Origin of the sequence: Halomonas sp. PBN3, assembly GCF_000475415.1 — a bacterium.
Classification (GTDB): Bacteria; Pseudomonadota; Gammaproteobacteria; order Pseudomonadales; family Halomonadaceae; genus Halomonas; species Halomonas shengliensis.
Genome location: NZ_AXCA01000158.1, coordinates 56150 through 107320 on the forward strand (window position 1 = coordinate 56150; position 51171 = coordinate 107320).

Annotated in this window: 64 protein-coding genes, 1 tRNA gene, 1 other RNA gene and 1 pseudogene (2 of these 67 only partly in view); 28 read left to right on the forward strand and 39 right to left on the reverse strand. The window is 69.4% G+C overall.

Annotated features, from left to right (window positions below):
- The 9 genes from Q673_RS27980 to Q673_RS28020 all read left to right on the forward strand — a co-directional run.
- On the forward strand, positions 1-734 hold the 3' portion of the coding sequence (locus tag Q673_RS27980; RefSeq protein ID WP_023006015.1) for an aminotransferase family protein. It extends 634 nt beyond the left edge of the window; 734 of the gene's 1368 nt are visible here — the last part of the coding sequence; its start codon lies beyond the left edge, outside the window; the stop codon is at positions 732-734.
- A complete protein-coding gene (locus Q673_RS27985; RefSeq protein WP_023006016.1) occupies positions 731-1432 on the forward strand; it encodes a CoA transferase subunit A in 702 nt (233 codons plus the stop codon). The genes Q673_RS27980 and Q673_RS27985 overlap by 4 nt, the downstream gene beginning before the upstream one ends.
- The gene (locus Q673_RS27990) at positions 1422-2075 is read left to right on the forward strand and encodes a 3-oxoacid CoA-transferase subunit B (protein WP_023006017.1); all 654 of its coding nucleotides are present in this window, start codon (positions 1422-1424) and stop codon (positions 2073-2075) included. The genes Q673_RS27985 and Q673_RS27990 overlap by 11 nt, the downstream gene beginning before the upstream one ends.
- Positions 2075-3358 carry an ArgE/DapE family deacylase gene (locus tag Q673_RS27995; protein ID WP_023006018.1) on the forward strand — a complete coding sequence of 428 codons (1284 nt, stop codon included), beginning with the start codon at positions 2075-2077 and terminating at the stop codon, positions 3356-3358. The genes Q673_RS27990 and Q673_RS27995 overlap by 1 nt, the downstream gene beginning before the upstream one ends.
- Positions 3355-4545 (forward strand): acetyl-CoA C-acyltransferase, encoded by a 1191-nt coding sequence (locus Q673_RS28000; RefSeq protein WP_023006019.1) that lies wholly within the window; start codon positions 3355-3357, stop codon positions 4543-4545. The genes Q673_RS27995 and Q673_RS28000 overlap by 4 nt, the downstream gene beginning before the upstream one ends.
- 165 nt (positions 4546-4710) lie before the next feature.
- A complete protein-coding gene (locus tag Q673_RS28005) occupies positions 4711-5514 on the forward strand; it encodes a transporter substrate-binding domain-containing protein (protein ID WP_235048507.1) in 804 nt (267 codons plus the stop codon).
- A gap of 81 nt (positions 5515-5595) precedes the next feature.
- Positions 5596-6252, forward strand: a complete 657-nt coding sequence (locus tag Q673_RS28010; protein WP_023006021.1) for an amino acid ABC transporter permease — start codon at positions 5596-5598, stop codon at positions 6250-6252.
- Positions 6253-6274: 22 nt separating this feature from the next.
- A complete protein-coding gene (locus Q673_RS28015) occupies positions 6275-6928 on the forward strand; it encodes an amino acid ABC transporter permease (RefSeq protein ID WP_023006022.1) in 654 nt (217 codons plus the stop codon).
- A gap of 22 nt (positions 6929-6950) precedes the next feature.
- Complete coding sequence (locus tag Q673_RS28020; RefSeq protein WP_327050013.1) at positions 6951-7742, forward strand: amino acid ABC transporter ATP-binding protein; 792 nt, start codon at positions 6951-6953, stop codon at positions 7740-7742.
- A gap of 34 nt (positions 7743-7776) precedes the next feature.
- On the opposite strand, the gene ffs is transcribed toward Q673_RS28020, so the two are convergent.
- An RNA gene (gene ffs, locus Q673_RS36015) (signal recognition particle sRNA small type) lies at positions 7777-7873 on the reverse strand.
- Positions 7874-8120: 247 nt separating this feature from the next.
- Here ffs and Q673_RS28025 point away from each other — a divergent pair.
- From Q673_RS28025 to Q673_RS28035, 3 genes are read left to right on the forward strand one after another with little or no spacing between them, the layout of a single operon-like run.
- Entirely contained in the window at positions 8121-9344 is a 1224-nt protein-coding gene (locus Q673_RS28025) for a carboxylate--amine ligase (protein ID WP_023006024.1), read from the forward strand.
- A gap of 47 nt (positions 9345-9391) precedes the next feature.
- Positions 9392-11440, forward strand: coding sequence for a hypothetical protein (locus tag Q673_RS28030; RefSeq protein ID WP_023006025.1), 2049 nt, complete (start codon positions 9392-9394; stop codon positions 11438-11440).
- Positions 11441-11482: 42 nt separating this feature from the next.
- Positions 11483-12259, forward strand: coding sequence for a TlyA family RNA methyltransferase (locus tag Q673_RS28035; RefSeq protein WP_023006026.1), 777 nt, complete (start codon positions 11483-11485; stop codon positions 12257-12259).
- Positions 12260-12274: 15 nt separating this feature from the next.
- Here the strand turns inward: Q673_RS28035 and mscK are convergent, their stop codons facing one another.
- Positions 12275-15724: a mechanosensitive channel MscK gene (gene mscK, locus Q673_RS28040; RefSeq protein WP_023006027.1), complete on the reverse strand. Its 3450-nt coding sequence runs from the start codon at positions 15722-15724 to the stop codon at positions 12275-12277.
- Positions 15725-15854: 130 nt separating this feature from the next.
- Here mscK and Q673_RS28045 point away from each other — a divergent pair, with 130 nt between their 5' ends.
- The 4 genes from Q673_RS28045 (at position 15855) to Q673_RS28060 (ending at position 18083) form a co-directional block, all read left to right on the forward strand.
- On the forward strand, positions 15855-16931 hold the full coding sequence (locus Q673_RS28045; protein WP_023006028.1) for a phospholipase A: 1077 nt from the start codon (positions 15855-15857) through the stop codon (positions 16929-16931).
- Positions 16932-17051: 120 nt separating this feature from the next.
- Positions 17052-17384, forward strand: a complete 333-nt coding sequence (locus Q673_RS28050; RefSeq protein WP_023006029.1) for a DUF883 family protein — start codon at positions 17052-17054, stop codon at positions 17382-17384.
- The gene (locus Q673_RS28055; RefSeq protein WP_031218141.1) at positions 17384-17791 is read left to right on the forward strand and encodes a phage holin family protein; all 408 of its coding nucleotides are present in this window, start codon (positions 17384-17386) and stop codon (positions 17789-17791) included. The genes Q673_RS28050 and Q673_RS28055 overlap by 1 nt, the downstream gene beginning before the upstream one ends.
- A complete protein-coding gene (locus Q673_RS28060; protein ID WP_023006031.1) occupies positions 17781-18083 on the forward strand; it encodes a YqjK family protein in 303 nt (100 codons plus the stop codon). Before Q673_RS28055 ends, Q673_RS28060 begins: the two co-directional genes overlap by 11 nt.
- On the opposite strand, the gene Q673_RS35565 is transcribed toward Q673_RS28060, so the two are convergent.
- Positions 18080-18583, reverse strand: coding sequence for a barstar family protein (locus Q673_RS35565; protein ID WP_023006032.1), 504 nt, complete (start codon positions 18581-18583; stop codon positions 18080-18082). The two genes, Q673_RS28060 and Q673_RS35565, sit on opposite strands and share 4 nt — an antisense overlap.
- Positions 18580-18957, reverse strand: a complete 378-nt coding sequence (locus Q673_RS28065) for a ribonuclease domain-containing protein (RefSeq protein WP_023006033.1) — start codon at positions 18955-18957, stop codon at positions 18580-18582. Before Q673_RS28065 ends, Q673_RS35565 begins: the two co-directional genes overlap by 4 nt.
- 157 nt (positions 18958-19114) lie before the next feature.
- Between Q673_RS28065 and Q673_RS28070 the strand changes: the two genes are divergently transcribed.
- Positions 19115-19573, forward strand: coding sequence for a DUF4149 domain-containing protein (locus Q673_RS28070; protein ID WP_023006034.1), 459 nt, complete (start codon positions 19115-19117; stop codon positions 19571-19573).
- 85 nt (positions 19574-19658) lie between these two features.
- Positions 19659-20393: a ParA family protein gene (locus tag Q673_RS28075; protein WP_031218144.1), complete on the forward strand. Its 735-nt coding sequence runs from the start codon at positions 19659-19661 to the stop codon at positions 20391-20393.
- Positions 20394-20432: 39 nt separating this feature from the next.
- Here the strand turns inward: Q673_RS28075 and Q673_RS28080 are convergent, their stop codons facing one another.
- Positions 20433-21608 carry an NAD(P)/FAD-dependent oxidoreductase gene (locus Q673_RS28080; RefSeq protein ID WP_031218145.1) on the reverse strand — a complete coding sequence of 392 codons (1176 nt, stop codon included), beginning with the start codon at positions 21606-21608 and terminating at the stop codon, positions 20433-20435.
- Between the two features lie 225 nt (positions 21609-21833).
- Between Q673_RS28080 and Q673_RS28085 the strand changes: the two genes are divergently transcribed.
- Both Q673_RS28085 and Q673_RS28090 read left to right on the forward strand, forming a co-directional pair.
- The gene (locus Q673_RS28085) at positions 21834-22943 is read left to right on the forward strand and encodes an efflux RND transporter periplasmic adaptor subunit (RefSeq protein WP_023006037.1); all 1110 of its coding nucleotides are present in this window, start codon (positions 21834-21836) and stop codon (positions 22941-22943) included.
- On the forward strand, positions 22943-26056 hold the full coding sequence (locus tag Q673_RS28090; RefSeq protein WP_023006038.1) for an efflux RND transporter permease subunit: 3114 nt from the start codon (positions 22943-22945) through the stop codon (positions 26054-26056). Before Q673_RS28085 ends, Q673_RS28090 begins: the two co-directional genes overlap by 1 nt.
- Positions 26057-26123: 67 nt before the next feature.
- On the opposite strand, the gene Q673_RS28095 is transcribed toward Q673_RS28090, so the two are convergent.
- On the reverse strand, positions 26124-26567 hold the full coding sequence (locus tag Q673_RS28095) for a DUF3617 domain-containing protein (protein WP_023006039.1): 444 nt from the start codon (positions 26565-26567) through the stop codon (positions 26124-26126).
- Positions 26568-26744: 177 nt separating this feature from the next.
- Between Q673_RS28095 and Q673_RS28100 the strand changes: the two genes are divergently transcribed.
- Positions 26745-26832 (forward strand) — tRNA-Ser (locus Q673_RS28100).
- A 92-nt stretch (positions 26833-26924) separates the two neighbouring features.
- Here Q673_RS28100 and Q673_RS28105 read toward each other — a convergent pair.
- The 17 genes from Q673_RS28105 to Q673_RS28160 all read right to left on the reverse strand — a co-directional run bounded on the left by Q673_RS28105 (position 26925) and on the right by Q673_RS28160 (position 35450).
- Positions 26925-28091, reverse strand: a complete 1167-nt coding sequence (locus tag Q673_RS28105; RefSeq protein WP_023006040.1) for an Arm DNA-binding domain-containing protein — start codon at positions 28089-28091, stop codon at positions 26925-26927.
- Positions 28092-28153: 62 nt separating this feature from the next.
- Positions 28154-28444 (reverse strand): hypothetical protein, encoded by a 291-nt coding sequence (locus Q673_RS28110; RefSeq protein ID WP_023006041.1) that lies wholly within the window; start codon positions 28442-28444, stop codon positions 28154-28156.
- A gap of 91 nt (positions 28445-28535) precedes the next feature.
- A complete protein-coding gene (locus Q673_RS36725) occupies positions 28536-28700 on the reverse strand; it encodes a hypothetical protein (protein ID WP_023006042.1) in 165 nt (54 codons plus the stop codon).
- Positions 28697-28990, reverse strand: a complete 294-nt coding sequence (locus Q673_RS28115) for a hypothetical protein (protein WP_023006043.1) — start codon at positions 28988-28990, stop codon at positions 28697-28699. The genes Q673_RS36725 and Q673_RS28115 overlap by 4 nt, the downstream gene beginning before the upstream one ends.
- Positions 28987-29220, reverse strand: coding sequence for a hypothetical protein (locus Q673_RS28120; protein ID WP_023006044.1), 234 nt, complete (start codon positions 29218-29220; stop codon positions 28987-28989). The genes Q673_RS28115 and Q673_RS28120 overlap by 4 nt, the downstream gene beginning before the upstream one ends.
- A gap of 11 nt (positions 29221-29231) precedes the next feature.
- The gene (locus Q673_RS36730; RefSeq protein WP_023006045.1) at positions 29232-29405 is read right to left on the reverse strand and encodes a hypothetical protein; all 174 of its coding nucleotides are present in this window, start codon (positions 29403-29405) and stop codon (positions 29232-29234) included.
- Positions 29395-29841: a hypothetical protein gene (locus tag Q673_RS28125; protein WP_023006046.1), complete on the reverse strand. Its 447-nt coding sequence runs from the start codon at positions 29839-29841 to the stop codon at positions 29395-29397. Before Q673_RS28125 ends, Q673_RS36730 begins: the two co-directional genes overlap by 11 nt.
- A gap of 60 nt (positions 29842-29901) precedes the next feature.
- On the reverse strand, positions 29902-30123 hold the full coding sequence (locus Q673_RS28130) for a TraR/DksA C4-type zinc finger protein (protein ID WP_023006047.1): 222 nt from the start codon (positions 30121-30123) through the stop codon (positions 29902-29904).
- Positions 30124-30126: 3 nt separating this feature from the next.
- Positions 30127-30513 (reverse strand): DUF7673 family protein, encoded by a 387-nt coding sequence (locus Q673_RS0118385; RefSeq protein WP_023006048.1) that lies wholly within the window; start codon positions 30511-30513, stop codon positions 30127-30129.
- On the reverse strand, positions 30510-30839 hold the full coding sequence (locus Q673_RS35570) for a phage antirepressor KilAC domain-containing protein (protein ID WP_023006049.1): 330 nt from the start codon (positions 30837-30839) through the stop codon (positions 30510-30512). The genes Q673_RS0118385 and Q673_RS35570 overlap by 4 nt, the downstream gene beginning before the upstream one ends.
- An 11-nt stretch (positions 30840-30850) precedes the next feature.
- On the reverse strand, positions 30851-33532 hold the full coding sequence (locus Q673_RS28135) for a toprim domain-containing protein (RefSeq protein WP_023006050.1): 2682 nt from the start codon (positions 33530-33532) through the stop codon (positions 30851-30853).
- A gap of 31 nt (positions 33533-33563) precedes the next feature.
- Positions 33564-33959 (reverse strand): hypothetical protein, encoded by a 396-nt coding sequence (locus Q673_RS28140; RefSeq protein WP_023006051.1) that lies wholly within the window; start codon positions 33957-33959, stop codon positions 33564-33566.
- Between the two features lie 10 nt (positions 33960-33969).
- Positions 33970-34209: an ogr/Delta-like zinc finger family protein gene (locus Q673_RS28145; protein WP_023006052.1), complete on the reverse strand. Its 240-nt coding sequence runs from the start codon at positions 34207-34209 to the stop codon at positions 33970-33972.
- A complete protein-coding gene (locus Q673_RS28150; protein ID WP_031218148.1) occupies positions 34206-34394 on the reverse strand; it encodes a hypothetical protein in 189 nt (62 codons plus the stop codon). Before Q673_RS28150 ends, Q673_RS28145 begins: the two co-directional genes overlap by 4 nt.
- Before the next feature lie 38 nt (positions 34395-34432).
- Positions 34433-34636 carry a hypothetical protein gene (locus Q673_RS28155; protein ID WP_023006054.1) on the reverse strand — a complete coding sequence of 68 codons (204 nt, stop codon included), beginning with the start codon at positions 34634-34636 and terminating at the stop codon, positions 34433-34435.
- Positions 34637-34672: 36 nt separating this feature from the next.
- Positions 34673-35215 (reverse strand): BRO-N domain-containing protein, encoded by a 543-nt coding sequence (locus Q673_RS35575; protein ID WP_023006055.1) that lies wholly within the window; start codon positions 35213-35215, stop codon positions 34673-34675.
- 19 nt (positions 35216-35234) lie between these two features.
- Entirely contained in the window at positions 35235-35450 is a 216-nt protein-coding gene (locus tag Q673_RS28160; RefSeq protein ID WP_023006056.1) for a hypothetical protein, read from the reverse strand.
- A 43-nt stretch (positions 35451-35493) separates the two neighbouring features.
- Here Q673_RS28160 and Q673_RS28165 point away from each other — a divergent pair, with 43 nt between their 5' ends.
- Positions 35494-35751, forward strand: a complete 258-nt coding sequence (locus tag Q673_RS28165) for a hypothetical protein (RefSeq protein ID WP_023006057.1) — start codon at positions 35494-35496, stop codon at positions 35749-35751.
- Here Q673_RS28165 and Q673_RS28170 read toward each other — a convergent pair.
- Entirely contained in the window at positions 35748-36104 is a 357-nt protein-coding gene (locus tag Q673_RS28170) for a hypothetical protein (RefSeq protein WP_023006058.1), read from the reverse strand. The genes Q673_RS28165 and Q673_RS28170 overlap by 4 nt on opposite strands.
- Positions 36105-36212: 108 nt before the next feature.
- Here Q673_RS28170 and Q673_RS37225 point away from each other — a divergent pair.
- From Q673_RS37225 to Q673_RS28195, 6 genes and pseudogenes are all read left to right on the forward strand, one after another.
- Positions 36213-36359: pseudogene (locus tag Q673_RS37225) on the forward strand (helix-turn-helix domain-containing protein); the annotation flags it as partial.
- A 36-nt stretch (positions 36360-36395) separates the two neighbouring features.
- Positions 36396-36908: a S24 family peptidase gene (locus Q673_RS35580; RefSeq protein ID WP_235048508.1), complete on the forward strand. Its 513-nt coding sequence runs from the start codon at positions 36396-36398 to the stop codon at positions 36906-36908.
- Positions 36909-36973: 65 nt separating this feature from the next.
- A complete protein-coding gene (locus Q673_RS28180) occupies positions 36974-37315 on the forward strand; it encodes a hypothetical protein (RefSeq protein WP_023006060.1) in 342 nt (113 codons plus the stop codon).
- 3 nt (positions 37316-37318) lie between these two features.
- Positions 37319-37669 carry a hypothetical protein gene (locus tag Q673_RS28185; RefSeq protein WP_023006061.1) on the forward strand — a complete coding sequence of 117 codons (351 nt, stop codon included), beginning with the start codon at positions 37319-37321 and terminating at the stop codon, positions 37667-37669.
- A gap of 10 nt (positions 37670-37679) precedes the next feature.
- Entirely contained in the window at positions 37680-37979 is a 300-nt protein-coding gene (locus tag Q673_RS28190; RefSeq protein ID WP_023006062.1) for a hypothetical protein, read from the forward strand.
- Positions 37969-38226, forward strand: a complete 258-nt coding sequence (locus tag Q673_RS28195; RefSeq protein ID WP_023006063.1) for a hypothetical protein — start codon at positions 37969-37971, stop codon at positions 38224-38226. Before Q673_RS28190 ends, Q673_RS28195 begins: the two co-directional genes overlap by 11 nt.
- Before the next feature lie 70 nt (positions 38227-38296).
- Here the strand turns inward: Q673_RS28195 and Q673_RS28200 are convergent, their stop codons facing one another.
- The 15 genes from Q673_RS28200 to Q673_RS28260 all read right to left on the reverse strand — a co-directional run.
- Positions 38297-39307, reverse strand: a complete 1011-nt coding sequence (locus Q673_RS28200; RefSeq protein ID WP_023006064.1) for a phage late control D family protein — start codon at positions 39305-39307, stop codon at positions 38297-38299.
- A complete protein-coding gene (locus Q673_RS28205) occupies positions 39304-39747 on the reverse strand; it encodes a phage tail protein (RefSeq protein ID WP_023006065.1) in 444 nt (147 codons plus the stop codon). Before Q673_RS28205 ends, Q673_RS28200 begins: the two co-directional genes overlap by 4 nt.
- 26 nt (positions 39748-39773) lie before the next feature.
- The gene (locus Q673_RS35585) at positions 39774-42323 is read right to left on the reverse strand and encodes a hypothetical protein (protein ID WP_023006066.1); all 2550 of its coding nucleotides are present in this window, start codon (positions 42321-42323) and stop codon (positions 39774-39776) included.
- 12 nt (positions 42324-42335) lie between these two features.
- Positions 42336-42470: a GpE family phage tail protein gene (locus tag Q673_RS36020; protein ID WP_023006067.1), complete on the reverse strand. Its 135-nt coding sequence runs from the start codon at positions 42468-42470 to the stop codon at positions 42336-42338.
- Between the two features lie 26 nt (positions 42471-42496).
- On the reverse strand, positions 42497-42829 hold the full coding sequence (locus tag Q673_RS28215) for a phage tail assembly protein (RefSeq protein ID WP_023006068.1): 333 nt from the start codon (positions 42827-42829) through the stop codon (positions 42497-42499).
- A gap of 75 nt (positions 42830-42904) precedes the next feature.
- The gene (locus Q673_RS28220) at positions 42905-43414 is read right to left on the reverse strand and encodes a phage major tail tube protein (RefSeq protein ID WP_023006069.1); all 510 of its coding nucleotides are present in this window, start codon (positions 43412-43414) and stop codon (positions 42905-42907) included.
- 21 nt (positions 43415-43435) lie between these two features.
- Positions 43436-44947 (reverse strand): phage tail sheath protein, encoded by a 1512-nt coding sequence (locus tag Q673_RS0118420; RefSeq protein ID WP_023006070.1) that lies wholly within the window; start codon positions 44945-44947, stop codon positions 43436-43438.
- Between the two features lie 114 nt (positions 44948-45061).
- A complete protein-coding gene (locus tag Q673_RS28225; protein ID WP_023006071.1) occupies positions 45062-46108 on the reverse strand; it encodes a reverse transcriptase domain-containing protein in 1047 nt (348 codons plus the stop codon).
- Between the two features lie 297 nt (positions 46109-46405).
- Complete coding sequence (gene avd, locus Q673_RS28230; protein ID WP_023006072.1) at positions 46406-46756, reverse strand: diversity-generating retroelement protein Avd; 351 nt, start codon at positions 46754-46756, stop codon at positions 46406-46408.
- A gap of 53 nt (positions 46757-46809) precedes the next feature.
- Positions 46810-47817 (reverse strand): SUMF1/EgtB/PvdO family nonheme iron enzyme, encoded by a 1008-nt coding sequence (locus Q673_RS28235; protein WP_023006073.1) that lies wholly within the window; start codon positions 47815-47817, stop codon positions 46810-46812.
- A gap of 15 nt (positions 47818-47832) precedes the next feature.
- Positions 47833-48150 (reverse strand): hypothetical protein, encoded by a 318-nt coding sequence (locus tag Q673_RS28240; RefSeq protein WP_023006074.1) that lies wholly within the window; start codon positions 48148-48150, stop codon positions 47833-47835.
- 10 nt (positions 48151-48160) lie between these two features.
- Positions 48161-49039 (reverse strand): hypothetical protein, encoded by an 879-nt coding sequence (locus Q673_RS36845; RefSeq protein WP_023006075.1) that lies wholly within the window; start codon positions 49037-49039, stop codon positions 48161-48163.
- Between the two features lie 12 nt (positions 49040-49051).
- Positions 49052-49495, reverse strand: a complete 444-nt coding sequence (locus Q673_RS28250) for a hypothetical protein (protein WP_023006076.1) — start codon at positions 49493-49495, stop codon at positions 49052-49054.
- 7 nt (positions 49496-49502) lie between these two features.
- The gene (locus tag Q673_RS35590) at positions 49503-50492 is read right to left on the reverse strand and encodes a phage tail protein I (protein ID WP_023006077.1); all 990 of its coding nucleotides are present in this window, start codon (positions 50490-50492) and stop codon (positions 49503-49505) included.
- Positions 50482-51171: the 3' portion of a baseplate assembly protein gene (locus Q673_RS28260; protein WP_023006078.1), read on the reverse strand. It continues 192 nt past the right edge of the window; the window shows 690 of its 882 coding nt (coding positions 193-882); its start codon lies beyond the right edge, outside the window; its stop codon occupies positions 50482-50484. The genes Q673_RS35590 and Q673_RS28260 overlap by 11 nt, the downstream gene beginning before the upstream one ends.

Here is a 51171-nt window from a genome sequence, read left to right on the forward strand (position 1 = left end):
CCGGCGCCCGGCTGCTCGGCGAGCGCTACCTCAAGGGCATGCGTACGCTGTGCGACGAGCTCGGCTGCCTGCTGATCCTCGACGAGGTGCTCACCGGCGTGGGCCGCACCGGCACCTGGTTCGCTTACCAGCACTATGGCGTGCCCCCCGACCTGCTGGCCACCGCCAAGGGGCTGGGTGCCGGCTACTACCCGGTGGGCGCCCTGCTCGCCCGCGACGACATCGTCACGGCGGTGATGGAGAGCGGCGGCTTCCAGCACGGCCACACCTACGCCGGCAACCCGCTGGCCTGTGCCACCGCGCTGGCCGTGATCGAGGCGATCCGCCGCGATGACCTGCTGGAGAACGCCCGGGCGCGGGGGGCAGAGCTCGGCGCCGGCCTGCGCTCCCTCGCCGAACGCCACCCCTGGGTGGGCGACGTGCGCGGCCTGGGCCTGCTGTGGGGGGTAGAGCTGGTGGCGGATCCGATGACCCGCGAGCCCTTCCCCGCCGAGCAGCAGCGCTTCGCCCAGATCACCGCCCTGGCCCGGGAGGAGGGGCTGCTGGTCTACCCCCGCCGCACCCTGGATGGCGTCGCCGGCGACCACTTCCTGGTCACCCCGCCGCTGACCATCGCCGCCGACGAGGTGGCGCTGCTGCTCGAGCGGCTGGGGCGTGCCATGGCACGCTTCGAGCGCTCGCTGGAGGCGGATGACACCCTGACGGTCCCCACGACGGAGGCGCGCCCCTCATGACACGACTCGACCAGAAGGTGTGCGATATCGAGGCGGCGGTGGCCGACATCCCCGAGGGCGCCACCATCATGGTGGGTGGCTTCGGCTCGCCGGGCACCCCCTTCGCGCTGCTCGACGCCCTGCTCGCCAGCGGCCAGGGCGGGCTCACCCTGATCAAGAACGACGCCAACGAACCCGGCATCGGCATCGGCCGGCTGATCGAGGCCGGCCGCGTGCGGCGCCTGATCACCTCGCACCTGGGCCTCAACCGCACCGCCATCGAGGCGATGAACGCCGGGCGGCTCGAGGTGAGCTTCCACCCCCAGGGGCTGCTCGCCGAGAAGATCCGCTGCGCCGGCGCCGGCCACGGGGGCTTTCTCACCGACATCGGCCTGGGTACCGAGATCGCCGTCGGGCGCCGGGAGCTCGAGCTCGACGGCCGGCACTGGGCCATCGAGCCCGCCCTGCACGCCGACGTCGCCCTGGTGCATGCCGAGCGGGCCGACCGCTACGGCAACCTGATCTATCGCGCCACCGCCGGCAACTTCAACCCGCTGATGGCCATGGCCGCGGACCAGGTGATCGCCCAGGCCTATCGCCTCGACGCCCCGGGCGAGCTGCCTATCGACGCCATCCACACCCCCTGCGCCTTCGTCAGCCGGGTGGTGCAGGTCGAGCGTGCCACCAGCGAACAGGGAGTGCGCCCCCATGGCCTCTGATACCCAGCGCATCCTGGCTCGGGCCGCCCGGGAGGTGCTTCCCGGCCAGATCGTCAACCTCGGCATCGGCCTGCCGACCCGCCTCTTCTACCACCTGCCCGACGACCTGGAGGTGCTGGTGCACTCGGAGAACGGCGTGCTGGGCTGCCGCCCGCGGCGCGAGGGCGAGCCGCCGGACCACGACATGATCGACGCCGGCGGGGCCTACATCACCACCCGCCCCGGGGCCAGCGTCTTCGACAGCGCCACCTCCTTCGCCATGATCCGGCGCAGCCGGGTCGACATCACCTTCATGGGCGCCTTCGAGGTGGATGCCGCCGGCAACCTGGCCAACTGGAAGATCCCCGGCAAGTTCTCGCCGGGCATCGGCGGCGCCATGGAGCTGGCCCAGAAGGTCAGGCGGCTGGTGGTGCTCTGCTCCCACAACGACAAGCAGGGCAACCCCAAGATCCTGGCGCGCTGCCGCCTGCCGCTCACCGCCAGCGGCTGCGTGTCGCGCATCATCACCGACAAGGCGGTGATGGACGTGACCGCGGAGGGACTCGCCGTGGTGGAGATCGCCGAGGGGCTCGACCCCGCGGACCTTGAGGCAGCCACCGAGGCGCCGCTGCTCATCGATAGATCACGGCTGGGGAGGTTCTGATGCTGGACGCCACCGAGACACGCATCGTCGAGGCCTGCGAGGCGCTGATGGACGACACCCTGGCGCTGACCCGCGACTTGGTGCGCGGCTACAGCGTGCTGGGCCAGGAGCAGGGGGCGCTGGACACCATGGAGGCGTGGTTCGCACGGCTCGACCTGCCGCTGGACCGGGTACCGCTGGATGCCCCGGGCTTCGCCGACCACCCGCACCGCGCCCCCACCGAGTGGGACAATGCCGGGCGCTACAACCTGGTGTCGCGGCTCAACCCCGAGGCCGAGGGCCCGCACCTGGTGTTCAACGGCCACCTGGACGTGGTGCCCGCCGAGCCCACCGACATGTGGACCCGCCCGCCCTGGGAGCCCTGGGAGCAGGACGGCTGGCTCTATGGCCGCGGCGCCGGCGACATGAAGGCCGGCATCGCCGCCATGGTGATGGCGGTGGCGGCGGTGCGCCGGGCCGGAGCGAGCATCGACTTCCCGCTGACCCTGCAGACGGTGATCGAGGAGGAGTGCACCGGCAACGGCGCCCTGGCCTGCCTGCACCAGGGCTACGGCGGCGACTTCGTGCTGATCCCCGAGCCCTTCGGCGCCCGGATCTACAGCGGCCAGGTGGGGGTACTGTGGTTCCGGCTCTATCTAGAGGGCCTGCCCGCCCATGTGCTGGATACGTCCGCCGGCCGCAACGCCATCGAGACCCTGCAGCTCTACCTGCCGGCACTCAAGGCCCTTGAGGAGGAGGTCAACGCCCTGCCGCGCCCGGCGCCCTACGCGGACCACCCCCACCCCTTCAACCTCAGCATCGGCCGGATCGAGGGGGGCAACTGGGCCTCCAGCGTGCCGGCCCATGCCGTGCTCGAGGGACGGGTCGGCTTCCCCCCGGGCATGTCCCCGGACGACGCCATGGCACGGGTGCGCGAGGCGATCGCCGCCCGCCACGCCGAGCTCGACGACGCCACCCCGCCGCCGCGGGTGAGCTTCCACGGCTTCCGCTCCGAGGGGCACCTGGTCGAGCTGGACACCCCGGGCATCCGGCTGCTCTCGGCGTGCCACGAGGCGCTGCTCGGCGAGCCGCCGGCCCACTACCTCTCCACCTGCACCACCGACCTGCGGGCCTTCCACGTCGCGGGCGGCATCAACGGCACCTGCTACGGCCCGGTGGCCGAGCGCATCCATGGCGTGGACGAGTGCGTCGACATCGCCTCCATCCGCCAGGTGCTGACCACCTACGCGCTGTTCCTCCACCGCTGGGGACGGCAGGCCACCCAAGAGGAGCCCGGCGCATGAGAGACGCCTATCTGGCCGACTACGCCCGCAGCGCCTTCAGCCGCGCCCATCCCCGCAAGCCGGAGGTGGACGCCTGGGCCGATACCCGCGGCGACGCCCTGTTGGCCGGGGTGATCGACGCGCTGCTCGAACGCCAGGACCTCGACGGCGCCGCCGTCGAAGACCTGAGCGTGGGCTGCGCCCTGCCGGTCAAGGAGCAGTGGAGCTTCGGCGGCCGCTACCCGCTGTGGCTCGCCGAACGCCTGGGCGCGCGGGGCCGCGGCTGCGCCACCCGCCAGATCGACCAGCAGTGCGGCTCGGGGCTCGCCGCCCTGCGCGGCACCGCCCGGGAGATCCAGGCCGGGGCCATCGAGGTAGGCCTCGCCGGGGGCTTCGAGAACATGACCCGGGTGCCCATGGGACCGGCGCTGTTCCAGGCGGGCGTACTGACCAGCCCCGCCGCCCTCCAGGAAGCCCCCTGGCTGGAGCTCGACGTGGCCCTGAACATGGGCATTACCGCGGAGCGCCTGGCCGAGGCCGCGGGCATCGAGCGCCAGGCCATGGACGCCTTCGCCCTGGCCTCGCACCAGCGGGCCGCGGCGGCCGAGGCCGCGGGACGCTTCGACGGCGAGCGCCTCGCCCTGGCCAACGCCGCGGGCGACCGGGTGGCCCAGGACGCCACCATCCGCGGCGACACCAGCGCCGAGCGCCTCGCCGGCCTCGACCCGGTCTTCCAGGCCGGCGGCCGCGTAACCGCCGGCAACAGCTCGCCGCTCACCTCCGGGGCCGCCGCCGCCCTGCTGATGTCCGAGCACGCCCTGGCGCGCCACGGCGTCGCGCCCCTGGCCCGAGTGGTGGACGTGGCCGATATCGGGGTCGCCCCGGAACGGATGGGCGAAGGCGCCGCCGCCGCCATCGGGCGGGTGCTGAAACAGGCCGGCCTCACCGCCGAGGCGATCGACGCCTGGGAGATCAACGAGGCCTTCGCCGCGGTGCCGCTGCACGCCATGGAGGAACTGGGGCTGGACCCCGAGCGAGTCAACGTCTGGGGCGGCGCCCTGGCGCTGGGCCACCCGCTGGGCGCCACCGGCATCCGCCTGGCCGGCACCCTGGCACGCATTCTCCACGTCCGCGGGGGGCGCTACGGCTGCGCGGCCGCCTGCATCGGCGGCGGCCAGGGCATCGCCGTGCTCCTGGAGCGGGTATGACAGGCATCCGCGGCGCCTGCTAGTTTCGAAAGTAACGCTTCGCTGCCGGGACAGGAGGTCATCACCGTCAGTCACTGCTTCGTCGCGGGACGCCCCTGCGTCCCGTGCCCCCGAAGAGGCTCACCCGAGCCGACACCCACCCATGACAACAAGCAGGTATCGAACATGACAATGCACAACAACCGCCTTGTTCGCCCTCTCGTCGGCACCCTGGCCCTGCTGGGCGCCGTCACTCTCGCCACCCTACCCGCCCAGGCGCGGGACCTCCCGGCCATCCAGGAGGATGTGTTCCAGGTCGCCAACTCCGGCGCCTACCCGCCCTTCAGCTTCGTCAACACCGACGGTGAGCTGGTCGGCTTCGACGTCGACATCGCCGAGGCCCTGGCCGAGAAGATGGGTGTCGAGGTCAACATCCAGACCTCGCCCTGGAACGGCATCGTCGCCGCCCTGGCCGGCGGTCGCTTCGACGCCTGCATCTGCAGCATGAGCGCCACCGAGGAGCGCCAGAAGGCGGTCGACTTCACCGACCCCTACTACAGCTCCGGCCTCTCCATCTGGGTGCGGGAGGAGACCGACGATGTCGCCAGCATCGCCGACTTCGAGGGCAAGCGGGTCGGCTCGACGCTCGGCGAGACCGGCAACCAGTGGGCCACCGAGAAGGCCGAGGGGCGCTGGCGCAACCAGACCTTCCAGGGGCTGCCGGACATGCTCAACGCCCTCACCACCGGGCGCATCGACGTGATGGTGGCCGACGACATCCCGGTCTACGTGGCGCTCACCGAGGACGACCTGCCGATCAAGCAGGTCGACGTCGGCGATCTGCCCCGCTTCCCGGCCGCCATCGCGGTCCAGAAGGGCTCACCGCAGCTCAAGGCCGCGCTCAACGAGGCACTGGCCGAGATCCGCGCCGACGGCACCTACCAGGAGATCGTCGACACCTGGATCGGCCCAGGCGTCGACTTCAACTGAGGCTCGGGCCCCGGCCGTCGTCCGGCCGGGGCCTCTCCGCCTCGACCCGCCACGACACTCCCAACGCAGGGTCACAGGACCATGGACTTCAACCTGATGATCGACATCACGCCGCTGCTGGTGAAGGCGGCGTGGGTCACCGTCGACATTTCCGCCCGCGCCCTGTTCTTCGGCTTCTTCATCGCCGCGGCGCTGGTGGTCATGCGGACCGCCCGCCTGCCGCCGCCGCGCTGGCTGGCCCGCGCCTATATCAGCGTGGTGCGCGGTACCCCCTACTTCGTGCAGCTGCTGCTGGTGTTCTACGGCGGCCCGGCGCTCGGCCTGCGCCTGGATCCCTTCACCTGCGGGGTGGTGGTGGGTGCCTTCAACATCGGCGCCTACATGAGCGAGGCCATGCGCGGCGCCATCGAATCGGTGGAGAGCGGCCAGAACGAGGCCTCGCGCTCCCTGGGCTTCGGGCGCCTGGCCACGCTGCGCTACATCATCCTGCCCCAGGCGGCCGGCCTGATGATCCGCTCCATCGGGGTACTCGCCATCATCCTGGTCAAGAACTCCTCGCTGGTCTCGATCATCTCGGTGGTCGAACTCACCTACCAGGCGCAGCGCCTGATCGGCTCCACCTACAAGCCCCTCGAGGTCTTCACCCTCAGTGCGCTGATGTACATCGTGATCATCTACGCCGTCATGGGCATGGTCGAGTTCCTCTATCGCCGGGCCACCCGCTACACCTTCCGGTAAGGCGCTACCTCAGGACACGCTCATGGAATTCGACTTCACTCCCGTCATCGACTACTTCCCCACCCTGCTCAAGGGGGTGGGCGTCACCCTGCTGATCGGCCTGGCGGTCGCATTGCTGTCGATCCTCGGCGGCCAGCTGGTGGCGGTGATCTCGCTCTACACCCGCAAGGCGGTGAACTGGCCGCTGCGCTTCTTCATCTGGCTGTTCATGACCACCCCGCTGCTGCTGCAGCTCTACTTCCTCTACTTCGGCCTCGGCGAGCTGATCCTGATCCCGGCCATCGTGGTGGGCATCCTGGGGCTTGGCTTCCACTACATGGCCTACAACGCCGACATCTTCATGGCCACCATCCGCTCGGTCTCGCACGGCCAGTACGAGGCGTCGCGCTCGCTGGGCTTCGGCCACCTGAGGACGCTGCGCTACGTCATCCTGCCCCAGGCCTTCTACCGGGCCCTGCCGCAGCTCAGCAACAACATGATCATCATGGTGAAAGACATCTCGGTGCTCTCCGCCATCGGCATCGGCGAGCTGGTGTACGTCTCCCAGTACGCCATCAGCATCACCTTCCGGCCCTTCGAGTTCTACATCACCATCGCGGTGATCTACTACCTGATCAACCTGATGATGGAGGCCGGCCAGTCGTGGATCGAGCGCCGCGCCGCCTACCGTCGCTAACCCCTACCCACGAGGTTTCCGCATGACACAGACGACAGACACGCCGATGGTCGAGCTCAGGGGGGTCAAGAAGCGCTTCGGTGACCTGGAGGTGCTCAAGGGCATCGACCTGCGCGTGGATCGCGGCAGGATCATCTCCATCATCGGCCCCTCGGGGTCGGGCAAGAGCACCCTGCTGCGATCCATCAACAACCTGGAGGTGATCGACGAGGGGCAGATCCTGCTGGATGGCGTGCAGGTCAACCGCCCGGACCTCAAGGGGCTGGCCTTCGAGCGGCATATCAACCATATCCGCCAGAACATGGGCATGGTGTTCCAGCACTTCAATCTCTTCCCGCACATATCGACGCTGGACAACGTGACCCTGGCCCCGCGCAAGCTCAAGGGCATGGAGACCAAGGACGCCCGGGCGCTGGGCATGGAGCTGCTCGAGCGGGTGGGGCTGGCGGACAAGGCCGAGGCTTACCCGAGCTCGCTCTCCGGCGGGCAGAAGCAGCGGGTGGCGATCGCCCGAGCGCTGGCCATGCGCCCCAAGGTGATGCTCTTCGACGAGGCCACCTCGGCGCTGGACCCGGAGCTGGTGGAGGAGGTCAACCAGGTGATGAAGGGCCTGGCCGAGGAGCACATGACCATGCTGATCGTCACCCACGAGATGGCCTTCGCGCGCGACGTCTCCGACTGGGCGATGTTCATGGACGGCGGCGTGGTGGTGGAGGCCGATACCCCCGAGCGGCTGTTCTCGAACCCGGAGCAGGAGCGTACCCGTCACTTCCTGCGCAAGCACCTGGGGAGCCAGTCCAGCACCTCGGCATAGGGAGGACTCGGCGCGGGGCCCCAAATGGAGGCGGCCCCGACAGCCACATCCCGGCACACGCGGCCACCGCTACCGTTGCTCCCTTCCGGGCCTGGCGGGGTTTGCGGCTTGGCGTTGCGGGAGGACCGACGGGGCCACCACAGCGCGACATCTCTAGGATGTCGACTCGGCGTGGTTGGCGTTTGCGATCAACGCCTTGCCGAGTGCGTGTGCACTATAACAGCGGCGTCCGGGGCAGGCAAGGGCGTGGGGCGGCACAGGGCGGGATGTCGGCCAACGCTGGGTAATGTAGCATGAAGGCACCCTTCCTTACGTCATCCATCTCTGCACGATTCGCGTCAGGGAGGCTTACTCATCGCCGAACACAGGAGGCGCCCCATGAAGAAGGATCCGAACAAGGGCTACATCGCTCTGCTGGGCTGGAGCCTGAACGCCGTCGAAGCCGCCGAGAACTTCGACCGACGCTACGTCGTGGTGGCGCCGGACTGGGCGGAGGAGTACTGCGAGAAGCACGACATCCCCTACGTGCCCTGGAACTTCGAGCGCCTCAACGACCGCTCCATGGAGATCGCCGAGACCCTCAAGGAGATGGGGGTGAACGTGGCGATCCCGCTGTTCGAGGAGACCGTCGAGTGGGCCGGCGCCATCAACTCGGTGCTGCTCGATAACCCGCGCCTCTACGGCCAGTCGCTGCTGCTGCGCGACAAGGCGCTGATGAAGCGCCGCGCCCAGCTGGGCGGCATCCGCGTGGGCATCTTCGAGGAGGCCCACGACAAGGAGGACGTCATCCGCTTCCTCAAGCGGGTCAACCAGACCCTGCTCAAGCTCGACGGCGACCCCAACGACCCCATCCACCTCAAGGCCTTCGACAAGGCCGGCTGCTTGGGCCACCGGGTGATCCGTACTCCGGACGAGGTCGATACCATCCCCGAGGAGGAGTTCCCGGTGCTGATGGAGTCGCACCTGGATGGCTGGGAGTTCGCCGTGGAGGCGTGGATCCACGACGGCAAAATCGCCTTCCTCAACATCTCCGAGTACGTGACCCTGGGCTACTCGGTGTTCGTGCCGGCCTCGCCGGAGCTGGAGAAGTACCGCCCCCAGATCACCGCCCAGATCGAGAAGCTGATCAAGGCGTTCGACATCGAGTTCGGCCTGATCCACCCCGAGTACTTTGTCACCAACGACGGCGAGATGTACTTCGGCGAGGTGGCCTACCGGCCGCCGGGCTTCAAGGTGTTCGAGCTGCTCGAGCGGGTCTACGGCTTCAACGCCTACCAGGCCAGCATGCTGGTGTTCGACCCCAAGAGCACCCCCGAGGAGGTCGCCGAGTTCTTCCCCAAGGAGGTCGTCGACGCCGACGGCTACGCCGGCTGCTTCGGGGTCTACCCGCGCCGCCGCGTGGTCAGCAAGCTCGAGATCCCGGAGGAGGTCGAGGACGACCCCTACTTCGAGTCCCACGAGCTCACCGCGCCCCTGGAGGAGACCGTCACCAAGCGCACCGCCTTCGGCACCCACTGGGGCCTCGTCTACTTCAAGGGCGATGAGGCGGCACGCATGAAGGAACTCCTCAAGCATATGGAAGAGCTTGATTTCTATGTCTGATCCAGGCGTCATGGGGACCATGGACAGCCTGACGACAAGGAGTCGGCGTGACCACGCATGACGACAACCAGCCGGGCGGCGCGGAGACGCCGCCCGACGATGCCAAGCTTCGCGGCCTGCTGGACAAGCTCGACGAGGCGGTCGGCCTGCTCGACGCGGCACGCGACTTCGCCAAGCCCGGCAAGCTGCCCAGGGTACTGGACACCGCGCGCCGGGTGCTGCTGCAGGAGGGCGGCGCGGCGGCCCTCGAGACCCGCGCCCAGACCCTCGAACAGGCCGGCGTCTTCGCCGGTTCCGACTGGGAGACGCCCCAGTACCTGCTGCCCACCCTGACCACTCACGCGCTGAAGAGCCCCGATCCCAACACCGTGGTGATCGAGGCGCTCAGCGAACTGCGCCTGCTGGCGGTGGCCAAGGGGGAGTACCTGCATACGGCGATCTCCGCCGAGCAGGCGCACCACTACCTGACCCAGGTGATGGCGATCAACCTGTGGCTGCTGTTCGGCACGCCCAGCGAGGCCGAGCGGGAGACCCAGGGGCGGCTCGCCACCATCCCCCGCCACCTGTTCCGTCACCTGGCCGAGCGCATTGGCTACGAACATATCATCGACAGCCTGATCGAGGAGATCTGGCGAATCCTCGAGCAGCGGCCGATCCAGGTGGAGCCGGTCAAGCAGATGATCACCCAGATCGCGCTCTGCCAGGCCAACCCGGAGATCGACCTGGGCGCCAGCGGCCAGGGCGCCGACCGCCTGGTCAGCTCGCTGTTCGGTCCCACCCGGGCCTGCCGCGAGGACCCGGGCATCGAGGTCTACCGCGAGCGGCTGGCCAGCATGGACAGCGCCGCCCTGCAGGGCGAGGCCACCGGCTTCGCGCGCGCCATGCACGACACCGGCCTGGTGTCCCCCTACCACCCGGTGCTGCTGCGCCACCTGCTCGACCACGGCGACCACCTGCTGGCCGAGGCGCTGGGGCTCTCCGCCACCGGGCGCGACTGCCTGCTCTGCTACCGTGAGCTGGTCTCGGCGCTGATCCGCGGCGGCGTGCATCCGGCCACCCCCCAGGCCGTCTATGGCCTGGCGCTGATGCTCGAGCGCGGCATCCTCTACCAGCCCCCGGTGGCCCCGGCCATGTGGCGCCAGCTGGGGCTGACGCTTTCCGAGTGGTCCCAGGCGCGGCTCAACCTGGCCTTCGGCGAGGCGGTCTCGCCCCGCGCGCGCCTGCTCGAGGGCGTGCTCTGCATGCTCGGCCAGCCGCTGGGCGTGGGCCAGGGCAACAACCCCACCTGCCAGTCGGCCCGGGCGCTCTCCATGTGGGCCTACAACGACCCGGACTACCTGCTGCAGATGGTGGCCTGGGCGGCCCGTGACGACGAGATCATCATGCACTTCGAGGGCATGCCGCTCTCCTCCATGGCCAGCCTTGCCGGAGTGGCCCAGACGCTGCCCATGGACCTCGATCCGGTGTCGCTGATCGTGGTGCCCCACCTCGACCGCATCTACGCCGAGATGGGGCGGCGCTGCATCGGCCGCGACGGCGACCCCCATCGCTGGGTCAACCCGGAGTTCCACGGCTGGTGGGCCGGGCGGGGCTTTCGCATCAACGTGGACGTGGCTACCGGACAGCTGCATGAGCCGGAGACCTTCCTTCGCCACTTCTACGCCAGCTACCACCCCTACTACAACGGCAACCAGCCGCTGATCCACCCGCAGCCGGCGGGCATCGCGGTCACCGACAGCGCCGCGCGCTTCATCGGTTGGCACGCCATCACCGTGCTGCGGGTCAACCTCGACCCCAGCGACGTGATGCGGGTCTACTTCTTCAACCCCAACAACGACAGCGGCCAGAACTGGGGCGACGGCATCAAGGTCAGCACCGCCGACCATGGCGAGCGCTTCGGCGAGGCCTCGCTGCCCTTCGAGCAGTTCGCCTCGCGCCTCTACATCTTCCACTACGATCCCCTGGAGCGCGGCGAGCTGGCCGAGATCACCCAGGCGGAGCTCGACCGGGTCATCGGCTATATCCACCGCAGCTGGGGCGCCGACCGCGTGCCCCCCAACGAGCTGCAGGCGGACGAGGGTCCCGACGCGCCGTGACCCCGTCTATCCCTCTCCTGAATCTGAACGGGCCCGGCCGCCGTGGCTAGCGGCGGCCGGCGGCTCGACCAGCTGCTGCTCGCCCAGGGGCTGGCCCGCTCGCGTACCCGGGCCCAGCGGCTGATCCGCCACGGCCGGGTGCGCCTGGCCGAGGGCGGCCGGGTGCTCACCCGGCCCGGGGAGAAGCTGCCGGAGGATGCCCGGCTGGTGGTCGAGGAGGATCCCGAGGAGCGCTACGTGTCGCGGGCAGGCCTCAAGCTCGAGGCGCTGATCGAGGCGCTGGGGCTGGACCTGGCGGACCGGCTGGTGCTCGACGTGGGGCAGTCCACCGGCGGCTTCACCGACTGCGCCCTGCGCTTCGGGGCCCGCCACGTGATCGGCGTCGAGGTGGGCCACGACCAGCTCGACCCCGAGCTGCGCGCGGATCCCCGGGTGACCTGCCTGGAGGGACTCAACGCCCGCGCCATGGCCGACGATGCGCGGCTCGAGGCGGCCTTCGCCGCCCAGGGTGCCGAGGGGCCCGAGCTCGCGGTGATGGACGTCTCCTTCATCTCCCAGACGCTGATCCTGCCCCAGCTCGCCGCCCTGCTGCCGCCGGGCGGCGAGCTCGCCAGCCTGGTCAAGCCGCAGTTCGAGGTCGGGCCCGGCGGGGTCAACGCCCGTGGCCTGGTCACAGACCCCGAGCGCTACCGCGAGGTGGAGGCGAGGATCCGCGCCTGCTGCGCCGAGTGCGCCCTCGATATCCGCCACTGGCAGGAGAGCCCGCTGCGCGGCGGCGACGGCAACCGCGAGTTCCTGCTCCACGCCGTGCGGCGCTGACCCGCGGGGCGCGGCTCAGCGCCCCTCGCCTCCCCCCTCCCCGCCATCGGCATCCCCGGTGCCGATCTCACCGGGATCGCCCTTGGCCCCGGGCGCCGGGTGTCGCGCCGCCAGGGACTCGCCGTCGCGGCGCTCCACGCGCCGCTCGAGCCCGTCGCTGGCGCGGTGCAGCCGGACATCGAGCTGGTTGAAGGCGATCTCGATGCCGTGCTCGGCGAACAGCTCGCCGACCCGGCAGTTGAGCTCGTCGGTGGCGAAGAGCCGGTCGCCGAGGCTGTTGACGAAGATGCGCAGCTCGAAGTCCAGGGTGCTGGCCCCGTAGCTCATGAAGAACACCTGGGGCTCGGGGTCGGCCAGCACCCGGGCGTTCTCGGAGGCCGCCTGGCGCAGCAGCCGATGCACCAGACGATGGTCCGACCCGTAGGCGACCCCGTAGGTCAGCACCACCCGGGTGATGGTGTCGGAGAGCGACCAGTTGATCAGCTGGTCGGTGACGAAGGTCTTGTTGGGGATGATGATCTCCTTGCGGTCGAAGTCGGTCACCGTGGTGGCGCGGATGCGGATGCGGCTCACCGTGCCGGTGAGGTTGCCCAGCGTCACGGTGTCGCCGATGCGCACCGGCCGCTCGAAGAGGATGATCAGCCCCGAGACGAAGTTGGCGAAGATCTCCTGCAGGCCGAAGCCCAGGCCCACGCCGAGCGCCGCCACCAGCCACTGCAGCTTGTCCCAGGAGACCCCCAGGGTACCCAGCGAGGCCACCAGGCCGGTGCCGACGATGGTGTAGGAGAGCAGCGAGGTGATGGCGTAGGCACTGCCCTGCTTGAGCTCCAGGCGCGACAGCACGCTCACCTCCAGCAGCCCCGGCAGGTTGCGGGCCAGCATCAGGGTCAGCGCCACGATCAGCAGCGCCGTGGCGATGTCGGCCACCGTCAGGGCATCGGCGACCAGCTCGCCCTCCCCCTCGGCGCCCCATACCGCCACCTGCTCCAGGTAGCCCAGCACGGTGAGCAGGTCGGCCCACACCAGGTAGAGCAGCAGCGCGAAGGCGATCAGCAAGATCAGCTTGGAGAGACGCAGCGACTGCTGGTTGATCTGCTCCATGTCCAGCGGCGGCTCCTCCACCACCTCGGGGCCGCCATCGGCGCCCTCGCGGGCCTCGGCGCGGCGCCGGGCCAAGGCGCGCCGGAAGGCCAGGCGCCGCGCCGCCACCGCCAGGCCGCGTACCACCGCCGCCTCCACCAGGATCCACAGCCCCAGCAGGTAGAGGGTCATCACGAAGCGGCCCACCAGGCTCAGGGCGGTGTACTCGAAGCCGGCCACCACCAGTCCTACCAGCCCCAGCGGCACCGCCGCCATGGCCAGGCCCAGCACCAGGCGGAACAGCCGGACCCCGAAGAAGGGGGTGTGCGCCAGGATCAGCCGCGCCAACAGGAAACTCACCGCCAGCAGGCCCAGCAGCAGCAGGCTCAGCGCCACGGGGCGGTGGCTGAGGCCGAACTCCGCCTCACGGGCCAGGATGGCGATCGCCAGCACCGGGACCAGCGCCACTCCCAGCCAGCCGAGCAGGCGGCGCAGCCGGGCGGCGTAGTCCAGCGGCCAGTGGAAGTGCTGGGTGGCCACGCCGTCGGCCACCAGCAGACGGCGCGACCAGGCGATCACCCCCCAGGCCAGGGCCAGCTGTATGCCCGCCAGCCCCAGGGCGTGGGCGGTGGCGGCGCCACCGCCCCACAGCGCCAGGCTCGCCGCCACCAACAGCAGCGGCCCCGGGCCAGCCAGCAGGGCGTTGAGCAGGATGGCCAGCGGGGTATGCAGCTGGGTGTCGCTGCGCAGGCGGCCGATCTGCTCATGCAGGGTGGCGAGCCGGGCCTGGATGCGGCGGCGACCCCACAGCAGGGCCGCCGCCAGCAGCAGCGGCAGCAGCCCGACCAGGGCCCCCGCGGAGGGGCGCTGCCAGGTGGTCGGCAACACCTGGCGCCACTCCCCCTCCTGCCACTCCAGCACCAGGTTGGCGGGCAGGTGGCGTACCCAGGCGAGGTCCAGGGGGCGGGTGTTGGCGACCCAGAACAGCTGCTCGTCGATGGTGGCCCGCAGCGCCCGCGAGGTCTCCAGCAGCTGCTGCTGGTTGAGCTGCAGCTCGATGGCCGCGCTCAGCAGGCTGCCGTAGGTCTGCTCCAGGCGGTCGACCAGCTCGCGGCGCGACTGGTAGAGCCGCTGCAGGGAGTCCACCAGGGCATCGCTGCTCTCCACCCCGGCCTCCTCGAGGCGCTGGCGCGCCAGGCGCTCGCCCTCGCGCAACTGGTCACGCTGGCGCACCAGGTCGAACTGGCGCAGCCGCAGGTCGGCGATCTCGTCCTGCAGGTCGCGCCGTGGCGCCACCTGGGGCAGCGAACGCCGCTGCTCGCGCAGGATGCGCGAGAGCAGGGTCGAGCCGCGGATGGCGTCGATCTGCTCGTTGAGGCTGCGCTCGAGCTGGCGCACTTGGTCGAGGCGGCTGCGCACCGCCAGGCCCTCACGCACCAGGACGTTGCTGCGGTCGTTGGCGCGCAGCAGCTCCTGGCTGAGCTCGCGGTTGATCTGCTGGGCGCGCTCCAGTACCGGATGCCCCTCCTCCAGCAGCGGGTCATCCCGAACCGCGTCGGCGATCGCCTGCTCCGAGGCGATGCGCCGCTTGCGTTCGATGACGCTCTGCATCAGCGCCAGCTCCGCCTCCTGACGCTCCTGCTGGCGGGCCAGCAGGTCGCGGCGCTGCTGGTCGAGCTCACGCAGCCGGGTGTTGGTGGAGAGCTCACGCTGATGATAGAGCAGCCGCGCCTCGGCCAGCGCCCGGGCCGCCTGGCGCCGCCAGCGACGCGGATCCTCCGCCGGCACCTCGCGGGTATCGAGCTCGTCCAGGTCGCGGCGCGCCTGCTCCACCGCCTGCATCGCCTCGGCGATGGCCTGCTGGGCCCGCTCGGGGAGCGTCTGGGCCGCCAGCAGTTGGGCATTGACCTCGGCCAGGCGGTCCTGGAGGCGCTGCAGCTCCACCACCGCCTGCTGCTGGCGGCTCTCCAGCTCGTCCAGGGAGAGGTCATCGAGCTCGGTGGCGGAGAGCGGCGGGGCCGCCTCCTCGTCCGCCAGCTCGCGCTCCAGGCGCATCAGCTCCTGGGGGGCTTGGTCGACCCGCGTCTCCAGGGCCTCACGCCGCTCCTCCAGTTCGGCGAGGGCATCGAGGTCGGCCAGCGTCGCCTCGAGGCGCTCGATGGTCTCCTGGGTCTCGCCACTGGGGGCCTCCTCCCCTTCGGCAGGGGTGAGCTCCGCCAGGCGCGCCTCCACCGCCTCGCGCTCGGGCAGCGGCACCTCCTGGGCGGCGGCCGTCACGCACAGGCAGAGCAGCAGCGCACCCGCCAGCCAGACGCCACCGCGCTCCCACCAGCGCCCCCGCCACCGCGCCCAGCGGCTCCTCGCCCACTCGTCTGGCTGTCGCATCACGCCATGCTCTCCCTGGTCACTCCTGCCGACGGATTCTCCGCCCCAACCCGCGGCAAGGCAATCGCGCGGTTGACTTGCCCCCCGGGCATGATTGAATGGAGGTTTACCCCCGACACCGGATGCTCCCATGCGTGCCCCGCTTCGCCCCTCCGTCGCCCTCATCGCCCTCACCCTGCTGGGTGCCGGCAACGCCCAGGCTCAGGTGACCGATGACGTCAAGCGTGCCGCCCTCGAGGCGCGCCTGGCCGAGCTGCGCGCCGAGGCGGAACAGGTCCGGGCGCGGCTTCAGAGCCTGGAGCGGCAACGCGCAGAGGCGGCCCAGGCGCCCCCCCCCGAGGAGTTCGAATGGACCGCGCCGCCGCGGCTGCTCGCCCCCGAGGACGTGGCGTTGGTCGAGGCCGCCGAGCGCCGCCAGCTGGAGCAGGCCTCGAACCGCAACCCCTATGCCATCACCGCCTATCGGCGCAACTTCCTGTTCCCGGTCAGCTACAACCGCCACCCCAACCAGGCCTCCTACCAGGCGCTGACCGGCGAGGAGGCCATGGAGCGCACCGAGCTGATGTTCCAGTTCAGCGCCAAGGTGGCGCTCGCCGACGGGCTGTTCGGTGACAACGGCGACCTCTACTTCGCCTACACCCAGCGCAGCTGGTGGCAGGCCTACAACACCGAGGACTCCTCGCCCTTCCGCGAGACCAACTACGAGCCCGAGGTGTTCCTGAGCTTCGACAACGACTGGCAAGCGCTGGGCTGGGCCAACGTGCGCAACCGCCTGGCGGTCAACCACCAGTCCAACGGCCGCTCCGACGGGCTGTCGCGCAGCTGGAACCGGCTCTACCTGGAGACGATCTTCCAGCGCGGTGACTGGGCGGTGAGCCTGGCGCCCCACTACCGCCTCCCGGAGACCACCGGCGACGACGACAACCCCGACATCGAACGCTACATGGGCTACGGGGATGTCACCCTCGCCCGCCGCTTCGGCGACAACGAGCTCAGCCTGATGGTGCGCGGCAACCCCGGCGCCGGTCACATGGGGGGCCAGCTCGACGTCTCCTGGCCGCTCTTCAACAGCAAGGTCCGCGCCCACGTGCAGTACTACCAGGGCTACGGCGAGAGCCTGATCGACTACGACCAGCGCAGCCAGCGACTGAGCCTGGGCTTCAGCCTCAACCCGCTGTTCGCCCCGACCAGCGGCATGCTGCGCTGAGCCGCCGCCTGACGGGGTCGAGTCGACCGTCGCGGGCAACAGGTCAGTCGCATCGACGCTGTCAAGGCAGGCCCCGGCTGCTATGCTGGGGCTGTCATTCACCGTCACAGGAAGACCCCAATGGCACATCGAGCCCCCCGCACCCAGGAATCCACCGAGCAGCTCAAGGAGGACCTGCACCAGCTGACCCAGACCATCGAGGAGCTGGTCAGCGCCACCGCCGATGACTCCCGCGGCAACATCAAGGAGCTTCGCGACCGCGCCGAGAAGCGCCTCAAGGAGACCCGCGAGCGCCTCGAGTCCCGCGGCGAGCGCCTCTACGGCGAGGCCCGCGAGACCCTCGACCACCAGGTCGACGCCTGCGACCGCTATGTGCGCGACAACCCCTGGACCAGCATCGGCATCGGCGCCGCCGTGGGGGTCGTGGTCGGCATGCTCATCGGGCGTCGCTGATGGCATCGGGCCAGGGACCGGCTCAGCGGTTGTTCACCGCCGGCAAGCGCCTGCTGGGTAGCCTGCTGGCGACCGGCGAGACGCGCCTGCGCCTCGCCGTGCTGGAGCTGGAGGAGGAGCGCGCGCGCCTGGTGGGCCTGCTGCTGCTGGCCGGCCTGGCTCTGATCCTGCTGCTGCTCGGGATCGGGGTACTCACCACCCTGGTGATCGTCGCCTTCTGGGACAGCTACCGCCTTACCGCCATCGGCGTCAGCGCCGGCGTGCTGCTGGGCGGCGGCCTGCTGCTGTGCCTGCGAGTGCTGCAGCTGGCCCGGCGCCGTACCCTGCTGGCCAGCACCCTCAGGCACCTCGCCACCGATCGCGAGCTGATCGAGCGCGACCGACGGGAGAGCGACCATGCACGCTGAACGTCTTCCCCGTCCCAGCCGTGCCGAACAGAAGGCCGCGCTGGAGGCACGCATCGAGCAGCAGCGCGTGGATATCCTGGTCACGGCGGGGCGCCTGCGCACCGCGAGCCAGCGACTCGACGACGGCTGGCATGCCCTGATGTGCTACAAGACGCCCCTGGTCGCCTCCGCTGGACTCGTGGCGCTGAGCCTTTCCCGTCACCCCGGCCGCCTGTGGCGCCTGCTGAGGCGCGCCCGTCGCGCGGCGACCACCGCCCTGCTCCTCAAGCGCGGCTGGCGCCTACTGCGCTAGCCGCGGCTCTCGGGCGACCTCGGCCCCGCGGATGTTTCCCGCGGCAGGGTCGGCAGCCCCAGCGCCTCCAGGGCCTCCCCTTCCGCCTCCCCCGCTACCACCAGGGTGACCAGCGCCTGGCCGCGGGCCGCCCAGTGCTCGGCGGCGTCCTGCATCAGGGCGGTGAAGGCCGCCAGGGCGGCCGCGTCCCAGGGGGCGGCGGGCACCACCACCACCCTGGCCCGCCGCGCCTCCCAGCGCAGCTCCGTCAGGCAGTCCCAGGCGGCATCCCAGTTGCGCCCGAAGTAGTCAGGAAACCCCAGGCTCTCCGCCAGGCCGTCGAGCAGCGCCTCGCGGCTCCAGCGTGGGGCCGGCCCGAGGCGGTGCCAGTCGAGCCCCGCCGTCTCGACCATCAGCTCTGCCAGCGCCGCCGCACGCGACGGCTCGAGTCGATAGACGCCGGCATGGGCCGGGTCGCCCAGGTAACGCGCCAGGGCCTCACGCCAGGGCTGCCCGCTCATCGCCGGTCCTCCAGCACCCGGAAGGACGCATAGTGGTCATCGGTGTAGTAGAAGACCTCGGGAGGCTCCCCGCCCGTGACGATGCGCCTCGCCCCGCGATGGGAGAGCCCCGGGGTCTCCACGGTGTACTCGCGGTAGTACCCCCTCGGCTGCCGGGGAAGGTGCCCCTCGCGATTGAAGAAGGTGGTGCCGTCCTGCTCATGGGGGAAGGGGCCGCCACGCTCGATCAGCCGCAGGGTGGCCTCGATCTGCGCCTGGCCCGCCAGGCGCTGCTCCACCGCGGGCGGCTCGTTGCCGCGCTGCCCCAGCTGCCCCTCGAACCAGGAGAGCCCCGCCAGGGCCAGCAGCGCCACCAGCAGTACCTTCTTGATCATCACCCTGCTCCATCACGTCGGAAGGGCCCCATGATGCCGCGAGGCGCCGGCGGCCACCAGCGCCGCACCCGCCTGGGCAGACGCCATGGCCTGGGGTAAGGTGCCGACAGGGGACCACCCTGCCCCACCCCACCTGTTTCCACCAGAGGAGCCTGCCATGACGCTCGCCATCACCCTGCACGTCCTCGCCGCCATCCTCTGGGTGGGCGGCATGTTCTTCGCCTGGATGGTGCTGCGCCCGGTGGCCGCCAGCCAGCTGGCGCCACCCGAGCGCCTGACCCTGTGGCACGGCGTCTTCGAGCGCTTCTTCCCCTGGGTATGGGCCGCCGTGGCGGTGCTGCTGGGCAGCGGCCTGTGGATGCTGTTCGCGGTGTTCGGCGGCATGGCCGGGGCGCGCTGGCACATCCACCTGATGCTGGCGCTGGGCCTGGCCATGATGGCGATCTACCTGCACCTGTGGTTCGCCCCCTGGCAGCGGCTGCGCCGTGCGGTGGCGGCCGAGGCGTGGCCCGAGGGCGGCCGCCAGCTGGCGACGATCCGCCGCCTGGTGGGGATCAACCTGCTCCTCGGGCTGCTGACCAGCGCCATCGCCGCGGGCGGGCGCTACCTGGCCTGACACACGGGCGTCACGGTTCTGTCACATGGACAGGACAGCGATCTGGTAACATCGTGTTTTCGCTGATTGATTCGGGAGATGCGTCTTGCGCATGCTGGCCCTCTACAGCATCAAGGGCGGCGTCGGCAAGACCGCCTCCGCGGTGAACCTGGCCGCCGAGGCGGCCGCCGCCGGCCAGCGCGTGCTGCTGTGGGACCTCGACCCCCAGGCCGCCACCACCTTCTACCTGCGCGCCAAGCCCAAGGTACGCGGCGGGGTCGCCCGGCTGGTCAAGGGCAAGGCCGCCTTCGACAAGGTGATCCGCGCCACCCAGGTCGAAAACCTCGACCTGCTGCCGGCGGCGCTGGCCTCCCGGGAGCTGGACCACCTGCTGGCCGCGCGCCGCGACAACCAGCTCAGGCGGATCCTCAAGCCGCTCCGCGACGACTACGACTTGGTGATCCTCGACTGCCCGCCCAGCCTCTCGACCCTGTCCGAGAGCGTCTTCGCCAGCGTGGACGCGCTGCTGGTGCCCATCGTGCCCACGGTGCTCTCGCTGCGCACCCTGGAGCAGCTGCGCGACTTCCTCGACGCGCGCGACGTCCCCTGCCCGGTGTGGCCCTTCGTCACCCTGGCCGACCGCCGCCGCACCCTGCACCGCGAGATCATCGCCTCGCTGCCGGAGCGCTGGCCGCTGCGCCTCTCCCACGCCATCCCCAGCGCCAGCGTGGTGGAGCGCATGGGGCTCGAGCGCGCCCCGCTGCGCGCCTTCGCCCCGCGCACCGCCCCCGCCCAGGCCTATCACCGGCTGTGGGAGGAGATCGCCCAGCGCCTGGGCTGAGCATCGCTCGCCTTCCAGCCAGCCCGTGCAGGGCAGGGCTTACAGGCTCAGCCCGCAGGCCACCCCGCTGGCCCAGGCCCACTGGAAGTTATGGCCGCCGAGCTCGCCGGTCACGTCCAGCACCTCGCCGATGAAGCGCAGCTGGGGCAGCCCCGCCACGGCGAAGTCACGGGAGGAGACCGCACGGGTATCGACCCCGCCCAGGGTCACCTCGGCGGTGCGCCACCCCTCGGTGCCGGCCGGTTTGAGCCGCCAGCGCTGCAGCGCCTCGGCCCAGGCTTCCAGCCGCGCGTTGCTCTGCTCGGCCAGCACCCCATCGTCGCCCTGCCACTCCACCAGCGCCTGGGCCAGCCGCCTGGGCAGGCGCTCGCCGAGCCAGGTGGAGAGGCGCCGCTTCGGCGTCGCGTCGCGGGCGGCGCGCAGCGCCGCGAAGGCCTCCTCGCCCGGCAGCAGGTCGATGACGATCTCGTCGCCGGGTTGCCAGTGGCTGGAGACCTGCAGCATCGCCGGCCCCGAGAGGCCGCGGTGGGTGAAGAGCAGGGGCTCGCGGTAGCGGCCGCCACGGCAGCTCGCCTCCACCTCGACGCTCACCCCGGAAAGCGCCGCGGCGCGCGCCTTCCAGTGCGAGGTCAAGGTGAACGGCACCAGCGCGGGGCGGGTGTCGGTGACGGCGAGGCCGAACTGGCGGGCGAGGTCGTAGCCGAAGCCGGTGGCGCCCAGGGTGGGAATCGAGAGCCCGCCGGTGGCCACCACCAGGGCGCCGCACTCGATCCGCCCCAGGGAGGTGGCCAGGCGCATCCCCTCGCCTTGGCGCGCCACCGCCTCGACGCGGGTCTTCAGGCGTACCTCCACCCCGGCCCAGTCGCACTCGGTGAGCAGCAGCCGCACGATCTCCTTGCTCGAGTCGGCGCAGAACAGCTGCCCCGGCGCCTTCTCCACATGCTCCACCCCGTGACGCTCCACCAGCTCGACGAAGTGCTCGGGCCGGTAGCGCTTCAGCGCCGAGATGCAGAAGGCGGGGTTGTCGGAGAAGAAGTTCGCCGGGGTGGAGTTGAGGTTGGTGAAGTTGCAGCGCCCACCCCCGGACATCAGGATCTTCTTGCCCGCCTTGTTGGCGTGGTCCACCACCAGCACCCGCCGCCCGGCATAGCCGGCGGTCAGGGCGCACATCAGCCCCGCCGCACCCGCGCCGATCACCACCACGTCGTATCTCACTGGCTTGCCTCCGACTGCCCCGTTGGCGCCCTCGGGCGCGAGGCGCGCATTCTAGCAGCCGGGGCGCGAGGCGCCGAGGCTGGTCAACCATGTACAAGACTTGTACATTGAGCAGGAGACGATTCGGGAAGGGTTGTGCATTGTTGTCACACTCTCGGCCTGCGTCCGGCATAGTCTAGGGAGGCGCGACACGCCGCCCCAACGTCCACCGACAAGATCACGCCCATGCCGCTACCCCTTGCGCTCCGTCCCCTGCCCACGCTGCTCGCCCTGCTGCTGGCCCTGGCCCCCCTGGTGCTGCCCTCTCTCGCCCGGGCCCAGCAGCCCACCGCGGTGATCGCCGCCGAGGCGCGCCTGGACGACTGGTCCGATCCGCTGCAGGCGCTGGGCACCCTGCATGCCGACGAGAGCATCACCCTCTCGGCCACGGTGACCGATATCGTGCGCGAGCTGAACTTCCACGACGGCCAGGAGGTCGAGGCGGGCCAGCTGCTGGTGCGCCTGGCCGATGACGAGGCCCAGGCCGAGCTGCGCGCCGCCCAGGCGCTGCGCGACGAGCGCCGCAACGCCGTCAATCGCCTGAGCCAGCTGCAGCGCCGCAACCTGGCGCCCCGCGGCGACCTGGAGGACGCCCAGGCGCGGCTGCGCCAGGTAGAGGCGGAGATCCAGGCGCTGGAGGCACGCCTGGCCGACTACCGCTTGCATGCGCCCTTCGCCGGGCGGGTCGGCTTTCGCAATGTCAGCGTGGGCAGCCTGGTGACGCCGGGCACCGCGCTGGTCACCCTGGACAAGCTCGACGTGATGAAGCTCGACTTCACCCTGCCGGAGCTGGCCCTGGGCGAGCTCTCGCCGGGGCTGCCGCTCACCGCCACCAGCGGCGCCTACCCCGACAGCCCCTTCCAAGGCGAGATCGCCACCATCGGCACCCGCATCGACCCGGTCAGCCGCAGCGTCACCGTGCGCGCCCTGCTCGACAACCCCGAGGGGCGGCTGCGCCCCGGGATGCTGATGAACGTGGAGGTGCGCCGCGCGCCGCGAAAGACCCTGGTGATCCCCGAGGCGTCGCTGATCCCCGAGGGGCGCCGCCAGTTCGTGCTGACCCTGGATCCCGACGACGCGTACCGGGTGACGCGCCGCGAGATCACCATCGGCGCCCGCCGCAAGGGCGAGGTGGAGGTGCTCGGCGGCCTCCAGGAAGGCCAGCTGGTGGTGGCCCATGGCACCGAGCGGGTGCGCGACGGCCAGCCGACCCGCCTGCTGGGCATCCTCGACGACACCACCACGGTGCCGGAGCTGCTGCGCCAGGGGCGTGACGCGGCGGAGTCCAACGGCTGATGCGCCTCTCCGATATCTCCGTCCAGCGCCCGGTGCTGGCCACGGTGCTGGCCGCACTGATCGTCGCCTTCGGCCTGCTCGCCCTGCAGCGCCTGCCGCTGCAGGAGTACCCTTCCATCGACCCGCCCATCGTCAGCGTCGACACCCGCTATCCCGGGGCCTCGGCCAGCGTGGTGGAGACTCGCATCACCCAAGTGCTGGAGGACCGCATCGCCGGGGTCTCCGGCATCCAGGTGATCTCCTCCTCCAGCCAGGACGGCCGCTCCAGCATCCAGATCGAGTTCGGCCTCGACCAGGACATCGACGCCGCCGCCAACGACATCCGCGACCGCATCTCCGACGCCGCCGGCAACCTCCCCGACGAGGCCGACCCGCCGGAGGTGGAGAAGGCGGACTCCAGCTCCGAGGTGGTGATCTGGCTCTCGCTCTCCGGCGAGGACTACAGCATGGCGGAGCTCACCGACTACGCCAATCGCTACCTGGTGGACCGCTTCTCGATCCAGCCCGGGGTGTCGCGGGTGATCATCGGCGGGGGCCGCGAGTACGCCATGCGGGTGTGGCTCGACGCCGACGCCCTGGCCGCCCGCAACCTCACCGCCGGCGACGTGGCGGATGCCCTGCGCGCCGACAACGTGGAGCTTCCCGGCGGTGCCATCGAGTCGGATTCTCGCCAGTTCATCGTGCGCCTGCCGCGCGGCTTCGCCACCCCGGAGGACTTCCGCGGCCTGGTGCTGGACGAGGCCGCGGACGGCTACCTGGTGCGCCTGGGCGACGTCGCCCGGGTGGAGGTCGGCGCGGTGGAGGAGCGCACCATCTTCCGCGGCAACGGCACCCCCATGGTGGGGCTGGGCATGGTCAAGCAGTCCACCGCCAACGTGCTGGAGATCTCCCGCGAGGTGCAGGCCGAGATGGCCCGCCAGCAGCCGGGGCTCCCCGAGGGCATGACCCTGGCGCTGAACTTCGACTCCTCGGTGTTCGTCGAGGGGGCCATCTCCCAGGTGGTGCAGACGCTGTTCATCGCCATGGGCCTGGTGGTGGTGGCGATCTTCCTGTTCCTCGGCAACCTGCGCACCACCCTGATCCCCGCCGTCACCGTGCCCATCGCGCTGATCGGTGCCTTCGGCGCCCTGGCGGCGATGGGCTTCACCATCAACCTGCTCACCCTGCTGGCGCTGGTGCTGGCCATCGGCCTGATCGTCGACGACGCCATCGTGGTGCTGGAGAACATCCACCGGCGCATGCACGACCACGGCGAGACCCCGCTGGTGGCCGCCTTCCGCGGCACCCGCCAGATCGCCTTCGCGGTGATCGCCACCACCCTGGTGCTGATCGCGGTGTTCGTGCCGCTGAGCTTCCTGCAGGGCGACATCGGCCGGCTGTTCTCGGAGTTCGCCCTGACGCTGGCCGCCGCGGTGGCCATCTCCAGCCTGCTGGCGCTGACCCTGACGCCGATGATGGCCTCCAAGATCCTCAAGGCGGGCATGCACGAGGGGCGCCTGGCCCGCGCCGTGCAGTGGGCGCTGGAGCACGTGCGCTGCGTCTATCGCCGCCTGCTGGAGCGGGTGCTCAGGCTACGCCTGCTGGTGGTAGCGCTGTTCCTGGCGCTGATCGGCGGCATGCTGTGGCTCAACGCCACGCTGCCCAACGAGTACACCCCCCAGGAGGACCGCGGCAACTTCTGGGTGCTGGTCAACGGCCCGCCCGGCGCCACCTACGACTACATGCTCGACTACATGGACGAGATCGAGGCGCGCCTGCTGCCCATGGTCGAGACCGGCGAGGTGGAGCGCGTGGTGGTGCGCGCCCCGCGGGGCTGGGGCAACATCGAGAACTTCAACAGCGGCTTCGTGATCGTCAACCTGGCCGACTGGGGCGAGCGCCGCTCGGCCTGGGCGATCATGGACGAGATTCGCCAGACACTCGCCGACCTGCCCGGGGTGCGCGCCTTCCCGGTGATGCGCCAGGGCTTCGGCTCCAGCGTCGAGAAGCCGGTGCAGTTCGTGCTCGGCGGCGGCACCTACGAGGAGCTCGAGAGCTGGCGCGACACCCTCTTCGCGCATATCCGCGAGGACAACCCCCGCCTCACCGGCCTGGACAGCGACTACGAGGAGACCCAGCCGCAGCTCGAGGTGAGCATCGACTACCAGCGCGCCGCCGAGCTCGGGGTCACCGTCACCGAGATCGGCCGCACCCTGGAGACGCTGCTGGGCGGACGCACCGCCACCCGCTACATCGACGACGGCGAGGAGTATGACGTCATCCTCGAGGGCGCCCCCGGTGCCCGCTCCAGCCCGAGTAGCCTGGAGAGCCTGCAGGTGCGCTCCCAGCGCAGCGGCGAGCTGATCCCCCTGGCCAGCCTGGTGACCCTGGCCGACTTCGCTGGCCCCAGCACCCTCAACCGCTTCAACCGCGTGCGCGCGATCACCATCGAGGCGGACCTGGCCGACGGCTACCCGCTGGGCGAGGCGCTGGATTACCTGGAGGAGGCGGTGCGCGAGGTGCTGCCCGCCGAGGCCCAGACCGACGTCAAGGGCGCCTCGCGGGACTACCGCGAGGCCAGCGGCGCCACCGTCTTCCTGCTGGGCATGGGCATCCTGGTGGTGTTCCTGGTGCTGGCCGGCCAGTTCGAGAGCTTCGTGCACCCCTTCGTGATCATGCTCACCGTGCCCCTGGCGCTGTGCGGCGCCCTACTCGGGCTCTACCTCACCGGGCAGTCGCTCAACATCTACAGCCAGGTGGGGCTGGTGATGCTGGTGGGGCTCGCCGCCAAGAACGGCATCCTGATCGTGGAGTTCGCCAACCAGCTACGCGACCAGGGGATGGCCTTCCACGAGGCGCTGGTGGAGGCCTCGGTGACCCGCCTGCGCCCCATCGTGATGACCGCCGTGACCACCATGGCGGGCGCCGTGCCGCTGATCGTCTCCAGCGGTGCCGGCGCCGAGACCCGCCTGGTGATCGGCATCGTGATCCTCTGCGGCCTGGCCGCCGCCACCCTGTTCACGCTGTTCGTGGTGCCGGTGGCCTACGACCTGCTGGCACGCCGCACCGGCTCCCCGGGCGAGGTGGCCAGGCGCCTGGAACACGAGATGGCGGCCACCCCGGAAGGGCACTGAGCCCGCGCCACGCGAAGACGGCCACCCCAGGGTGGCCGTCTTCGCGTGGCAGGCTGGATCGACGCCGTCAGCAGTCACCGATACGTCGGCCGGTTACCTCGGTGTTCATCACCATCTCGCCCATCTGCGGCGACTGCACCGTGACCGTCACCTCGCCCTCGGTGGTCTCGCCGAGGAAGTCCATATGGCCGACGATGTCCGCCTGGCCGCCCTCGGCCGCGCACATCATCCGGTAGTCCATGCCGTCGACGGAGACGCTGTGCTCGAGCAGCTCGCAACCCTCCTCCGCCTCGATCATCTGGAAGTCGGGGTCGTCGAGGTCACCCTGGGCGATGCACTCGCGGGTGGTCTCGGTCTGGTCGGGAATCGGCAGGTCGCCAGCCACCGAGGTGGTGCTGGTGAACTCCCACTCCCCCGGCACGATGTTGGGGGTCTCGGCCTGGGCGGCGAGGGGCAGCGCCAGCAGCAGGCCGGCGGCGATGGCGGGGAAGGACGTGGTGCGCAAGGACATGGGACTCTCCCTGTGGTGGATTCGTCACCAGCATAGCCGAGAGCCGCCGCCCGGACACCTCGCCACGCGATCCTCGCGCCCGCCCCGTAAACCTCTTGCATTCGCGCACTTAGCTCGTTACCATACGCGCCGTTCTGACGCGAAAGGCGAGCCGCCCGGGCGTGAGAACCACATTGCGGAGGGGTGTCCGAGTGGTCGAAGGAGCACGCCTGGAAAGTGTGTAAGTCGAAAGGCTTCGAGGGTTCGAATCCCTCCCCCTCCGCCACCGAATTATGAAGGCGAGTCAACCACTTAGGTCGGCTCGCCTTCTTCGTTTCTGGCCGCTGGGAGCGGGTTTGGGAACAGTCCTGGGAACGGCTACAGCTCGAGCTGCTTCTCGATGAGCGCGGGGATGTCCGGGCCGTCGCTGCGTATCCACTTGCCGTAGCGGCGCTGGATCATAGTGATGGTGGCGTGGCCGACGTGGCCGGCGATCCAGTGCAGCGGCACGACGCCCAGGGAGAGCAGCTGGCTGATGAAGGTATGCCGGCACTGGTTGGGCCCGCGATAGCGGACGCCCGCCTTCTTGAGGTGGGTCTTCCAGAAGCGCTCACGGATGGCGTTCTCGTAGAACGGCTGGTTGTTCCTGGAGTTGAGGAACACCAGGCGCAGCTTCTCCTTGCGCACGGTGCGGTTATCGCGGTCGACGACCTCATAGACGCGCGCCGGCAGCTTGCCGGTGAGAGCGTATTGCTCCTGGAGCGCTTCGCGGGCCGGCTTGAGCAGGTGGTGAACGCGCGTGGAGCGCTTGGTCTTCGTCACCTTGAAGCGGCTGCGCACCACCGCGCGGCGGTAGCGGATGATCCCCTTCTCGACATCGAGCACGTCCTCCCATGCCAGGGCCTGCGCCTCGGAGATCCTGGGCCCATCGAAGAGCGCGAACTTGATGAGGTTGAGCTCTTGCACGCGCTTCGTGGGCGCCTCGAGGATCTTGGCGATCTCGCTGCGGGTGAAGGGATCGGGGTCTTCGTCATCCGGCAGACGGATGGTGATGCCGTGGGTTGGGTCGAAGATCGTCTTGTTGCGGGTGGCGTAGAGCCGGAAGGTCTGGCGCATGATGCTGACGATCTCCTTGATCGTCTTGTTGGCCAGGCGCTTCGCGAGGTCGTTCTGAATCCAGTCCTGGAGCTCGATATGGTCGATGCTCTCGGCCTGCACCTCGCCCCACTTGGGGCGCACATGCGTCTCGGCCTTCGACTTGATCCCGCGGAAGCTGGAGAACGCCAGCTCGTTCTCCTTGATGGCGAGCCAGAGGTCCAGGTAGTACCCGAACTGGTTCTTGTGCAGGCGCGGCGACTCGGGGAAATGGCGGGCATAGTCGAAGGTGCCCGACTCGATCTCGTAGTTGATGATGGTGGCCAGGCGCTTCGCGTGGGCGATGTTCTTGTCGCTGGCCGTACCGGGCAAGCGCTCGCGGCACAGCTCGCCCTGCCACCGGAAGTACACGCGCACGGTGTTTCCGCGCACCTCGACGCCGTTTGCCATGGTGCCTCCTGATGCCTGTAAGGGCATACAGTCTAAGACAATCCACGACAAACGGCAGCCTGCTAGGCGCTTGCGCGGTGACGAGCACGCCAGCGATAGAAGCGCTGCTGGATGCCCTTGAAGGTGCGGGCGGCTTCGGGGTGGTGATCCAGCTCGGCGCGGCTCTGGATGCGGCAGGCCGCGCACAGCCAGTCGCGGGCATCCTGCTCGCTGTGGGTGCCGTCCGGCAGCTGCGCCTCGCTGAGGCCATGCTTGTAGCGCCGGCGCTTGTCCAGGTAGAGGCAGAACTCGGCATCCTGGCAGAGGATGCCGGCCTGCCGGGCGACCTGCCCGCCCTTGGGCGTCTCGGTCACGATCTTCCCTCCTGTCATGCGTTCGAACACGCCCCTCACCGGCTCTTGGTGCAGGCAGCTTCCCGCGGGCGCGGTGTAGGTCGGCTGGTGGCTACTCATCGGCGAGCTCTTCGTCCTCAGTGGCCTCCATGCTCGCCAGGGTCCTGCGCAGCTCTTCGACCTGGGCGCGCAGGCCGAGGACTTCCCGGGCGAGGCTATAGGCGGTGCGGCCGTCCGCCAGATCGGTGGCCGCGTCGTGGGTCTCGAAGTTGTTCACGGCTGTGGCTCCTTGGCGGCGGTGGCGAGCTGCTCGAAGACGCCGGCCAGACGGCAGCTGGGGAACAGCAGGGTTACGGCCTGGTCGCTCATGCGCCAAACCTGCTTGGCATCGAGCAGTGCCTGGTGGCAGCGCTGTACCTGGGCGGCATGGTGGATGCGCTCGCCGGCCTGGGCGTCGCGCAGAAAGGCGCGGGCGAGCTCGATGTTGGGTTCGCCCAGGCTCAGGGCCCCGAGGGCCCTGATGATGGCGTAGTCGCGCGGGTCGATGGCGGTAGCGGTGTCGGTCATGCCTGCGGTCCTCGCTCGAGTTGCTTGAGGGCCTTGCGCGCGGCGGAGGCGAAGGCCTTGCGGTGGCTGGTCTTCTCGGCCTGGGTGGCATTGAGGCGGACCAGGGCGCCGGCGCAGAGCTCCATGGCCTGAGCCGGGCTGTCCTCGGCCAGGCGGTTGAGCGAGATACTGGCGTCCTGGGCGCTGGTGTTGAGCAGCGCGCTGATGCGGTCGATCTTGGCGGGGTGCATGGTGGTGCTCCTTAGAAGTGGCTGCGCTCGGGCGCCTCGGCGCCCGGCTGCTGGATGACGTGGATCTGGGTGACGCGCGGCGCGAAGTGGCTGGCCACGCCGACGCCGGCCTGGAACATCACGCCCAGGGCGAAGCCGAGGGCGATCAGGCGCAGATAGACGCGGGTGCTGGGCTTAACGTGCATTGGGCTGGTCCTTCACCCACTTCCCGAATTGCGTCTCCTTCGGGCCGATGAAGTACAGGCACTTATCGCCATGGAGGGCGCCAGAGCACGCGAGCCGCCGAGGTACGCACGGAAGCCCCTCTTTCTCTTCGAATGGAAACTCGACGCACGCCTTTTCTTGCCCGTTGCTCGCAGAAAGTGTCCTGGCTTTGTTTGAATCAGACGCCCGGATGCCAATAACGCGGTCGTCAGGGATGCCCCACATGACGACCTTGTCACCGACTCCAAGCCCAGCCTTTTTCAACTCGGAAAGCGGGATGTAGAGGATGATTGAGCGCCTGCCAGTTGATGGACGCTGCATAGCGGAAATGGCAATCTGGAAAGTAGCCTTCCGCCGCCCAGCCTTGGGACGCTGCTTGCTCTTCTGCTCGTCGAACTTGATAACCTGGTTAAACATTGCTCTCTCCTGGTTGTCGTGCCGCCTACGCCATTGGCGGCTGTTTGCCCTGCTGGGCGGTTAACGGTGGCGGAGATGCTTCGCCTGTTGTTCACGAATGCCCTGGCACTCGATGCAGGTGGTGGCCCAGGGCGCGGCGTTGCGGCGCGGCGCCGGGATCTCGGTGCCGCAGTCTTCGCATTCGGGGTTGGTGGCCGGAGCGCTGGGTAGCAAGCGGCTGGCCAGGCTGCCCTCGAGGCGAAGCTCCATCAGCTCGTTGGCGATATCGGCGTTGTCGGCCATGGCTCAGCCCTCCCCGCCGGTTTCGATCAGCCAGAAGCGCTGCATCAGGCGGTCGCCGTCATCCAGGTACTCGTGCAGCTCGCGGCCGGTGAAGGTCGCCCACTCGATGACAACCAGGGCGGCGTCCTGGAGATCCCGGTCGATCACGCGCAGGCGGGTGAGCTCCAGCGGCCACTCGGGGCCGTTATAGATGGCGAGCAGAAGGCGGCGGCAGTGGTGGCTCTGGCCGCTGTCGCCCTGGGCGACTTGTGCCAGGCGGCTCAGGGCCGTTGGGCCGAGTTGCTCGACCCGGGCCAGACGCTGCTCGGCATCTGCCTCGGCGGCTTGCATGGCCTCCAGGGCCTGGCGGCTACGCTCGTTGAGGCGCTGGGTAAGGTTGGGCATGGTCATGAGGCGCTCCTTGCGGGTTGCGGGGCTTGTTGGGCGCGGCGGCTGCTGGGGTGCGGCAGCCGTGCCAGGGAGATGCCGAGCTTGCGGGCGATATGGTCGAGCCCGGCATCGGTGAACTCGGTGCGGCCGTAGTGCGTCCAGCCGCAAATGGGGTGCCAGTAGGTGCCGGTGGCCACCACCACCAGGTTGACGCGGCCGCGATAGGGGCCGGCCGGCAGGTTGTCGGCGCCCAGCACGCCGGCCTCGCGCAGCTGGCGGGCCAGGGTGTTGCGGCCGAGGTTGAGCAGCGGGGCGGCCTGATCGAGGGTGTAGGTGCGGTGGCTCATGGCGGTCTCCTTCAGGCTTGGAAGATCCAGCACTTGACGCTTGCGTTGCCGAGACGGATCTGGCTGCGCACGGTGCGGTTGGCGTCGACGAACTTGCGGGTCTTGCTGCCGCGCAGGTAGCGCTTGAGCTCGCGCATGTCGGGCACGCGCAGCTTGTAGTCGGCGCACTTGCGCTCGAAGTCCTTGAGGTTGATGGCGATCTGCTCGGCACGCTTGCCGTAGTGGTTGAGCAGGGGCTCCTCGCTGAGCCCTTCCAGGAACTCGAAGGTCTCCCAGAACTCGGCGACCATGGGGTGGTCGGCGTTGATGGCCTGCTGGCGTTCGCGGGCCATCTGCCACACCTGGCCGCAGGCGAGGTCGATGGTCTGGGCGTTGAACAGGCCCAGCCCCTCGGGCCCCAGGCACTCCACCAGGGCGGCCAGCTGGCCGTGGCACTTGGCGATGCGCAGCACCTTGATCTCTTCGTCCTGGGCGAGGCGGTTGGCGTACTCGCGGCCCTTGGCGGTGACGTGCTCGAGCAGCGCCGCCTCGCGGGTGGCCACGTCCAGGGCGAACTGGCTGACGTGCTCAATCTCGGCCTTCTCGAGGGCCTCGGCGAGCTCTTTGGTCTGGTGGTTCTGGCCTTCGCGGGTGAAGTGCAGGTGGCAGATGCGGGTCTGGATGGCCTCGCCGGCCTGCACCGCGGCGTTCTGGCTGATGACGATGGCGCCCCGGAACGGCGGCTCATAGGTGTCGTTGCCGCTGTTCTTCACGCCCCGGGCGCGGATGCTGCGGCCGTTGAAGGCGGTCTTGAGTTCGTCCCAGTCGAACTGCTTCTGCTTGGCGCCGCCCTCTTGCTCGCGGTCGGACTCGATCAGCACCACGGGCAGGTTGGAGACCTGGGCGAAGTTGCGCGCCCGGGCCGGCATGGTCGCCTTGGAAGGGTCGAAGCCCTCGTAGTCGCGGCGGCCCACCAGCTTCCACAGGAACTCGATCAGGGTGGACTTGCCGGCGCCGGCCTCGCCGACGATCTCCAGGAACGGGAAGCTGCCCATCTCGGCGCGCAGCTGCTCGGCGAGCAGGCTGCCCAGCCAGAACGCCAGGGCGACCACGCCGCGGCTGCCGAAGGCGCCGAACAGCTGGCGGGTCCAGTCGGTGCGGTACTCCTTGCGCTCGGGGTTGAGGTGGAGGGTGACCGACTGGCTCAGGGTCTTGAGGTGGCGGCGCGGTCCGAGCTCGAAGTAATCCTCGCTGTTGATCTTGATCAGCTTGCCGCCGGCCACGGCCAGGTCGCCGAACACGTAGGCGCCGTGCTCCTTGCTGTAGCCGATGAAGTCGATGGTCTCGACCGTCTTGATGTTGCCGATCTGGTCCTGGAGGAGCGTGTCGAGCTGCTGGCTGGTGCCCGTCCACACGGCGCCCGGGGCCACGCCGAGCAGGCGCTTCTTGAACTCGCTGGCACTGGCCAGCTGGCCGCCGCTGAAGGTGTTCTTCACCGGCGCCTGGCCGGCGGGGAACTCGACGCGGTAGTAGTACCAGCTCTCGTCGGTGACCGGGTTGGCCTGGTAGTAGAGCGCCGTGGGGAAGCAGGTGCAGATGCGCTTCACGCTGCCGGCCTGCTCCAGCGCCGCCTCGCGCAGCGCCGGGTTGAGCTGCTGCTGGTCGCCGCCATCCTCGCCCTCGGCACGCACGGCGCGGTCGAAGGCGTCCATGTCGAGCTTCCACCACCACAGCTGGGCGCGGTACTCGAACCAGAACTCGCGCCGCTCGGTGCGCTTGTACATGATCAGCGCCTTGGCCATGGGGCTCTCGGCCAGCAGCAAAGCGCCGTGGTAGCGGTAGGTTTCCAGGTGCTTGTCGGTGAGCTCGCCGCGCTGGTGGGCGTCGTTCCAGTCGGCGCGGCCGCCGCCGGGGATCTGCGCCGCGCGGCACTCCCAGCCAGCGGCGCGGGCGCGCTCCACATGCTTGAGGGTGCCCTTCTGCCCGGCGCGGTTGCTGTCCAGCGCCCAGACCAGGGTGGGCCGCGAGGTGCCGGCCTGGCGGGCGGCATCCGCCAGCTGCTCGAGGGCGGCCTCGGGGTAGTTGGTGCAGCTCATCGCCGAAACGGCGGCCTTGCCGTGGTGGTAGAGCGCGATGGCATCGAAGATGCCCTCCACGATCCACACCTCGCCGGCCTCGACGAGATCCTCGGGGGAGAGCGCCGGCGGGCACCACCACTGGCCTTTGTAGCGGCCCACGAAGTTGGCCTTCTGCTTGCCGAAGCGCTCGGGGTTATCCAGCAGGCGCTCCCAGTAGGCGCCGCCGGGGAGTTGGAAGCGCACGGTGGCGGTGCCGCCGATGTTGGGCTTCCAGTAGCTCTCCTGGGTGTACCAGCCGTGGATGCGCTCCAGCTCGAAGCCGCGGCCATCGCGCAGGTAACCGTCGGCGACCGGAGTCTTGCTGGCGGGCGCCTGGCTTGCCGGCTGATCGGCGTGCGGCGCGTAGCGCTCGCTCCACGACTGGAACAGCTCGGGGAACAGCTCCTTGACGTGGATCTGCGCGCCGCAGTTGTTCTCGCGCCCGCACTTCAGCATCCACGGCGCCTCGGCGGCGATGTATGCCTCGCGCTTGCCGCAGTCGGGGCACTGCACCTTCTGCAGGTACGGCCCACGCTCTTCGGCGCGGTAGTCGCGCATCAGGCGCGCGAGGATGTCCTGGCGCAGCGATGGATTCACGCTGTGCCTCCTATTCCGTGGAGTGAAAGGGTTACTGCGAGAGGGCGGCAGGCTCGGCGTTGACCACACGCGCCCTGCCCTGGCCGCGGGCCTGCTCTAGCAGGTGCAGCAGGTCATCGGTGGTGAAGGCGATGGCGCGGCCGTTCAGGGTGCGCAGCACCACCACATGCGCGGTGGTGGCATCGGCGTCGATATGAGCCAGCTGGCTGACACTGGACGTCTCGGCGTAGGCCTGGATGGCCTGCACCTCGGCGGTGCGCTGGCTGGCCCCGGTGGCTTCCATCAGGTAGGCGGTCAGCCCCTCGATGGCGGCGACCCGATCCAGGCGGTGGCCATGGCGGAACATCCACTGGATGGCGAGGTTGTGCGGGTCCAGCTGGTGAACGGCGGCACGCGGGGCGATCTGGGTGGCGGCGTTGATCATCATGGCGATCTCCTCAGTGGTTATTGATCTCTTCGAGCCAGCTGCTGCGGGCGCCTGGGTCCAGCGGGATGCGCAGCTCACGGCGAGGACAGCGGCTTGCATTGGTGGTGGTGGCGAACTCGATCAGGAGCTTGCCGCCCCAGCCGCACTCGGGGTTCACGCACTGGGCGTACACCTCGTAGAACACGGGGCTCGGGCGCTTGCTGGTGCGTGTGATGGCGCGCTCGTCGCAGTGGGGGCAGGTGATCCTCACCGGGGGTCTCCTTTCACTTCGTAGAGGGCGCGGCCGCGGCCAGTGAGGCCCTGGGCGCCGCGGCGGATGCGCCGGCGCAGCAGCCATTCGGCGGCCTGCTCGAGGTTCTCCAGCCCCTGCTGCTCGCGCACGGCCTCGAGGACGGCCTTGGCTTGCTGGTCGAGATCCAACGGTTGTTCCGGCATGCGTGACCTCGGATGCACGGTGGAAATGGGGGCGGCGCTCAGCCGGCGTGGGAGGCGACACTGCCTTCCAGGGCGGCGGGGTCGATGCCGAGCACGTCGCGGGCTTCCTTCATCAGCATCTGGCGCATCACCTCGGCCTTGGGCACGCCCAGGTAGTTGGCCAGCGCGGTGATGACGTCGCTCTCGTACTGGTCGAGGTAGACGGTGGCCTTGGTGCGGATGCGTTTCGGGTCCTGGTACATGGCGGGTTTCCTTATGCAGCAAGACGGAGCGGTGAGTTACAGCAGCGGCATCTGGTCGGGCTGGCGGCCTACCAGGGCAAGATCGGGAAGCGGCTTGCCGATCAGGCGGTACAGGTCGCGCAGCTCGCCGACGAGCACGGACTGCTGGAAGGCGTTGCGGCAGCGCATCAGGTCGCGGGTGATAGCGGTGATCTGGCGAGAGAACGCCAAGCGCTCCTTCTGGGGCACGTGGCCGAAGAAGCCCTGCTTGCGAATGGCGGGCAGCACCTCGCCGCACACCCAGTTGGCGAAGGACACGGCCTGGGGCTTGTTGGAGCGGAAGGTGGTCCGGTACACGGCCGCCTCAGAGATGAAATATGTCTCCTTGGTGCCGAAGCTGGTCCGGAGATACAGGACCACCTTCCAGGTTTCGGGCAGGTTTCGGAGACCAGCTCCGCCTTTCCAGGTGATACCGAGCGCGTCGAAGACGTCCTTGGCGCAGAACCAGGCTTCGCCCTTGTCGTCGGTGGCGGTGCGCACCTCGGCCTCGTGGAAGAGGAAGGGGGTGGCGAGCGGCTGCATGTCGGTGATGGCGTTCATGGTGGGCTCCTGGTGGCGATCAGCTGGCGTTGAGGGTGTCGTCGGCGTAGCCCTGCATGCCGCGCAGCATGAGCATGCGCAGGGTGCCGGAGAGGCTGCGCATCTCCTGCTCGGCGATGGCCTTGAGCTGCTCGCGTTCTTCGGGGGTGATCTGGGTCATCACCTGCTGGTTGCAGCCGTTGGGGCTGCGGGTGTAGGCGATGCCCGGTGTGCGAATGGTGTCTTTCAAGCTCATGGGGTAGGCTTCCTTTGTGTAATTACTGACAAGGGGCGATGCGATGGGGCACCAATTGTTTCCCAAGCTGGGCGAGGTGCAGGGCGACAACTTCAGCAACCTGCTCTATGCGGTGGCGGCGAATATCGAAGACACCCTGCTGCTGGCCGGCGCCACGCCCGGCGAGGACTACACCCGGCTGGACCTGCTGCGCCTGGCCGAGCCCTACGTGCGCGAGCGGCACCGCGATGCGGTAGCGCGCGGCGGCGCGGGGCTGGGCATTCACTGGCCGGCGGATGTGGTACATGGCAAGGCTCCTTAGCGGCCGTCATAGAGGCGGGCGAGCTTGCGCTGGCGGAAGTGCTCGGCCAGGTGTTCGCGCAGGCTGACCAGGGCGTCCTCGATGGCGTCTTCGTCGCGGCCTTGGGCCACCAGGGCGACGGCCAGCTCGGCGACGGCGCGGTCGGTGTGCTCGTCTTCCGCCGCCTCGATGCGAGCCAGCGGGTTGTCGCCGCGCAGCGCTGGCGAGGCGTAGGCCAGCACCGCCTCGCGCATGGCGGGGGTGCAGCAGGCGAGATCGACCACGATGCCGCGCATTTCGATCAGCTCCTGCTCGGCGTCGCGCAGCGCCTGGCGGCGGTGGGCCATCGCGGTGGCGGTGAAGGTGTCGGTCATGGCGGGCTCCTTTGGCTCGTTTCGGATTAACGCTTATTGCTTTGTGGATTCATTTGAGTCGAAGCATGGAATCAAACGGATTGCCTGTCAAGGGCAAAAGTGACCTTTATGGATTCAATAGGATCAAGGCTTCGTGAAGAGCGTGATCGTCTTGGTTTCACACAGACCGAAATGGGCGAGATTGCTGGCGTTACGAAGAACACTCAGCGCCTGTATGAAACCGATCAGCGAAGCCCGAAAGCGGACTACCTGGTTGCGCTTGATGCGACCGGCGTTGATGTTGGATATGTGTTGACCGGGCGCCGCCAGGAATCCACTGGCCGGCCGCCGGCGGCCTATCGGGTGGATGACGGCGCCCCGCTTCCGGCAGCCGCCGGCCCCGGTCCGGGCATGGCCGCGGTGGCGCTGTATGACGTGGAGGGCGCGGCCGGCGATGGCCGCTCGCTGGAGGGCGAGCGAGTAGAGGGCGAGCTCTACTTTCCCGAGGCGCAGCTGGCCGCCCTGGGCGTGAGCCCCGGCCAGGTGGCGGGAGTAAAGGTGCGCGGCGATTCGATGGAGGGCACGCTCGACGACGGCGACTGGGTGCTGGTGGACCTGGCCAACCGCGACCCTCGCCGTTCCGGGGTGTTCCTGCTGTGGCAGAGCGGCGAGCGCCGCATCAAGCGGGTGCAGCGCCTGCCCGGCGGCGCGCTGCAGCTGATCAGCGATAACACGCACTACCCGCCGGAGATGATCCGGCCCGAGGATATGCGCGACGTGGAGATCCTCGGGCGCTGCGAGGTCAGGATCGGGCGGGTGTCGTGAGGCAGGCGGCAGCAGACCGCCATTCGACCAGCCCCGGGCGGGGCATCAGTACGCAAGGAGGGAATATGGAGGGATTCAACTTCAACTTCTGGCTCGTCATTGGCCTGATGGTCGCGTTCTTCGCGTTCAGGGCCTGGCGCAACGAAACCCGCGGTAAGAAAAAGGCATCGGGGTCGCTGGTGGTGCCGCCTGGTGTTCACCATGTCCAGATCGACTACATGGATCAGCGCGGCAAGATGACCACCCGCGAGATTACGGCGCATCGGCATCGTGGCGGCAAGGTCTACGCCTATTGCCACCTTCGGCACGGTGAGCGCACCTTCCTGGTCGAGAACATCATCGGCCCGGTGACGGACATGGAGACCGGCGAGCTTCTGGACGCCGAGGCCTGGGCGGAGAGCCTGTAGCCCATGCAACTGACCTACCTTGGCCCGCTGTGTGCGGGCCTTTCTCATCCGGTAGCGGCGGAGATCGACGCCGAGCGTTTCCCGGCGAGCTGCTATGCCGTTGAGGTGTGCGATGGCGCCGGGGTGGCCGGGCCGATCATCGAGGGCGACCTGCTGGTGGTGGATGAGGCACGGCCGGTGCAGCACGCGGACCTGGTGGTGATGGAGACGGCCGAGGGGCTGCGGCTGTTCCGCAGCCACCGCATCGGCGGCAGCTTCCGCCTGGTACCGGCCAGCGGCGGCGAGGGACAGCGCGCACGGCCGGAGACGTGCCGGGGCGTGGTGGTAAGGCAGGCGCGGGTGTGTGCGGCGTAAGGAGAGGACGATGATTCAGCTTGATGAGCAGGTGACGGGCGCTGCCTTGATGCGCTTCTTGCGCGAGCGCGGAGTGCCGGATGCTTGCCCGATGTGCGGCGCTGGCCATATGAGCCTTTCGGTGCATGACCCGGCGGGCGTGCTGGAAGACGAGGCGCCGGCGGTGCGGGTGATCCATGTGATGGATGACGGCTCCCGCCGGGGCTACGGCGAGTTCCTGCGGGTGTGTCCGCGCTGCGGGTTCATCCACTATATTCGCGACATCGAGGTATTGGCATTCCTGGAGGAAGGGGGCGAGAATGGCGGTTAAGAAAGTCACCGATTTGAGGCCGCTGGATGGCGGCGGGGAGCCACCGGATATGGAACAGCGCTTGAGGCACTTGGAGCAGGAAGTTCACACCATTCGCGAGACCATGGCGACCCGGCAGGATCTGGCGGGCGAGGCCGGCAGCCTGCGCACTGAGCTGTACAAGGCGCTCAACGCCCAGACCTGGAAGATCATCGGGCTGATGGGCGTGATGACGGGCTTGTTCACGGTGATCGTGAAGTGGTTGTGAGCGCCTGACCCCGCCCTGCCCTATTGCGCCCCGGCCATGTGCCGGGGCGCTTGCGTTATGAGGTGGCGCCTCAGCTGCCCTGAATCTCGAGGGTGATGCCGCCGGTGTAGGCGGTGTCGGTGAGTTCGTGGGTGACCTCGGTGATCAGCCAGGGGCGGGCGTCGATCTCGGCCTTGAAGCCCTGTAGGCGAACGGGGGTTTCGGGGTAGAGGTCGGGCCGGCCTTCGGCGAGGGTGAGCGAGCACTCGGCGCCACCGCGCTGGAGGCGCTGCCATTCGCTCTTGGCGGCGGTGACGGCGTCGTCGCGGGTGGCGTAGGTGTGGCGCAGGCGCTTGAGGTTCTCGTCGCTGCCGGCGATGACCTCGGCGCGCTCGGCGGCGTCGGGGTCGTGCCAGTAGGCGAGCACGCCGGTGAAGGCTTCGCGGTCGGCCTCCACGTAGCGGTGGCTGTCGCCGACGTTGCGGCTCAGGGTGACCGGCGGGATGGGTTGGCCGCTGGCGGTGGCGGCCTGGCCGGCGGGCATGAACAGCAGGTTGCCGGCCTTGATGGTGGCGATGGCATCAAACTGCTCGGCCAGGCGGGTGAGGAAGTGCAGGTCGCTCTCGTCGGTCTGGTCGATGTGCTCGAGATAGACGCCCTGGAGCGTGGCGCCGATGGCGGGCTCGAGCCCATGGCGGCCGGCGATGGTGGTGACGATGTCGGCCAGGGTGAGTTCGTGCCAGCTCTGCGAGCGCTTGCCGGGGAGCCGCTGACGCATGTCGGCGCTGCGGGCGCGGATGGTGAGCGCATCGGGGGCGCCGGCGTGCTCGACCTCGTCGACGATGAAGGTGCCGCGCTCGACCAGGCCCTGCTCGGCCCAGCCCAGGGCGAGGGTGAGCTCGGCGCCGTGGCGTGGCAGGGCCAGGCGGCCGTCGTGGTCGGCGAGGGTGATATCGAGCTGGTCGGCCTCGAGGCCGCGGCGATCGGTGAGGCGCAGGCGCATGAGGCGGCCTTCGAGCTCGGGGCTGATGACCTGGCCGGCGAGGGTGAGGCGGTAGCTGGGGCGGCGCGCGGGGCGGCCCTGGTAGGCGGTGGGGATCATGCGAGCAGCCCCGTGGCGGCGCGCACCAGGGCGCCGTTCAGGCTGCCGAGCAGGTCGGCGCGGCGGTCGTCGACCCGTTGCAGGGTGAGGCTGAAGGCGATGCGCTGGGCGCTGCCGTCGCGCATCTGGTGGCTCTTGGTCTCTTGCAGGCTCTCGATCACGAACAGGCCGTAGTAGGTGCCGTTTCCCTCGATCAGTGGCCAGGCGGCGCCCTCGTCGGCCATGGCGCGCAGCTGGTCGAGGTTCTGCTGGCCGCCGGTGAAGTGCGGCAGCAGGGTGCCGGTGAGGGTGATGGTGTCATCCCCCGGGCCGAGGAACTGGCGCGCGGGGCGCTGCCCTACCCTGCCCTGGCCATCGTGGCGCCAGTTGGCCTGGCGCTGGAGCTCCTGGTACGGCGCGGTACCCAGGGCGAAGACGAACATGCCGTAGGCCATCATCATGGCGGTGGCTCCTTGTGTGGCGAGCGTCAGTCGATGTCGTGGAAGGCGCTGCGCCGGCGGGCGGCGGCGTCGCGCTCGGCGGCGGCCAGGGCGCGCTGCACCTCGGCGGCCACGCGCTGGGCCAGGGCCTGCTCGTCCATGCCGGGGGCGGCGTGAACATGGATGTCGCCGATGGTAACGCTGCTGCTTCCGCCGCTTGGCGCGGTGAGCGGCGGGCGGGCGTCGAAGGCGGGCATGCCCAGCGGGGCGCCCTGCCCGGCGGGGGCACCGCTGGCCGCGGCGGCGGCGCCCAGGGCGAGCCCGGCCTGCTGCAGGCGGCGGGTGAAGGCGCCCATCTCGCGCAGGGGCTGGTCTTCGCCGCGCTCGATGCCGGCCTGGTAGCCCTGCATGGTGTTGACGCCGAACTCGGCGAACACCTTGGAGGGCGAGTTGATGCCGAGCTTGTCCTTGAACCAGTTGGTCACCGCGCCGGCGGTGGCGCCGATCTTGTCCTTGAGCAGCTGCCACTTCTCGTCGATGCCGTTGATCAGGCCGTCGAGCAGGTTGGCGCCGAAGCCGGCGAACACCCTGGAGGGGCTGGCGATGCCGAGCTTCTCCTTGAACCAGCCGGTGATGCCGCTGGCCATGCCGCTGATCTTCTCGCGCAGGGCCTGCCACTTGGCGTCGATGCCGCCGATCAGGCCGTCGATCAGGCTGACGCCAAGTGCGGAAAAATCGGCGATGGCATTGGGAATGAAGTTGATGATGCCGGCCAGCGCCTCGCCGAAAAGGCGGCCGGCGTTGGTCGCGGCTTCCAGGCTTTCGCTGGTGGATTCCACTGGTGCAAGCAGCTTGGTGACCCACCCCCACACAGTGCCCATCGCCGATGCGATGCCATCCCATATCGGCTTGAGCGGAGAAAGCACCGCCTTAATCGTTGCTAGAGCAGGCGCAAGCGAAGTCAGTAGAGGCGAAAGGCCATCCCTGATCCCTTGGCCCAAGCCGGCGAAGAACGCCTTGATGGGCTTCCAGTACTTGATGACCAGCGCTGCCGACATCGCTATGGCGGTGATGCCGGCGACGACCCATCCCAGCGGCGTGGCAGCGAAGGCGATGCCGAGCGCCTTTACGGCGCCAGTGACGATGGGCAGGGTGCTGGCAAACGATGACAGGGCGCCGATGGCCTTGCCCACGCCCACCGCGAAGCTGACCACGCTGAGGATGGCCTTGCCGGCGAACAGCCCGCCGACGACGAAGGCGAGGTTGTCGAAGCCGCCCACGGCGGCGGCGGCCTTGGTGGTGAGGTCGCCCAGGGTGGCGGCGAAGGTGGCCACCCCGCGGCCCAGCTGGAGGATGGTGGGCACGGCGGCCTTGAGGCGCTCGCCGAAGGTGCGGGCGAAGGCCTTGACCTGCTCGCGATTTTCACGCATCCAGCCGGAGAACTCTTTCATCAGGTCGGTGATGGCGGGCATCAGCTCGGCGCCGATGGTGTTCTTCATGCCCTGGAGGCTGAGCCCGGCGTCGAGCATGGCGTCCTTGAAGGCCTCGGAGCCGGCGGCGGCGTCGTCGCCGAGCGCGAAGCCGACGCGCCGGGCGTCGCGGGCGTACTGGTCGAGCCCTGCGCTGCCGTCCTTGAGCATGTTGATCATGGCCACGCCCTCACGCCCGAAGAACTGGGCGGCCAGGGCGACGCGGTCGCTGTGGTTTTCCACCTTGGCGAGCTCGTCGGCCACCACGCGCAGCGACTGGGCCGGGGTGAGCTCGGCGAGTTTGTTGGCATCGAGGCCGAGCTGCTCGTAGGCCTTGGCGGCGGCACCACCGCCCTGGCGGGCCTCGCCGAGGCGTTTGACGAAGCGCTCGGTTGAGCTGTCGAGCTTCTGGGTGCTGACGCCGGAGCGCTCGGCGGCGTAGCGCAGCTCCTGGAGCTCCTGGGTGCTGATACCGATCTTGGCCGAGGTCTTGGCGACGTCGTCGCCGAGGGTGGCGGTGGAGTTGGCGATGCCGAAGATGCCGCCGGCGGCGGCGCCGGCGGCGAACAGGGTGCGCCGGCCGAGGCGGCCGATCTCGCCGGCCATGTTGTTGAAGCGGCCGCTGACGTTGGCATCGGTGAGGCGCCGCATGGCGTCGCGCTGGCGGTTGAGGCGCTCGGTGGCCTCGCGGGCCTGGCGGGCGAGGCGCTCCTGCTGCTGGGCGAGCCCACGGGTGCCGTCCTCGGCGCGGGGCAGGCCGCGGGAGAGTTCGCGCACGCGGTCGCGCTGTTCGCGGTATTCGGTGTTGAGCTTGTCGACCTCGCGCTGGGCGCGCTCCTGCTGCTGGGTGAGGCGCCGGGTGGGGCCGGTGGCGTTCTTCAGCTCCTGGCTGACGCGGTCGAGCTCGGCGCGTTTCTCGCGCAGGGCGTTGCGGGTCTCGAGGCTCTGGCGCGACATGTCGCGGAAGGCGCTGATGCGCTTCTGCTGGTCGTTGAAGCCACGCAGCTCGTCGCGGGTTTCCCTCATGGCGCGGCCGACGGCGCGGCTGCCCTGGAGGATCTTCTTGAGGGGGCCGGTGGCCTTGTTGATGGCCTTGAGGGTGACGGAAAGATTCAGATCCTTGGCCATGCCGGCTCCTGGTTATCGGCCGCGCCGCGCTTGCTTGGGCGGCTCGAGGCGTTGGCGGGCGCGTTCTCGCCAGTCGGCGAGCTCTTCGAGGGGCATGGGGTCCATCTCGGCGGGGCCCCAGTGGAACACCATGGCCAGGTCGGCCATGGCGTCCTCGACGCGGTTGGGCAGGCTCAGGTCTCGGCTTCTGCCTTCATGCGCTTGGGTAGCAAAAAATTGGCCACCACGTTGCCCAGCTGGACGAGGTCGGCGGGGTCCATGTCGCGCAGCTCGGCTTCGGAGAGGGCGGGCTCGGTGATGCGAGGCAGCACGCGGGTGAGTGCCTGGACGTCCATGTTGAGCACGTCGGCCAGGGCCACGCCGCGCAGGGCGCCGCTCTTGGGCTTGCGGACGTGGATCTCGGTGACGGTGGTCTTGCCGCGGGCGAGCGGGGTATCCAGCTCGACGGTTTCGGTGGCGACGCGGGGCAGCTCGGCGACCGGGGTTTCGGCGGCGTTCTGGGTCATGGGGTTCTCTCCTGGAGTAGGGGTGGCGGCCCCGGTGGGGCCGCCCGGTTGGGTGTGGGCTTACAGGCGCGCTCTTTACAGACCGAGGGCTTGGCGACGCTCGGCGAGGCGGTCGACGCCGCGCACGCGGAAGACGTTGCCGGGGATGTCGATCTCGATGATCTCCTCGCCGTTGACCACCAGCTTGTAGTAGGTGCAGGTGGTGGTGACCTCGATGGTGTTGTTGCCGCCGCCTTCGACCTCGCCCATGGCGATGGTCTTGTGGCGGCCACGCACGGTGACCTCGACGGGGATGACCTCGGCGGTTTCGTCGCTCTCGTAGGAGCCGGCGAAGCGCAGCAGGTTGGCGTCGTGCACGGAGGTGCCGTACTCGGTGAAGATCTCGGCGATGATGCCGCCGGCGGTCCAGGCGAACTCGATGATCTCCTGGCCGTGGTCGATCTCGACGGCGCCATCCATGCCGCCGCCGCGGTATTCCTCCACGGCGCGGGCGAGCTCGGGCAGGGTGAGGCCGGGGATCTGCCCCTGCCAGTTGTTGCCGTCGCCGAAGAGGTTGAAGTCTTTCAGCTTGCGGGGGAGTGCCATAACGCGGTTCTCCTATCAGGTTCAGGCGGCGGCGACGCGGTCGGCGAAGTCGACGAGGTAGCGGTCGGTGATGCGCTGCTGGAACATCAGGTTCTCGAGCGGGGGCACCGGGGTGTAGTCGTAGTCGATGTAGAGCTTGCCGCTCTTGAGCACCTCGGGGCTGTTGAGCTCGGCATCGAACCAGGCCTGGCCGCCCAGGAGGTAGCCCTGGCGAATCCACTCGCGGAACTTGGCGTTGATGCCCTCGATGATGTCCTTCACCAGGCTGGGGTGCATGGGAAGGTCGACGGCCCAGAGGTGCGCCTCGGCGATGGTGTCGGCGATGATCTGGGCGGTGCGGGTGTAGTTCTCGAAGGCGAACAGCGGGTCGATGGAGCAGGTGCGCGAGCCCCAGAAGCGGAAGCCGCCGCGCTGGATGAGCGTGGTGACCTCGTGGCTGTTGAGGTAGCCGGCGTCGGTGTTGGGGTCCTGGAGATCCCAGAAGACGTCCTGGCTGATGCCGGTGACGCCGTTGACGGGGCGGTTGGAGAGCGTCTTGTGCCAGCCGATCTCGTTGTCCAGCTTGGCGCGCATGCCCATGGCACGGGCCACGGCGGAGAGGTTGCGGGTGCTGTTGGTGGCGGTGTCCCAGCCGGTGAACTTGGGCCAGATGACCATGCACTCGCGGGCGCCGAAGTTCTCTCGGTACATGGCCGCTTCTTCGATGGTCGCAGAGTCGCCGGCGCTGGCGTAGACGAAGGCACGCAGCTTCTGGGCGATGCTGATCATGGCACTGGTGACGTCGGCGTCGTCGAGATCGGGGGCGCCGAGGATGCGCGGCTTTACGCCGAGGCGCTGCTCGGCGGCGAGCAGGGCCTGCATGCCGAGCTTCTTGCCGCTGGCATCCACGCCACCGATGACGTTGGACTTGGTGGCCTCGGGGTCGGCGCCTTCCTCCACGCGCACGACGACCACCAGGGTCTTGGCCTGCTTGGCGATACCGTCGAGCGCGCGGGCCAGGGTGCCCTCCTCGCCGGCGTCGCCCTGGGCGGCGAGCAGATCGGTGAGCAGCACCGGGGTGTCCAGCGGGAAGGGCTCGTCTTCGCCGCCGGTGAGGGCCTGGTAGCCGATGGCGGAAACGACGCCGGCGCCGGTACCGGATTCGGCGGCGGTGACCAGGGCGCTGGCGTCGGGGTCGGTGTTGACGGCGCTGGCGATGTCGGCGGCGGTGCTGGAGATCTCGCTATCGACGTCGGTGGCCAGGGTGACGGTGATGTCGTTCTCGACGGTGGCCACGCTGAGCGACGCGGAGGCGGTGCCCGGGTCGACGTAGCGGATGCGGATGGCGTTGCCAGCGGTGCCGGCCGCAGCGGCGGTGTAGGTGACGCCGGAGCCCGCGGCGGCGAACTCGAGCAGCAGCTCGGCGGCGGTGCCGGCGGCGGCGTTGGGCGCGGTGGCCACCAGGCCGATGACCGCGGTGGCCACGGTGCGGATGGGCCGGGTGCCCTCGTTGATTTCGACGACACGGATGCCGTGGTGGTAGTCCTGGGCCATGGGGCGCTCCTGGGCAGGGTGAACGGTGCAGCAGTGCGTGTCGCCATGCTTGCGCGCGCGCGGCGGGGGCTCTAGCGCTGGGCGTTGTGGATGGTGGGGCTACAACATGCCGGGCTATTCCCGCCTGAATACGTACTGCCCCAGGAGCTCGGCTCTCAGGTGCTCGCTGTCGGCGTGGCTGACGTGGCCGAGCCAGCTGGCGACCACGGCGCGCACGTCTTCGAGCTCGACGCGGCCCTGGGCGTAGTGGCGCTGGAGGCGGCGCATCTTCTTGCGCATGCGCAGCACGCTGTCCTTCCGCACGCGGCGGCGGTGCGGCCAGATCTTGTAGCCGAGGAAGTCGAGGCCGCGGCCGTGGGTGTTGCTGACGGGGAATACCTGGGTCTTGTGGTTGGTGGTGAGGCGCAGCTGGTCCCAGAGGAACACTTCGATGTCGTGGCGGATTCGGTGGAGGTGGGCCTTGTCGTGGTGGACCACGCAGAAGTCGTCCATATAGCGCAGGTAGCGGCGCTCGCGCAGGCCGTGCTTCACGAAGTCGTCGAGCTCGTGAAGGTAGACGTTGGCCCAGAGCTGGCTGGTGAGGTTGCCGATGGGCAGGCCCTTGGGTGCGAGGTCGCCGATCACGGCGCTGGTGTCGATGATCTCGTCACACACGGCGAGGGTGCGCGGGCAGCCGATGCGCCGGCGCAGCAGCCGCTTGAGCACGCCATGGTCGATGGAGTTGAAGTATTTGCTGATGTCGGCCTTGAGCACGTACACGCGGCCGTGGCCGCGCTCCACCTGACGCAGGAACTGCTGGGCGCGGTCGGCGCCCAGGTGCATGCCCTTGCCAGGGCGGCAGGCGTAGCTGTCGTGATGAAAGGTGGGCTCCCAGATGGGCTCGAGCACGCCGACCAGGGCGTGCTGCATCACGCGGTCGCGGTAGGGGAGTGCGGCGACGGTGCGCTCCTTGGGCTCGAAGACGCGGAAGTAGCGATAGGCGCCGGTGCGGTAGGTGCCGGCGAGAAGTTCGCGCTGGATCTGGAGGAGGTTGGGCTCTAGGTTCTGGCTGAAGCGCATCACCTCGGGGCGGTCGCGCTTGCCGCGGCGGGCCTTGAGGTGACCGCGGTAAAGCGCCTCGAAGGTGGCGAAGCGCTCGAAGAGATCGAAGTGGCGTTTCATGCTGGCTTCCTTGCGGGATGGGTGGGCGCGGCGATTTTCCTGAATACTCGCCGCCGCGCCGATTGCGTTTTTCGGCAAGCGCCGGGGGCTGGGCGTCCTTTTGAATGGCGCTGTCCTGGTGCCCGTGAGCACCAGGCTTCGGGCCTGAGACATCCAAGAGCGGGGCGGAACCCGATATTGCTGTTCGTGTTCGTGCGCGCGTTGTTCAAGTTCAACGCGCCGAGGCCGGCATTGGAACCGTTGTTCCAGTTGCCGCCACGGATCGGGAACCGCTAGTAACTCCCAGCCCGATCATGGCTATGCGCGGGCGCGCATGGCCTTGATCCAGTTGCCCGTCATGCCGCCGATGGCGTCAAGGTCGCGGGCGAGATGCTCGTATTGCTTGAGCGGCAGGAAGCCGAGTTCGTGGGCCATGCGCACCAGCGAGCGCAGGAGATCGAGCTCGGCATCCAGCTCCTGGAGCGTGGTCTTTTTGAAGTAGCGCTTGTTGCAGATGATGATGAGCCGCAGCAGCCGCCAGCAGGCGGCGCGGATCTCGGCCGAGAGCACGTGACGCTCGGCCTTGGGGAACTGCTTGAGTGCGACATAGGCATAACCAATCATCTCCTCCGTGTGCTTGCGAATCCTGAGCTCTGCAGGCTGGGTCATGTCGGTGCGGCCCGGCTATCGCCGGGCCATCCTGGTTGTCGGGTGGGCGGATGTCAGAGTGCGAAAGCGGGGCGGAACCCGAGACCGCTGATCGTGTCCGTGCGCGCGCTGCGCAGGTCCAACGCGCCGAGGCCGGCAGCGTACCCGCTGCCCCAGCCGCCGCCACGGATCGGGAACCGCTCGCCGCTGGTGTTGACGTAGAAGCTCCCCTGCATCGAGACGTCGGCGGGGCTGATCAGCAGGCGCTGGAGCAGCTGCGATTCGGTGTAGCCGGCATCCTTGGCCAGGTTGTCCCACTGGCTGACGCTGATGCCGGCGTCTTCCACCACGGGGCTGCTGTTTTTCAGCGTAGGGGCGCCTCCTTCGTTGCTGATGTAGTGCCCCATGGCGGTCCAGTTGGCCTCGTCCTCATCGAAGCTGTTGTCCTCGAGGAGGTGGATCTGGCCGTCGACCAGCTTCATGCCGTGTTGCCACTCCCACACGTTGCCGACGAGGTCGGCGATGCCGCCCATGCTGTTGTCGTGCCGCCAACTGGCCGGACCGGAGCCGGTGAGGATGCGCGCGGTGCCGCTGGCTTCGCCGGCTGTGCCGCCATCCTGACGGCGGCCGATCTCGTGGGTGGCATCGTGGGCGCGGCCGTAGTTAGTGTTGCCGCGCGGGATGAAGCCCTGGGCGTGGCACCACAGGGCGATGGCGGCCCACTCGTGCATGGTCATCAGGTGCCAGCCGGCGCCCTTGGCGGCACAGGCGGCCTTGGCGCTGTCGTAGTTGATCGAGGCCCGCGGGTCGCGGCCCGGCAGGCTGACGGCGCGGCCGTCGTGCACCTGGGCATGGTACTGGCCGATGAAGATCTCAGGCAGCTCGGTGTTGCCCTTGATGAAGGCAGTGGCGACGCCGGTGCCGAAGGTGGCGTCGATGCCGAGATCCTCGTAGCGGAACTTGGGGATGACGTGCATCAGGCTGGGGAAGCCCTTGTCGTCATACAGCACGGTGACCTTACCGCCGGTGGCCGCTTCGACCTGGGCGCGCAGGCTGTCTGGTGAGGCGATGATGATGGACATGATGCTCTCCTGGGGTTAGATGGCGGGCCAGATGGTGACTTCCACCTGGCGCGGGTCGAGTGGCTGGGCTTCGCGGAGGGTGGAGGGCTCTTCCTCGCCTTCCATCGGCTCGCCTTCCACTTCCTGGTACTGGCGCGGCGGGATGCGCACGCTGGCTATCTGGTAGCCGTCGCCGCCCAGCTGGGCTATGCCGTCTTTCTGGCGCACGTCGACGATCACTTGGCTGTCGGCCTGGTGCTCGGCGCAGTCAATGGCCACGCCGCAGACAGTGACGATGCCCTCGGCGATGCTGAAGTCAGGGTGCGGGCCCTGGCCCATGGTGCGAACTTGCATGGCAATCTCCTTACTGATCCATCAGGTGTGCGACATAGCGGCAGCGCACGTTGTCGGCCGTGCCCATCAGGTAAGCGCGGAAGGTGTTGCGGGCTCGGTCGTCGGCGTCGGCGGTGAGGGTGGGCGGCTGGCTCCCTTCAAAGCTGATGACGTCGAGCTCCAGGGCGTAGTGGTCGCCGCCCATCACGGCGGGGAAGTCTTGCTGCTGATAGACGGGGCTGGACTGGACCCACGGCCAGTCGGGCTCGGTGCGCGCGATGGTGGTGATCGAAACGCTGGCGAGGTAGGGGTCGGTGGTGCCATTGTTGCCGGCGGGAATGGTGAGCGAGGCGAGTGCCAGGGCGTCGGCCGGGGGCTCCTCGTTGAGGCCGGTGACGGCCAGCACCAGGCCGGCGCCGGCGTCGATCAGGTAGGCGATGGCGGTGGCGGTGGTGCTGCTGGAGTTGCTGGGCACGGCGGCGGCGTTGTCTTCGGCGGCCAGGCCCCACTCGCGGCCGAGCATGAACACGGCGCCGGAGGCGATGCCGAGGTTGCGGTTGGCGGTGGTGGACTTGCTCAGGGCGCAGCCGCGGATGATGCCGCGGTTGGTGAGCAGGAACTCGCCCTCCTGGTGGCGCACGGTTTGCTGACGGTGCAGCTCCTGCTCGAGCAGGCCGGCGAAGGAGAGCGCTTGCTCGACGGCGATCCACAGGGCGTTCTGCCCCTCCACGCCGACGGCGTCGACGGACTGTTGCAGCGCCTCGAGGTTCTTCTTTAGGTAGGCGGTGCGGTTGGCGAGCTGCTTGCTGGGCAGGTTGTCGATGCCATCGGGCCCGCCTTGCACCGGGTCGGTGGTCTCGAACTGGTAGATGCCGTTTTCCCACTGGGGGGATTCCGGGACGTTGGCCATGGGGCGGTCTCCTTAGAAGATGATGGTCCAGGTGCCGTCGAAGCTGATGTCGTCGTTTTTCTCGATGATGCCGCGCACCTTGCGGCTGAAGAGCTCGCCACTGGCGGTGATGAGCCCGAACTCGCGGATGGCGATGCCGTTGGCCTCGCTGGTGGCGAGCGAGAAGCTGAAGCGCACCTGGCCGGGCGCTGGGTAGCTGTGCCCGGTGAGGTTGCGCACGTAGGCCCCGGTGAGCGCGGTGTCGTCGGGGCTGGCCGGGCTTGAGCCGCTGCCGAAGCCGATGCGGGTGACGGCTTCGCCGCTGCCGTCGCCGGCGATCAGGCGGGCGAGCATGTCGCGGGCGCCGTCGACGATGAGGTTCTCGTCGCGGAAGCCGTCGATCAGCTCGCCGCCGCGGTAGACGTTGAGCTCCAGGATGCCGGTCATGTCCTGGTGGTCGCGCAGGCGTAGGGTCATGGGGTCCTCACAGGGTGGCGTTCTGGGTTTCGGTGGCGGCCCGCCGGGCGCTGGCGTTGCGCTGGATGCGGGCGTTGCGGAGGCGGCGCACGGTGATGCTGAGCGCGGCGGCATCGAACAGGGCGGGCATGGCGGTGCCGTAGCTCAGCGCGCCATCTCGGCGGCCGAGGCCCCCGCGCCCGGGGCGATGGGCGGCGTGCTGCTCGCTCATGTCGGCGCTCACGGCCAGGTTTGCCAGGTCCCAGACGTTGTCTCGGGTTTCGCCGGTGATCTCCCACTCGGCGTAGGGCGAAACGCCGGTGCGCAGGATCTCGCCGTTGCGGAACCAGCTGAGGTCGCGTCGCAGCGGCGCCGGCGGCAGGCGGTTGGCGTTGTGGCGCAGCAGGCTGCCATCTCGGCGGCGCCCGGCGGGGCGAACCTCGGATAGCTGAGGCTGCACTGCCATGCCGAGCTGGTCATCGGTGGCGAGCTGGTCGCTGACGCTTGAGCGGTAGACGATTTCGCGCAGCTCGGAGCGCACCGGCTTGGCGGCGTCGATCAGGCGCAGCAGGCGCGCGAGCTCGTCACCGCCGACGCCCTTGTCTTCGCCGATGTCGGCGATCAGTCGGAACATGGCCCAGCGGTTGCCGCCGCCGTAGGTCTCGGTGCCGTCGCGCAGCTGCACGCCGTCATGGCGCAGCACGGGCAGCCCTTCCTCGACCTCGGCATCAGCGTAGCCGGCGGCGCGCAGGGCCTCGCGTACTGACCAGACGCTGCCCCGGCGGCGGGCGATCTCCATGCTGGAGGCGATAGCGCGGCGTTTGGTGGCCTCGGGCCAGTCGTCGCTCCACTCGCTGACGCGCACCGCCCAGGCGAGCCAGGGCAGCAGGTGCGCGGGGCATGCCCAGGGGTCCCAGAGCGTGTCGACGCGCGGCGCCTTTAACCGGTCGGTGGCGCCTTCATAGGCGCGCTCGAGCGGCGTGGCGCTGGGCGGCAGCAGCGAGCGGCTATTCGACATAGTCCACCTCGATCAGCGTGCAGTAGGCGGCCTGGTGGCTGTCGCGCGGAATATCGGCGGTGGGGCTTTGCAGCTCGACATGCTCGACGCTCTCGACCCACAAGGCGGCCAGCACCGCATCGCGCACGACGGGCAGGCCGAGGCGGTGGCGATCGGCGGCGTAGGCTTCGGCGGCGGCGCGGGCGGCTTTGGCGACCACGCTCTTGGCCGGGCCTTCGCGGATGGTGAGGGTGGCGCGGATCTCGTACTCGGTGACGGCGGCGCTCTGCACTTCGACCTGGTCGTTGAGAGGGCGCACGGTCTCGGCGGAAAGCGCGACGTCCACGGCACTGACCAGGGCAGCGGAGGCGGTGCCGTTGCCCTGGCGCGACAGCACGGTGACGGTGACCACGCCGGCGCGGGAGCTGGTGACGGCGGCGTCGAGGACGTCACCGTCGGCGGCGAGCGCGTGATAGACGTAGGCGTCGCGGGCGCCGGCGGTGCTGTAGCCGTCGTAGGCGAGCAGCAGGCGGCGCAGGTAGTCCTCGTCGCTCTCGGGCTCGCCAGCCGAGGAGGTGAGGCGCTCGGTCTGGTAATAGGTCACGCCGATGTGATCCAGCTCGGCGCCCTGGGCGTAGGCGAGCATGAGGCGCGCGGCGCGGTCGTTGAAAGCCTGACGCTCGATCATGATGCGGTAGGC

Excerpts from the sequence above, each read along its gene's own strand:
- Q673_RS35570 (WP_023006049.1), bottom strand. The coding sequence starts at position 30,839 with ATGAGCCACCGCACCTACACCCTCGATCAGGCCGCCCCGCTGCTCAAC.
- Q673_RS28215 (WP_023006068.1), bottom strand. The coding sequence starts at position 42,829 with ATGACCCAGAACGCCGCCGAAACCCCGGTCGCCGAGCTGCCCCGCGTC.
- Q673_RS28200 (WP_023006064.1), bottom strand. The coding sequence starts at position 39,307 with ATGATCCCCACCGCCTACCAGGGCCGCCCCGCGCGCCGCCCCAGCTAC.
- Q673_RS28235 (WP_023006073.1), bottom strand. The coding sequence starts at position 47,817 with ATGTCCATCATCATCGCCTCACCAGACAGCCTGCGCGCCCAGGTCGAA.
- Q673_RS28050 (WP_023006029.1), top strand. The coding sequence starts at position 17,052 with ATGGCACATCGAGCCCCCCGCACCCAGGAATCCACCGAGCAGCTCAAG.
- avd (WP_023006072.1), bottom strand. The coding sequence starts at position 46,756 with ATGACCCAGCCTGCAGAGCTCAGGATTCGCAAGCACACGGAGGAGATG.
- Q673_RS28045 (WP_023006028.1), top strand. The coding sequence starts at position 15,855 with ATGCGTGCCCCGCTTCGCCCCTCCGTCGCCCTCATCGCCCTCACCCTG.
- Q673_RS28005 (WP_235048507.1), top strand. The coding sequence starts at position 4,711 with ATGACAATGCACAACAACCGCCTTGTTCGCCCTCTCGTCGGCACCCTG.
- Q673_RS35590 (WP_023006077.1), bottom strand. The coding sequence starts at position 50,492 with ATGTCGAATAGCCGCTCGCTGCTGCCGCCCAGCGCCACGCCGCTCGAG.
- Q673_RS28195 (WP_023006063.1), top strand. The coding sequence starts at position 37,969 with ATGGCGGTTAAGAAAGTCACCGATTTGAGGCCGCTGGATGGCGGCGGG.
- Q673_RS28250 (WP_023006076.1), bottom strand. The coding sequence starts at position 49,495 with ATGACCCTACGCCTGCGCGACCACCAGGACATGACCGGCATCCTGGAG.
- Q673_RS0118385 (WP_023006048.1), bottom strand. The coding sequence starts at position 30,513 with ATGACCATGCCCAACCTTACCCAGCGCCTCAACGAGCGTAGCCGCCAG.
- Q673_RS28130 (WP_023006047.1), bottom strand. The coding sequence starts at position 30,123 with ATGGCCGACAACGCCGATATCGCCAACGAGCTGATGGAGCTTCGCCTC.
- Q673_RS28180 (WP_023006060.1), top strand. The coding sequence starts at position 36,974 with ATGGAGGGATTCAACTTCAACTTCTGGCTCGTCATTGGCCTGATGGTC.
- Q673_RS28155 (WP_023006054.1), bottom strand. The coding sequence starts at position 34,636 with ATGTACCAGGACCCGAAACGCATCCGCACCAAGGCCACCGTCTACCTC.
- Q673_RS28010 (WP_023006021.1), top strand. The coding sequence starts at position 5,596 with ATGGACTTCAACCTGATGATCGACATCACGCCGCTGCTGGTGAAGGCG.
- mscK (WP_023006027.1), bottom strand. The coding sequence starts at position 15,724 with ATGCGACAGCCAGACGAGTGGGCGAGGAGCCGCTGGGCGCGGTGGCGG.
- Q673_RS28160 (WP_023006056.1), bottom strand. The coding sequence starts at position 35,450 with ATGAGCTTGAAAGACACCATTCGCACACCGGGCATCGCCTACACCCGC.
- Q673_RS28125 (WP_023006046.1), bottom strand. The coding sequence starts at position 29,841 with ATGTTTAACCAGGTTATCAAGTTCGACGAGCAGAAGAGCAAGCAGCGT.
- Q673_RS28095 (WP_023006039.1), bottom strand. The coding sequence starts at position 26,567 with ATGTCCTTGCGCACCACGTCCTTCCCCGCCATCGCCGCCGGCCTGCTG.
- Q673_RS28025 (WP_023006024.1), top strand. The coding sequence starts at position 8,121 with ATGAAGAAGGATCCGAACAAGGGCTACATCGCTCTGCTGGGCTGGAGC.
- Q673_RS28000 (WP_023006019.1), top strand. The coding sequence starts at position 3,355 with ATGAGAGACGCCTATCTGGCCGACTACGCCCGCAGCGCCTTCAGCCGC.
- Q673_RS36020 (WP_023006067.1), bottom strand. The coding sequence starts at position 42,470 with ATGGCCGACCTGGCCATGGTGTTCCACTGGGGCCCCGCCGAGATGGAC.
- Q673_RS28120 (WP_023006044.1), bottom strand. The coding sequence starts at position 29,220 with ATGCACCCCGCCAAGATCGACCGCATCAGCGCGCTGCTCAACACCAGC.
- Q673_RS28065 (WP_023006033.1), bottom strand. The coding sequence starts at position 18,957 with ATGATCAAGAAGGTACTGCTGGTGGCGCTGCTGGCCCTGGCGGGGCTC.
- Q673_RS28060 (WP_023006031.1), top strand. The coding sequence starts at position 17,781 with ATGCACGCTGAACGTCTTCCCCGTCCCAGCCGTGCCGAACAGAAGGCC.
- Q673_RS28105 (WP_023006040.1), bottom strand. The coding sequence starts at position 28,091 with ATGGCAAACGGCGTCGAGGTGCGCGGAAACACCGTGCGCGTGTACTTC.
- Q673_RS28020 (WP_327050013.1), top strand. The coding sequence starts at position 6,951 with ATGACACAGACGACAGACACGCCGATGGTCGAGCTCAGGGGGGTCAAG.
- Q673_RS28225 (WP_023006071.1), bottom strand. The coding sequence starts at position 46,108 with ATGAAACGCCACTTCGATCTCTTCGAGCGCTTCGCCACCTTCGAGGCG.
- Q673_RS35575 (WP_023006055.1), bottom strand. The coding sequence starts at position 35,215 with ATGAACGCCATCACCGACATGCAGCCGCTCGCCACCCCCTTCCTCTTC.
- Q673_RS28205 (WP_023006065.1), bottom strand. The coding sequence starts at position 39,747 with ATGATGATGGCCTACGGCATGTTCGTCTTCGCCCTGGGTACCGCGCCG.
- Q673_RS36730 (WP_023006045.1), bottom strand. The coding sequence starts at position 29,405 with ATGCACGTTAAGCCCAGCACCCGCGTCTATCTGCGCCTGATCGCCCTC.
- Q673_RS27990 (WP_023006017.1), top strand. The coding sequence starts at position 1,422 with ATGGCCTCTGATACCCAGCGCATCCTGGCTCGGGCCGCCCGGGAGGTG.
- Q673_RS28015 (WP_023006022.1), top strand. The coding sequence starts at position 6,275 with ATGGAATTCGACTTCACTCCCGTCATCGACTACTTCCCCACCCTGCTC.
- Q673_RS28240 (WP_023006074.1), bottom strand. The coding sequence starts at position 48,150 with ATGCAAGTTCGCACCATGGGCCAGGGCCCGCACCCTGACTTCAGCATC.
- Q673_RS28165 (WP_023006057.1), top strand. The coding sequence starts at position 35,494 with ATGGGGCACCAATTGTTTCCCAAGCTGGGCGAGGTGCAGGGCGACAAC.
- Q673_RS28150 (WP_031218148.1), bottom strand. The coding sequence starts at position 34,394 with ATGCCGGAACAACCGTTGGATCTCGACCAGCAAGCCAAGGCCGTCCTC.
- Q673_RS0118420 (WP_023006070.1), bottom strand. The coding sequence starts at position 44,947 with ATGGCCCAGGACTACCACCACGGCATCCGTGTCGTCGAAATCAACGAG.
- Q673_RS28185 (WP_023006061.1), top strand. The coding sequence starts at position 37,319 with ATGCAACTGACCTACCTTGGCCCGCTGTGTGCGGGCCTTTCTCATCCG.
- Q673_RS27985 (WP_023006016.1), top strand. The coding sequence starts at position 731 with ATGACACGACTCGACCAGAAGGTGTGCGATATCGAGGCGGCGGTGGCC.
- Q673_RS28055 (WP_031218141.1), top strand. The coding sequence starts at position 17,384 with ATGGCATCGGGCCAGGGACCGGCTCAGCGGTTGTTCACCGCCGGCAAG.
- Q673_RS28090 (WP_023006038.1), top strand. The coding sequence starts at position 22,943 with ATGCGCCTCTCCGATATCTCCGTCCAGCGCCCGGTGCTGGCCACGGTG.
- Q673_RS28170 (WP_023006058.1), bottom strand. The coding sequence starts at position 36,104 with ATGACCGACACCTTCACCGCCACCGCGATGGCCCACCGCCGCCAGGCG.
- Q673_RS36845 (WP_023006075.1), bottom strand. The coding sequence starts at position 49,039 with ATGGCCAACGTCCCGGAATCCCCCCAGTGGGAAAACGGCATCTACCAG.
- Q673_RS35585 (WP_023006066.1), bottom strand. The coding sequence starts at position 42,323 with ATGGCCAAGGATCTGAATCTTTCCGTCACCCTCAAGGCCATCAACAAG.
- Q673_RS28220 (WP_023006069.1), bottom strand. The coding sequence starts at position 43,414 with ATGGCACTCCCCCGCAAGCTGAAAGACTTCAACCTCTTCGGCGACGGC.
- Q673_RS35565 (WP_023006032.1), bottom strand. The coding sequence starts at position 18,583 with ATGAGCGGGCAGCCCTGGCGTGAGGCCCTGGCGCGTTACCTGGGCGAC.
- Q673_RS27995 (WP_023006018.1), top strand. The coding sequence starts at position 2,075 with ATGCTGGACGCCACCGAGACACGCATCGTCGAGGCCTGCGAGGCGCTG.
- Q673_RS28115 (WP_023006043.1), bottom strand. The coding sequence starts at position 28,990 with ATGACCGACACCGCTACCGCCATCGACCCGCGCGACTACGCCATCATC.
- Q673_RS28085 (WP_023006037.1), top strand. The coding sequence starts at position 21,834 with ATGCCGCTACCCCTTGCGCTCCGTCCCCTGCCCACGCTGCTCGCCCTG.
- Q673_RS28190 (WP_023006062.1), top strand. The coding sequence starts at position 37,680 with ATGATTCAGCTTGATGAGCAGGTGACGGGCGCTGCCTTGATGCGCTTC.
- Q673_RS28140 (WP_023006051.1), bottom strand. The coding sequence starts at position 33,959 with ATGATGATCAACGCCGCCACCCAGATCGCCCCGCGTGCCGCCGTTCAC.
- Q673_RS28070 (WP_023006034.1), top strand. The coding sequence starts at position 19,115 with ATGACGCTCGCCATCACCCTGCACGTCCTCGCCGCCATCCTCTGGGTG.